46 protein-coding genes and 1 riboswitch (2 of these 47 running past the window's edge) are annotated in these 57,671 nt (G+C 44.8%); of the genes, 38 read left to right on the top strand and 8 right to left on the bottom strand.

From position 1 onward, the window contains the following. From MHI32_RS04835 to MHI32_RS04855, 5 genes are all read left to right on the top strand, one after another. Positions 1–133, top strand: the 3' end of a protein-coding gene (locus tag MHI32_RS04835) for a beta-mannanase (protein ID WP_076099551.1). Its footprint begins 509 nt before the window's first position; only the last 133 of its 642 coding nucleotides appear in the window; its start codon lies beyond the left edge, outside the window; its stop codon occupies positions 131–133. Positions 134–215: 82 nt separating this feature from the next. After that, positions 216–1,478 carry a hypothetical protein gene (locus MHI32_RS04840; RefSeq protein WP_076129587.1) on the top strand — a complete coding sequence of 421 codons (1,263 nt, stop codon included), beginning with the start codon at positions 216–218 and terminating at the stop codon, positions 1,476–1,478. Next, entirely contained in the window at positions 1,475–4,471 is a 2,997-nt protein-coding gene (locus MHI32_RS04845) for a glycosyltransferase (RefSeq protein WP_340011980.1), read from the top strand. The genes MHI32_RS04840 and MHI32_RS04845 overlap by 4 nt, the downstream gene beginning before the upstream one ends. A gap of 127 nt (positions 4,472–4,598) precedes the next feature. Beyond that, a riboswitch (cobalamin riboswitch) is annotated at positions 4,599–4,802 on the top strand. Positions 4,803–4,971: 169 nt separating this feature from the next. Then, positions 4,972–7,536 (top strand): DUF4430 domain-containing protein, encoded by a 2,565-nt coding sequence (locus MHI32_RS04850; protein WP_340011981.1) that lies wholly within the window; start codon positions 4,972–4,974, stop codon positions 7,534–7,536. A 202-nt stretch (positions 7,537–7,738) separates the two neighbouring features. Next, on the top strand, positions 7,739–9,445 hold the full coding sequence (locus tag MHI32_RS04855; RefSeq protein ID WP_076276826.1) for a methyl-accepting chemotaxis protein: 1,707 nt from the start codon (positions 7,739–7,741) through the stop codon (positions 9,443–9,445). A 1,693-nt stretch (positions 9,446–11,138) separates the two neighbouring features. Here MHI32_RS04855 and MHI32_RS04860 read toward each other — a convergent pair. Next, a complete protein-coding gene (locus tag MHI32_RS04860) occupies positions 11,139–12,275 on the bottom strand; it encodes a polysaccharide deacetylase (RefSeq protein ID WP_076129583.1) in 1,137 nt (378 codons plus the stop codon). 487 nt (positions 12,276–12,762) lie between these two features. On the opposite strand from MHI32_RS04860, the gene qoxA reads away from it, so the two are divergent. From qoxA to MHI32_RS04905, 9 genes are all read left to right on the top strand, one after another. After that, positions 12,763–13,782, top strand: a complete 1,020-nt coding sequence (gene qoxA / locus MHI32_RS04865) for a cytochrome aa3 quinol oxidase subunit II (protein WP_036680822.1) — start codon at positions 12,763–12,765, stop codon at positions 13,780–13,782. Positions 13,783–13,820: 38 nt separating this feature from the next. Continuing rightward, on the top strand, positions 13,821–15,764 hold the full coding sequence (gene qoxB / locus MHI32_RS04870; RefSeq protein WP_076129582.1) for a cytochrome aa3 quinol oxidase subunit I: 1,944 nt from the start codon (positions 13,821–13,823) through the stop codon (positions 15,762–15,764). Then, on the top strand, positions 15,761–16,357 hold the full coding sequence (gene qoxC / locus MHI32_RS04875; RefSeq protein WP_042124373.1) for a cytochrome aa3 quinol oxidase subunit III: 597 nt from the start codon (positions 15,761–15,763) through the stop codon (positions 16,355–16,357). The genes qoxB and qoxC overlap by 4 nt, the downstream gene beginning before the upstream one ends. Positions 16,358–16,361: 4 nt before the next feature. After that, entirely contained in the window at positions 16,362–16,652 is a 291-nt protein-coding gene (gene qoxD / locus MHI32_RS04880; RefSeq protein WP_036680878.1) for a cytochrome aa3 quinol oxidase subunit IV, read from the top strand. Between the two features lie 1,598 nt (positions 16,653–18,250). Next, complete coding sequence (locus MHI32_RS04885) at positions 18,251–18,640, top strand: GntR family transcriptional regulator (protein ID WP_036680827.1); 390 nt, start codon at positions 18,251–18,253, stop codon at positions 18,638–18,640. Beyond that, positions 18,633–19,535 (top strand): ABC transporter ATP-binding protein, encoded by a 903-nt coding sequence (locus tag MHI32_RS04890; protein WP_036680830.1) that lies wholly within the window; start codon positions 18,633–18,635, stop codon positions 19,533–19,535. Before MHI32_RS04885 ends, MHI32_RS04890 begins: the two co-directional genes overlap by 8 nt. Beyond that, on the top strand, positions 19,489–21,531 hold the full coding sequence (locus tag MHI32_RS04895; protein WP_340011982.1) for a hypothetical protein: 2,043 nt from the start codon (positions 19,489–19,491) through the stop codon (positions 21,529–21,531). The genes MHI32_RS04890 and MHI32_RS04895 overlap by 47 nt, the downstream gene beginning before the upstream one ends. A gap of 354 nt (positions 21,532–21,885) precedes the next feature. After that, positions 21,886–22,446 carry an RNA 2'-phosphotransferase gene (locus tag MHI32_RS04900; RefSeq protein WP_340011983.1) on the top strand — a complete coding sequence of 187 codons (561 nt, stop codon included), beginning with the start codon at positions 21,886–21,888 and terminating at the stop codon, positions 22,444–22,446. Positions 22,447–22,480: 34 nt separating this feature from the next. Beyond that, complete coding sequence (locus tag MHI32_RS04905) at positions 22,481–23,002, top strand: mismatch-specific DNA-glycosylase (RefSeq protein ID WP_076129577.1); 522 nt, start codon at positions 22,481–22,483, stop codon at positions 23,000–23,002. Positions 23,003–24,137: 1,135 nt separating this feature from the next. Here the strand turns inward: MHI32_RS04905 and MHI32_RS04910 are convergent. Then, complete coding sequence (locus MHI32_RS04910) at positions 24,138–25,073, bottom strand: MraY family glycosyltransferase (protein WP_076129282.1); 936 nt, start codon at positions 25,071–25,073, stop codon at positions 24,138–24,140. A gap of 168 nt (positions 25,074–25,241) precedes the next feature. On the opposite strand from MHI32_RS04910, the gene MHI32_RS04915 reads away from it, so the two are divergent. Next, entirely contained in the window at positions 25,242–25,943 is a 702-nt protein-coding gene (locus tag MHI32_RS04915; RefSeq protein WP_076304983.1) for a YjjG family noncanonical pyrimidine nucleotidase, read from the top strand. Positions 25,944–26,003: 60 nt separating this feature from the next. Here MHI32_RS04915 and MHI32_RS04920 read toward each other — a convergent pair whose 3' ends face one another. Next, positions 26,004–26,981 carry a ring-cleaving dioxygenase gene (locus tag MHI32_RS04920; RefSeq protein WP_339189691.1) on the bottom strand — a complete coding sequence of 326 codons (978 nt, stop codon included), beginning with the start codon at positions 26,979–26,981 and terminating at the stop codon, positions 26,004–26,006. A gap of 179 nt (positions 26,982–27,160) precedes the next feature. On the opposite strand from MHI32_RS04920, the gene MHI32_RS04925 reads away from it, so the two are divergent. From MHI32_RS04925 to MHI32_RS04935, 3 genes are all read left to right on the top strand, one after another. Continuing rightward, positions 27,161–27,967, top strand: coding sequence for an AAC(3) family N-acetyltransferase (locus MHI32_RS04925; RefSeq protein WP_076129279.1), 807 nt, complete (start codon positions 27,161–27,163; stop codon positions 27,965–27,967). A 99-nt stretch (positions 27,968–28,066) separates the two neighbouring features. Next, complete coding sequence (locus MHI32_RS04930; protein ID WP_076129278.1) at positions 28,067–28,999, top strand: manganese-dependent inorganic pyrophosphatase; 933 nt, start codon at positions 28,067–28,069, stop codon at positions 28,997–28,999. Between the two features lie 232 nt (positions 29,000–29,231). Then, positions 29,232–30,326: a Glu/Leu/Phe/Val dehydrogenase gene (locus MHI32_RS04935; RefSeq protein ID WP_339189693.1), complete on the top strand. Its 1,095-nt coding sequence runs from the start codon at positions 29,232–29,234 to the stop codon at positions 30,324–30,326. A gap of 148 nt (positions 30,327–30,474) precedes the next feature. Here the strand turns inward: MHI32_RS04935 and MHI32_RS04940 are convergent, their stop codons facing one another. Further along, positions 30,475–31,134 carry a peptidylprolyl isomerase gene (locus tag MHI32_RS04940; protein WP_339191122.1) on the bottom strand — a complete coding sequence of 220 codons (660 nt, stop codon included), beginning with the start codon at positions 31,132–31,134 and terminating at the stop codon, positions 30,475–30,477. A gap of 210 nt (positions 31,135–31,344) precedes the next feature. Between MHI32_RS04940 and MHI32_RS04945 the strand changes: the two genes are divergently transcribed. Further along, entirely contained in the window at positions 31,345–32,571 is a 1,227-nt protein-coding gene (locus MHI32_RS04945) for an MFS transporter (RefSeq protein WP_076207323.1), read from the top strand. Positions 32,572–32,657: 86 nt separating this feature from the next. On the opposite strand, the gene MHI32_RS04950 is transcribed toward MHI32_RS04945, so the two are convergent. Next, the gene (locus MHI32_RS04950; RefSeq protein ID WP_051490926.1) at positions 32,658–33,062 is read right to left on the bottom strand and encodes a hypothetical protein; all 405 of its coding nucleotides are present in this window, start codon (positions 33,060–33,062) and stop codon (positions 32,658–32,660) included. Between the two features lie 257 nt (positions 33,063–33,319). On the opposite strand from MHI32_RS04950, the gene MHI32_RS04955 reads away from it, so the two are divergent. Then, positions 33,320–35,218 (top strand): sensor histidine kinase, encoded by a 1,899-nt coding sequence (locus tag MHI32_RS04955; RefSeq protein WP_076147144.1) that lies wholly within the window; start codon positions 33,320–33,322, stop codon positions 35,216–35,218. 113 nt (positions 35,219–35,331) lie between these two features. Continuing rightward, positions 35,332–37,248: a sensor histidine kinase gene (locus tag MHI32_RS04960; RefSeq protein WP_256717070.1), complete on the top strand. Its 1,917-nt coding sequence runs from the start codon at positions 35,332–35,334 to the stop codon at positions 37,246–37,248. A gap of 10 nt (positions 37,249–37,258) precedes the next feature. Here MHI32_RS04960 and MHI32_RS04965 read toward each other — a convergent pair whose 3' ends face one another. Both MHI32_RS04965 and MHI32_RS04970 read right to left on the bottom strand, forming a co-directional pair. Next, complete coding sequence (locus MHI32_RS04965; protein ID WP_170914256.1) at positions 37,259–37,498, bottom strand: NHLP leader peptide family RiPP precursor; 240 nt, start codon at positions 37,496–37,498, stop codon at positions 37,259–37,261. 94 nt (positions 37,499–37,592) lie between these two features. Further along, positions 37,593–38,528 (bottom strand): hypothetical protein, encoded by a 936-nt coding sequence (locus tag MHI32_RS04970; protein WP_076218272.1) that lies wholly within the window; start codon positions 38,526–38,528, stop codon positions 37,593–37,595. A gap of 101 nt (positions 38,529–38,629) precedes the next feature. Here MHI32_RS04970 and MHI32_RS04975 point away from each other — a divergent pair, with 101 nt between their 5' ends. Further along, positions 38,630–38,923, top strand: a complete 294-nt coding sequence (locus MHI32_RS04975) for a hypothetical protein (protein WP_076137149.1) — start codon at positions 38,630–38,632, stop codon at positions 38,921–38,923. Positions 38,924–38,976: 53 nt separating this feature from the next. Here the strand turns inward: MHI32_RS04975 and MHI32_RS04980 are convergent, their stop codons facing one another. Beyond that, complete coding sequence (locus MHI32_RS04980) at positions 38,977–40,908, bottom strand: glycoside hydrolase family 20 zincin-like fold domain-containing protein (protein ID WP_340011984.1); 1,932 nt, start codon at positions 40,906–40,908, stop codon at positions 38,977–38,979. 84 nt (positions 40,909–40,992) lie between these two features. On the opposite strand from MHI32_RS04980, the gene MHI32_RS04985 reads away from it, so the two are divergent. The 16 genes from MHI32_RS04985 to MHI32_RS05060 form a co-directional block, all read left to right on the top strand. Next, positions 40,993–41,847 (top strand): helix-turn-helix domain-containing protein, encoded by an 855-nt coding sequence (locus MHI32_RS04985; RefSeq protein WP_340011985.1) that lies wholly within the window; start codon positions 40,993–40,995, stop codon positions 41,845–41,847. 317 nt (positions 41,848–42,164) lie between these two features. Beyond that, positions 42,165–43,811 carry an ATP-binding protein gene (locus MHI32_RS04990; protein ID WP_076137153.1) on the top strand — a complete coding sequence of 549 codons (1,647 nt, stop codon included), beginning with the start codon at positions 42,165–42,167 and terminating at the stop codon, positions 43,809–43,811. Positions 43,812–43,834: 23 nt separating this feature from the next. Continuing rightward, complete coding sequence (locus tag MHI32_RS04995) at positions 43,835–44,470, top strand: response regulator transcription factor (RefSeq protein ID WP_036676623.1); 636 nt, start codon at positions 43,835–43,837, stop codon at positions 44,468–44,470. Between the two features lie 265 nt (positions 44,471–44,735). Continuing rightward, complete coding sequence (locus MHI32_RS05000; protein WP_076129269.1) at positions 44,736–45,473, top strand: Wzz/FepE/Etk N-terminal domain-containing protein; 738 nt, start codon at positions 44,736–44,738, stop codon at positions 45,471–45,473. Beyond that, positions 45,457–46,098, top strand: a complete 642-nt coding sequence (locus MHI32_RS05005) for a CpsD/CapB family tyrosine-protein kinase (RefSeq protein WP_076129268.1) — start codon at positions 45,457–45,459, stop codon at positions 46,096–46,098. The genes MHI32_RS05000 and MHI32_RS05005 overlap by 17 nt, the downstream gene beginning before the upstream one ends. A gap of 149 nt (positions 46,099–46,247) precedes the next feature. Further along, positions 46,248–47,138 (top strand): UTP--glucose-1-phosphate uridylyltransferase GalU, encoded by an 891-nt coding sequence (gene galU / locus MHI32_RS05010; protein ID WP_042185171.1) that lies wholly within the window; start codon positions 46,248–46,250, stop codon positions 47,136–47,138. Positions 47,139–47,168: 30 nt separating this feature from the next. Continuing rightward, positions 47,169–47,861, top strand: a complete 693-nt coding sequence (locus MHI32_RS05015) for a sugar transferase (protein WP_076129267.1) — start codon at positions 47,169–47,171, stop codon at positions 47,859–47,861. Positions 47,862–47,886: 25 nt separating this feature from the next. Further along, positions 47,887–48,822: a glycosyltransferase gene (locus MHI32_RS05020; RefSeq protein ID WP_036676610.1), complete on the top strand. Its 936-nt coding sequence runs from the start codon at positions 47,887–47,889 to the stop codon at positions 48,820–48,822. A gap of 9 nt (positions 48,823–48,831) precedes the next feature. Continuing rightward, complete coding sequence (locus MHI32_RS05025; RefSeq protein ID WP_076307056.1) at positions 48,832–50,178, top strand: O-antigen ligase family protein; 1,347 nt, start codon at positions 48,832–48,834, stop codon at positions 50,176–50,178. Then, positions 50,175–50,948: a WecB/TagA/CpsF family glycosyltransferase gene (locus tag MHI32_RS05030; protein WP_036676606.1), complete on the top strand. Its 774-nt coding sequence runs from the start codon at positions 50,175–50,177 to the stop codon at positions 50,946–50,948. Before MHI32_RS05025 ends, MHI32_RS05030 begins: the two co-directional genes overlap by 4 nt. Continuing rightward, positions 50,945–52,423 carry an O-antigen ligase family protein gene (locus MHI32_RS05035; protein WP_076129265.1) on the top strand — a complete coding sequence of 493 codons (1,479 nt, stop codon included), beginning with the start codon at positions 50,945–50,947 and terminating at the stop codon, positions 52,421–52,423. The genes MHI32_RS05030 and MHI32_RS05035 overlap by 4 nt, the downstream gene beginning before the upstream one ends. Beyond that, positions 52,389–53,774 (top strand): oligosaccharide flippase family protein, encoded by a 1,386-nt coding sequence (locus tag MHI32_RS05040; RefSeq protein ID WP_076307055.1) that lies wholly within the window; start codon positions 52,389–52,391, stop codon positions 53,772–53,774. Before MHI32_RS05035 ends, MHI32_RS05040 begins: the two co-directional genes overlap by 35 nt. 26 nt (positions 53,775–53,800) lie before the next feature. Then, positions 53,801–54,658, top strand: a complete 858-nt coding sequence (locus MHI32_RS05045) for a glycosyltransferase family 2 protein (RefSeq protein ID WP_038568901.1) — start codon at positions 53,801–53,803, stop codon at positions 54,656–54,658. Next, on the top strand, positions 54,645–55,832 hold the full coding sequence (locus tag MHI32_RS05050) for a glycosyltransferase family 4 protein (protein ID WP_036676596.1): 1,188 nt from the start codon (positions 54,645–54,647) through the stop codon (positions 55,830–55,832). The genes MHI32_RS05045 and MHI32_RS05050 overlap by 14 nt, the downstream gene beginning before the upstream one ends. After that, positions 55,832–56,971 carry a glycosyltransferase family 4 protein gene (locus MHI32_RS05055; protein WP_036676593.1) on the top strand — a complete coding sequence of 380 codons (1,140 nt, stop codon included), beginning with the start codon at positions 55,832–55,834 and terminating at the stop codon, positions 56,969–56,971. Before MHI32_RS05050 ends, MHI32_RS05055 begins: the two co-directional genes overlap by 1 nt. A 61-nt stretch (positions 56,972–57,032) precedes the next feature. Then, positions 57,033–57,671: the 5' portion of a glycosyltransferase gene (locus MHI32_RS05060; protein WP_036676592.1), read on the top strand. 462 nt of this gene lie beyond the right edge of the window; 639 of the gene's 1,101 nt are visible here — the first part of the coding sequence; it begins with the start codon at positions 57,033–57,035; its stop codon lies off the right edge, out of view.

A 57,671-nucleotide genomic window follows, 5' to 3' on the forward strand; every position in this document is an offset into this window, starting at 1 on the left:
TCCCTTCGTCCAGGATTTCGCTCCTGGACGCAATGTACTTCCGCCGATTGAAATCGGTAAGGATGATTTTGTACGCATCTTTTTCACCGATGGCAAGAAATATGGGCTTTATTACGAATTGGTACCGGAGTGAGACTGGGTCTACGCGTACAAGCGGGTAATGAGCAGTGCGTTCATAGCAAGTACGTAGATACAACTTTTGGGAGGATGAGTAGATGTCTTTTTTTAGCCGTTTTATGAAAAAGAATCAGCCGGAGCCGCGGCCGCTTTTTTACGATATAGTGTGTCCGTATTGCTTCACCAAGTTCTCTCCGGAGGATGTCGTCTTTCGGGCTATGCACAGCCGGGAGGACGATGAAAATTACGCATTGGGTGAGGATGACGCCTTGAACAAATACCGTGAGCGCTTTGGGCTTGATACGGTAGATGACATAGAAGCGATTATCAACCCGGCGGATATTCCGGAAGAATATCATCATTACACGGATCATGTGTTAACTGGGCTTACGGATCGTTACGGTGTGCTTACGCGCAGACGGCTTTGCCCGTCCTGCCATAATGAGCTGCCGGTGACTGCCGGGAAGGTGCCAAGTAACATCATCTCGATTATCGGGGCATCCCAAGTCGGGAAATCGGTGTATATGACCTCGCTGATCCACACATTGCAGCATACTACAGCAGGTCATTTTGATGCCGCTTGTATGCCGCTTAATGCAGAGATTAGCCGTAAGTTCCGTACATTGTATGAAGAACCGCTTTTTGAGCGTGGGGATCTGCTGGCTTCTACACAGAAGGAAAAAATGCAGGAGCCTTTTATCTTTCAATTTGTCTTTAAGGATGAAAATAAACCGCCACTGACACTTGTATTCTTTGATGTAGCAGGTGAGGGTATGGTGGATCAGGATTATCTTGGACTTCATGGTCAGCATATCAAGAACTCTGCGGGTATTTTGTTTATGGTCGATCCGCTGCAAATCCGTTCTATCCGTGAAAAGATTCATATTAACATCGGTGACCGCCCGGGAGAATGGGTCTCACAATATGACGAGCCGCGCGATGTGGTGCTGACGATGTTCGGTGATTTTATTGCCTATCAGGAAAAGAGTAAGACAGACATTCCAACAGCGGTTGTGCTTGCCAAAAGTGATATGCTGCATTCGCTGAAGGATGAGGATGGCGATTACATCAAGTCCAACAGCAATGTGTTCAATAACTATGTTCACCGCAAAACATTAAACATGGACGAGTTCCATAATATCGACGGGGAAATTCGCAGATTTATTGGTAAGGTGGACAGACCCTTTAAAGATACGATGGATGTTTATTTCGCGAATACGGGTTATTTTGCAGTATCTGCGTTGGGCAGCAATCCTGTGAATCAAAAGATTGAGGGTGTAGTAAGCCCGATTCGTGTAGACGAGCCTTTTATTTGGCTGCTGCATAAGCTGAAGTATATTGAGGGGAGCGACGGCCCGTGAATGTTTTCTCAGGGTCAACAATCGCCCAACAGATGTACACCCGCGAACGTCGCGGAGTGTTTCGTTCCACAGAAGGCTTCGATACGGTAGCGAAATCAGATAGTCTAGACAATAATTTTGTGAAAAAAATCCTTCATCCCTTCTGCCTCTACGATGCTCCTGCGGAGTTAACCGCACGTGGAGAGAAGGATGAGGCTGCATATCCTGGTGCGCTGCACCTATTTCATGCTGAGAACGGGGATACAGTTATTGGGCTTAGTCGTTATCAAGCGGCCGATTTCACAGGCCAACGAAGCGCTTTTTTTGCACATAACTATGTAGTTCCTGCTTCACGTTCCGAAGAAATTGTGCAGAGCTATGGAGACTGGCTGCATGCTGATTTTGCAGAGCGTTATACGGGAGAGCTTGGTGGAACCTTGCCGGAGCTGCCCTCTATTCCAGTTGTTCGCACAGACCGCAGCCCTGATCCAATCGCAGGCTTACGCTTGTTAGGGATTGATGAAGGGATATTCAAGGCGTTATTGCAAGCTGTGATGCTCTCTGTAGCAGGTAAGAAAAAAATCTACGTGGCTCTAAACGTACCTATCACCGAGTTGTCTGCGCGGGCGGTGGAGCTTACAGAAATTCTGTATAGCGTGCTGCCGTATGAATTCCGCCGTAGATTAGGCGTGATTACCTATGCGAATGAACCGCAAAGCCGTAAATATATACATCTTAGCTTTGTGGAAAAAGGTTCACTTCGTCCCGGTGACCGCAGTATTGAGAAGGATTATACCTTTGATTTGGCTTCCGGACGGATGGGGAATGTCGATTTTGGCGAGACCCGCCAGCCTTATGCTGATTTGGTGTGGAAGCTATTACTGCTGAATCCAGGAGATATTAACGACTTCGTAAGCTTCGCCGATCAGATTCTGCGTGGAGAGAGTTCTGAGCACAAGCTAACCCTTTCTTTCTATAATGAGCTGGCTATATTTTATGAGATTGAGCAAGGGAACGAGCATTTATATACGGAAAACAAGAGTGCGGTGCTAAGTGGTTTGCTTTCTTACCTTAAACCAGACGGTGCAATTCATTCTAGAATCCGCTTGAATGATATTTTCTTAGAACGGTTTGACCGGGAATTTGATCTGATTCGGCAAAGAAATGTGCCAGATCCGGCGATTATGGAATGCTTTAAAGAGTATTTTGTACTTAAGGATCACAATTACAGGGTCAGAATCGTGGATTATTTCATCAATGGGATGCTTCATAGTGTGGAAGCGGGCCGCAAGGATATTTTGAGTGCTGCTTACGGGATCATTGAGAGTAATGATGAGTTAAGTGCAGCTTACTTCCAGCGCGTGATGTCTGAAACTTATTTCCGTAAGCAGCTACTTGAGCCTTATATGGAATCAAGACTAGCTGCGGCGTCCAGATCTGCGGATATTCTGAGCTTTGTGCTCCATTGGGGGCGGTTCCTGCCAGTGGCGTTAGAGCAGTCTTTTGCTCAAAATGCTGTGAAGGATTATTTGCTAGAAAAGCTCCAGCTGGAGCATGATCCGGTGGCTTCTGTGGCGGAAATTCATGAAATTGTAGATAAGGCAGAAAAAGATCGCCGCAAAGGAACAGGAGTTGCTCCTAAGGCACTCTCCCTAATGCAGGATCTTGCTGCTTCAGCAGATAGATTCTTACTGAACCGCTTATCGCTTTCTGATATGACGCAGGAGGAGCTTCTGGAGGTAGTTTTTTTACGGTATGGTAATGTTGTCGATTGGCAGCCGCCACTGGATAGGATTAGCAAGCAGAAAGAGAATGCGCTGCGTGCCGCTTACCGCTGGTTTGGTGAAGAGAAGCCGAATGAGGAGATTTTTACAGGATTGTCTCCGCAGGAACTAGACGATGTGCAGCTACTGGGTCGTCGTTTGCTAAAAGAGGTGCGTGTTCTGGAACCCTTTGAACGGCTTCCGCTAGCCTTTTACTATACAACTCAGCGTGAAGGGGGTCCGCTGGATTACGATGCGCTTCTGGAGCTGTTAAAGCGTAAAGCCGGTTCCGACAAAGAAATCATCTATCGGTTTTTTGCTTGGTCGCAAGGCAATCCTTTATTTACGGTTTCGAATAAAAAGCTGCAACCGGGTTACCGTAAGGCGATTCTGAAGTATTTCCTGAGCAGTGATCGTGAAGCGTTCAAGAATCGGGAATTCCGAAAGAACTATGTCGCGGCAGCTCGGCCTGCTCTGCAAAATGTGTACAATGAAGCCCGCTCCCAACTGGCTTCCCCGCTGGCGCGCTGGATCAGCCGCAGCCGATTTCGACTCTTAATCTCCGGCTCCATTACGGGTATTCTGGTGATTATTGCAATTATCGTATTCAGTATGCTGCGTCCGGATGATACGAAGACGGCTCTGCCGGGGACAAGCCCTGAGCCGACCCCTGTTCAGAGTGCAGGCAATATGCTGCCTCCAGCTTCAGTATACTTGAAGGATCAGAGCGTCGAAGGAGATAAGGGGAGCAGCATATTGGTGTTCACCTTCGCAAGTGCAGATGACTGTGTGCAGTTTCAACCGACTGAGATTAGTTTAATGTCTTCGTCTACAGAGATAGATAAAAGCTTTAAGGTCGCTGCTACGAATGGGACTTGTCCAGTGCCGTCAACGGATGGGACGGATGAGGGAAACGCTGCTGACGAGTCAGATGCCGCTGGCACTACTGGAGGAACAGCAGAAGGTGCAGATGCTACTAATGCTGTAGCTGATGCATCTCCGTCTCCTACGCCTTCCTCTAATACTGAGGACAGCACTGGGTTGCCTTCCGCAACAGCTGTGACTGAAGGTGAACAACCTTCCTATCAGGTTGAGGTTACATTGGAGCCTGGAGCGACAATTCTAGAGAAAAGTATGATCAAAGCCGGAAGATTTACATTGATCGTAGATCCCGACCCTAATATTCCACCAGCTTCTGATTCAAGTGCTGAACCCTCCCCGACTGCAAGTCCGGATGGAACAGTCGAATAACAAGCTTTCTGAACAGCAATAACTACCGGAAGGTGGCGTATTGCTGTTCATTTTTTTGCTGCCCATACTAAGCTTTTCTATAGACATGCTATGTATTAATAGATATGATTATGGATGTCAAAATAAGATACTACATACTGGAAAAGGTGCAGACTCTATCAATCTAGTCGTCTGCTTAAAAGGGAAGTCCGGTGCAAGAGTCCGGCGCGGTCCCGCCACTGTATGTGCGGAGCGTTTCTTCTATAAGCCACTGCCCCGAAGGTAGGGTGGGAAGGTGAAGAACAGCGATGAAGCATTAGCCAGGAGACCTGCCTTTTTCGTGAGCGTTTCTATTCTTCGTGGGGTAAGAATGTGGAACATATACAGATGGACTGTTGGCAGGAAGCAAGCGCCGCAGCCTCAATTTGTAATCTTCCCTGACCGCCCTCCAAAGGGGCGGTCTTTATGTTATGCGTCTTATTCCCGGCAGTACCCATTCTTATACAGAAAGAGGTTAAACAATGAAGAAAATCATGTCTTCCAAGTTTGTAGCACTTGGGCTGGCTTTATTCATGGTCATTTCAATTCTAGGAACATCTCTTGCTCCGGCGGGACAAATATTTGCAGAAGCGGGCGCTGGCGCCGGTCTGGAGGCAACTGCTGCGGAGCGGATTAATGTTGCGGATGCGACTTATGCGGCTGCAGAATATCTCTTGAAAGGTGGCGTGCAATCGGATTGGCAAGCCATTGGATTAGCGCAAGCAGGGTACAAGCTGCCGGCTAGTTACCTTTCAGAGCTTGAGAAAAAAGTAAAGGATGCAGCTGGCGATTTCACCAATGTAACCGATTATGCTCGAATCGTGCTCGCAGTGAGAGCGATTGGTGCAGATCCTACTAGCTTTGCTGGTAACGGAACGACTCCTGGCTATAATCTGATTGAGAAAATTTATAATAATAGCAAGCTCAGTGAACAGACGCTTAATAATCCGGTATATGCTTTACTTGCGCTGGATTCTGGTAAATATAATATCCCAAGTGACGCGAAATGGACGGCGGATAAGCTCCTTACGGAGATTCTCTCCAAACAGAATCCGGATGGGGGCTTTGCACTAACCTCAGGCGCAAGTGAGCCTGATATGACAGCGATAACCTTGACGGCTCTGGCGGCACATAAAAATAATCCCGAAGCCTACTTAGCAGGGCTACAAGCCGTAGCTTGGTTATCTGCAGCTCAAGATAGCCATGGGGGTTACGGTGACAGTGCTGAAAGTAGCGCACAAGCAATCCTTGGACTCACATCCTTCGGAGTTGATCCTAGTGGATTAGAATACACCAAAAACAAAGTGGATCTAATGGAGAACCTGCTCAGCTATCGTCTAGCTGATGGTAGCTTCACCCATAGCCGTGGTGGAAGCAGTAATATTCTGGCGACAGAGCAAGGGCTTCAGGCGCTGGTTGCCTATAATTTGCTGTATAAAGGAAGCAACAGTAAGCTATACGATTTTTCCAAATCCTCCATTCAGAGTTCACTCATCTACGCTCCAGTAACGATTGAGGGACCACAGGCCACGTTGGCACAAGGGTACGCCTATGCTGGCAACGCACTTGGAGCGTTAGAGAAGCTGGCGCTTCAAACGAACTTGCCGATCACGAATCCTTCGGGCAGTTATGTGACTGGCATCGGAAGTATTGCTGCTGGAAGCTTTGGTGGTTATGACGGATGGATGTATGTTGTATCGCGTGACGGAAAATGGATTAATCCCGATGTAGGCATGAGTGATTTTGTACTTAAAGATTCAGATCAGGTACTGGTTTATTATGCCGGAGACGACACTAAGCTTGTGGATTCCGTTACGCTTTCCAAAGCAAATCTTAAAGAGGGCGATTCTTTTACCGTCACTGTAACTAGTAAGACGTGGAAATGGGACGCTGCTACGAATACTTCCTCTCCTGTAACTGCAAAAGCTGCGGGTGTTCAGGTCCAAATTGGAGCTCACAAGGTAACGACGAATGCTAAAGGTGAGGCCGTATTCTCAGGAAATATGCCCGCAGGTGACTATACACTGACTGTAACTGGCTACCGTGAAGGCAAAGCCCCAACGATTGCTAAATATACAAAAGCTCTAAAAGTGATTTCTAAGAATGTAACAGCTTCGCTAACCGTTGAAGGCCCGGAAGGGTTGATTAGTGAGGGGACTTTGAAAGCCTCCAATGCCCTTGAAGCGTTGCAACAACTAGGGTCTACCGATGATTTTAAAGTAGATATCACCAAATCGTCTTATGGCAACTTTGTATCAGGTATCCATGGAGTTTCGCAAGGTACTTACGACGGATGGTGGAGCTTCGTGGTATCACGCGGCGGGGAGTGGATATATCCAAGTGTGGGTATGGATGCGTTCGAACTACAGGAATCCGATCGTGTGCTTGTCTATTATGCAGGAGAAAATACACAGGTTGTAGATGCTGTGGTGCTTACCCCACCACAGCCAAAAGCTAATGAAGCTTTTACTGTAAAGGTTTCACAGAAAAAGTGGGTGTGGAATCAGGAAAGCTTCACTTCTGATCCGGTTATCTCACCGGCTGCAGGTGTGCAGGTTTCGGTTGGTGATAAGAAGGTAATCACGAATGAACAAGGTATGGCTGTTGTTGATGGGGGTCTCCCAGCAAATAGCTATACAATAACTGTTACCGGTTATGCTAAAGATAGCGTACCGAGCGTAGCGCGTTATACTCAGTCTCTGACTGTCGGATCGTCTGTTATTGCTCCAGCAAAAGCTACCGCTACCCTCTCAGTGATTGGAGATAGCCGGAAAGGAACCATCCTAGCCAGTACAACAGTAGCTCTAAAAGAGGGCGAAACGGCTTATAGCTTACTAGTCAGTCAATTAGGGACTAAGGTAGTATCATCCGGCAACGCTGGAAGCATCTACGTGAAATCTATTGACGGGTTGGCTGAATTTGATGGAGGCCCAAGCAGCGGATGGAAGTATAAAACGAACCGGGATGCGGATCCAAGCATCAGTGCAGACAGTTATATTTTGCAGAATGGTGATACTTTGTACTGGTACTATACCTCTGGAGAATAAGGAAGAGGAAGTTTGATTAGGCGGGCACACTTGGATTCGGAGTAATAGCGGATTGGGTGCCCGCCCTTTTTTATTTGAGGAAAGTCGTTTTATGACAATATATACTTTTATTCGACACAATATTTAAAAAATCATCAAACTCTTAGCCCTTCCGACCGATAAAAATAGATAGATCATAAGATAATGTGAAGGCGGAGTGTAGATGAAAAATTTGAAAGTGAAATACAAAATAGGGCTGCTTTTGGTATTCGCAGTAATTATGGTGAATGCTGTAGGGGGCATAGGCATCATCACAATGAACAAAATGGCCGAAAAGACAAATGAGACATATAATGAAAATTTATTGCCTGTTTCTTACGTAGGGCAGATGCGTACGAATAATAGGGCTATTGAATCCTATCTTTTGGAGCGTTTGATTAGCGTTGATGCCAGCAAAAACAAAGAACTTTCTGAGAGTATCCAAGTGAAGGTTCAAGATAATAATGAACTTATGAACAAGGTGAAAGCGATTCAGTATAATGATCCTGCTATTGTAAGTAAAATCAAAGAGTATGAGTCCTTTTTGCCAGATTATCGTGCACAGCGGGATAACATTATAAAGATTGCTGATAGTAATCATAATCAAGAGGCCTATAAAGTATTTTCAGGCGAATTTAACGAATCCCGTGAAAAAATGATCAACCTGCTTAAAGGAATTAGTGATTCTTTGCTTAAAGATGCTGATGAACACAATTCAGGTTCCATGGCAACCGCTAAGAGCATGCGGGTAAACAATACCATAATGATTACTTTCGCTTGGGTGATTTGTATCTTGATTAGTATTGCAATCATTCGATTGATAACAAAACCGCTTAAAGAACTGCAAGGACTAATGAAGCGGGCAGAAGATGGAGATTTGACCGTGGTAGCAACGTATACCGCCAAGGATGAGATCGGCCAAATTAACAGTTCATTTAACAATATGCTGCAGGGCTTGCGGAAGATGATGCAAGGGATTGCAGAGAGTGCAGAACTGCTGTCAGCTTCATCGGAAGAGATGAGCGCTAGTGCTGAGCAGACCTCATTGGCTTCACAAATGATCGCTGTATCTTCTGGAGAGATTGCTGCGGGATTTGATGAACAGACAGAGAGCATTAACAGTACAACACGTTCAATAAAAGCAATGACCAATGATATTGCAGCCGTAGAGGGCAGCAGCTATGAAATGTCGGATCTAATGGGAGTAGTTTCCGGTTCATCGGATCGTGGAGTAGAGGCTGTAGACCAAATCATTGTGCAGATGAAGGAAATTGACCTCAGTGTAACTCAGAGTCAGGAGATTGTTTCTAATCTGGGGACATTGTCACAAGAGATTAATACAATTATTACAACGATTAACGGTATTGCTACACAGACGAATCTGCTTGCGCTCAATGCTTCTATAGAAGCAGCACGGGCCGGTGAGCATGGACGGGGATTTGCTGTAGTTGCTGGAGAAATTCGTAATCTGGCGGAAGCAACTAGAAATAGTTCTTTGCGGGTTACAGATATTATTACACATATCCAAAAGCAAACCGAAAGCGCAGTAGAATCCATGGCTTTGGGTACTGAGCTAGTCACCAATGGCGTAGTTCAAAGTCATCTGGTATCTCAAGCTTTTCATGAGATTCAGACTTCCATTAAAGAAGCTACCTTACAGACAGCGGAAATTAGAGAAGCGGTTGCTCATGTAGCCATGGAATCACAAGGTGTAGCAGCAGCTATGGAACAGGTCAACGTTATATCTAGTAAAGGTGCAGAAGGTGTTCAGGACACAAGTGCAGCGAGTCAGGAGCAACTATCCGCAATGGAGGAAATGTCGGCTTCAGCTCAGTATTTAGCGGTGCTCGCAGAAGATCTGCAAAAGACATTGTCCAGCTTCAAACTATAGGCTTCATAATATTGTTAAAACCAGCAGAGCAGCGGTTCTCCAGTAACGGAGATCGCTGCTCTGCTGTTTGTGGTTATAGTAGATTGGGACAAGTACGAGCCAGCTGATCTCAGTTGGTCAAGGGGGAGGGATGTAAATTGGTCTCAGTAGGTCAGGAGCGTATAGACGTAGGCTGGTTTCAGCAGGTCAGGGGGGAGAGATGTAAGTTGGTCAGCAGGTCAGGACCGTATAGACGTAAGCTGGTCTCAGCAGCAGGAGCGTATAGACGTAAGCTGGTCCCAGCAAGTTGCGGGCAAACATATGCTATGTGATCTCCAGCGACACTAGTGGAAAGACGGAGGCGTGGAAACAATAAAAACCTTGGAGATGATCGGTATGCTCGTACCCTGTACCTCGTACCCTGTACCTCGTAACCCGTAACCCGTAACCCGTAACCCTAGTGTTCCCGGCTGATCTCTAGTTTTTCAAACACACTGTCTACTTGATATTCCCCAGTTTAAGGTCATCTGGGTCCGATGCGTGGGCTCATACCCATCCCCATATGCTATCGGATTCAGTAGCCGCTATTTGCACATTTATCGCCTTTGTAGCGAAGTTTCGGACACCAGTGCAGCTATTGGTGTGGAAAACGCTGATAACTGGTGTTTTTTGCACCAATAACGGCTATGAGGTCCGATAGCATCCGAAATATAGCTAAATCCAGCAATTAAGGTCATCTGGGTCCGATGCGTGGACTCATACTCATCCCAACTGGTTTGGCGGACACAGCAGACGCCATTCGCTCATTTTGTGGCTTGGGAGTGGAGTTTAGGACTCAGTAGCCGCTATTTGCCCATTTATCGCCTTTGTAGCAAAGTTTCGGACTCCAGTGCAACTATTGGTGTGGAAAACACTGGTAACTGGTGGTTATTGCACCAATAGCGGCTATGAGGTCCGATAGCATCCGAAATATAGCTAGATCCAGCAATTAAGGTCATCTGGATCCGATAGCGTGGGCTCATACTCATTCTAACTGGTTTGGCGGACACAGCAGACGCCATTCGCTCATTTATTGGCTTGGGAGTGGAGTTTAGGACTCAGTAGCCGCTATTTGCCCAATTATCGCCATAGGAGCAAAGTTTCGGACTCCAATGCAGCTATTGGTGTGGAAAACACTGATAACTGGTGTTTTTTGCACCAATAGCGGCTATGAGGTCCGATAGCATCTGAAATATAGCTAAATCCAGCAATTAAGGTCATCTGCGTCCGATAGCGTGGGCCCATACTCATCCCCATAGGCTATCGGACACAGCAGACGCCATTCGCTCATTTAGTGGCTTGGGAGTGGAGTTTCGGACTACACAGTAGCCGCTATTCGCATATTTGTCGCCATAGGAGCGAAGTTTAGGACACAGCAGCCGCTATTTGCCCATTTATCGCCCTTGTAGCAAAGTTTCGGACTCCAGTGCAGCTGGTGTGGAAAACACTGATAACTGGTGTTTTTTGCACCAATAGCGGCTATGTGGTCCGATAGCACCCGAAACAGAGGCAAATCCAGCAATTAAGGTCATCTGGGTCCGATAGAAAAACTCGGGAGCATGAATGTGATCGGATTAAACAAAAATTAGTGTTTAGTTCAAGACCTGAAAAAAGAGGGAATCCCAACAGCTAGTTCACAGCTGTTGGGATTCCCTCTTGATTTTTTCAAAAAAACTCAGCGTGTATCCTTCCAGAAATTCAGAGGTTTCAGATCTGAGCTAATGACGTGGAATGTATAGCCTTCTTTTTTCAATGACTCTAAGATACGCGGAAGTACTTTAAGTGTAGCTTTTTGATCATGCATCAGAATCACTGGATTGGTCTGCGATTTCTGCAGCTTATGAACCTGATTCATTACCGAATTATAGATCGTTGTACTAGCATCCTTGTATTTCCAATCCTCTGAGTCCACGTTCCAATCCCACAGATGATAACCTTGAGCCAGCACTTTATCTCTAAAGGCCTTTGTGAAATAAGGCTTGCTTCCATAAGGAGGACGAATCAGTGTAGTGCTTTGACCTGTAATCTTTTTCAAAATGGCATTATCGTTATCCATCTCTCCCAGCGCAGCCGCAGGTGAAGCATAAAACTTCTCTTTCCGGTGCGTCATTCCATGCAATGCGAGACCATGCCCTTCATTCGCAATCCGTTTCACTTGCGCAGTATGCTGGTTCATATTCGGTCCGATCATGAAAAAAGTTGCCTTCGCATCATATTTTGCCAAAATATCAAGCAATGTAGAAGTTGTAGCCGTTGGCCCATCATCAAAGGTGAGGTATACGGTCTTACCTTGCTTCCCAACAGTTGGCGTAGAAGTTCCAGGAGTTGCGGTTGGCTTCAATTCCTTTTTAAACTTACTTACAAATGTTGCATCATCTAATGTAGCCGAGCCATCTTTTACACGCAATAAATATTGATCTGCTTTAAAAGAAATTCCAAAACCAAGATAAGAGGTCAATTTCAGTGGAACCATTGTTTTTCCGTTTTTCAAAAATGTACTCATGGATATGGTCTTTCCATCGCCTAGAGTAGCTGTTGCATGATCATTCAGCAGTTTGATTGATCTGTTCTGACCTGTAACTTTTATCCCATCGCTCACTCCAGTTAGCGTTAACTTAAGTTCCTGTGATAGATCACGTAGAGGAACGTAATAGGTATCTTTTACCGAAACTGCTTCAATAGTTGTTAACTTATCGTTCACACCTAACCTAAGGGAGCCTGCACCTGCTGCATTCACTGAATCTATCGCTCGTATTGATCCGGAACCAATGAATAATACGATTAATAATAGCCATACTTTCTTTAAAGACATCGTCAAAAATCTCCTATCTATGTATATTTGTCTATTACCTTATCATACATTGATAGAATGAAATTTGAGAGATTGTAACCCCCAGCAGAATAATTTGTTACCTTTTAGAAGTTAACTGTGATTTCAACCACAATCATAAAAAGCACGCGACTCCGGCTAAATACTGGCGCATCAACAAAAAATGGTTAAAATCACCCCGTTTTGCGCAGAATAGATGTGTCTAAATTAGCAACTTTAGTAAACTATTGAACAAAGTTTGAACGGAATTTTTCAACCCATAAACAGCGCCGTTACAGTGATCTTTATCATACTATTAGAAACTTGTAACAAATTGATCACACATATTTAACTTGTTCGCCATTATTAAGGTCTTTTTTAGGCTAAATGGAAAAATAAGTCTTTTGCTTTCTTCCCCATAAATTCTTACTATATATTAAGGTTAATGTTGAGGGTTAATAAAAGAAGTATTGAAGGAAGGAGCTTAAGCATGAACAAAAAGGGACCGTTATACGCTTTATTTCTCAGCCTAATTTTACTCTTGCCAGGATGCAGTTCAATCGCTGTTCTGAATCCGAAGGGGCCGGCTGCAAGAACTTTATCTGACACGATCATTCTCTCCATTGTTATGATGCTCGGCGTTCTGGCAGTTGTCTACATCTTATATGTCTTTGTGCTTTTGAAATACCGTGCTAAAAAAAGCAACGAAGATTATATTCCTCCTCACGAGGAAGGAAACAAATGGCTGGAGGCTATCTGGATTACCATTCCGATTATTATCGTGGCATTCCTCTCCGTAGTCACCGTCAAAACAACAGTAGATGTAGAAAATGTTGCAGCGGATTATAAAGATCAGAAACCGCTTGTAATTTATGCTTCCTCCTCTAACTGGAAATGGCATTTCAGCTACCCAGAAGAAGGTATCGAAACAGTAAACTACGTTAACATTCCAGTTCACCGCGCTGTAGAGTTCAGATTGTATTCTTTCGGTACGATCTCAAGTCTTTGGATCCCACAATTGGGAGGACAAAAATACGCGATGAGCGACATGATCACAACCTTGCATCTTTCAGCTGATACTGTAGGTTCTTATGTCGGAAGAAATGCGAACTTTAATGGTAAGGGTTTTGCCCACATGGAGTTTGAAACACTTGCGATGACAGATAAGGACTATCAGGAATGGGTGAAAGACGTTAAAGAAACGGCGGGTCCACTGACGGAAGATGAATTTAAAGGTCTTTTGGAAATGGAACATGTCGGACGTAAAACGTATACGAATACTCACTTATCCTTTAGCCCGCCTCCGGGAAGCCATGGTGACCATATGAGTAATGGTGGCACTGAAATGGATACGGATAACGGAAGTATGGAGCATCAGGATAATAAAGAAATTCACCCGACTCCAGCACCATCCAGCGAGACGGAATTCAACACCGAGCCTAATCCAGAACTGGATGAGCCGACACCTAGTTCTCCATTAGAAGAGAGCACAACACATGACGGACACTAGTCAATGTTAATTGAACAACTTGAAAGGAGCGATTCCTAATGGATTGGGATAAATTTAAGGTCCACGGCGAACCCCTGATATACGGAGCTATGGCAAGTATTGTTCTGGCTACAATCGGGATTATCGTCGGCCTGACCTATTTTAAAAAATGGGGATATTTATGGCGCGAATGGTTGACTACTGTTGACCACAAACGTATTGGGATTATGTATATCCTCGCTGCATTGCTTATGCTTTTCCGCGGCGGCGTTGACGCTATTATGATGAAGCTGCAAACAGCAGCCCCGGACATGAAATTTCTTGACGCACAGCATTACAACGAGGTATTTACAACACACGGCTTGATTATGATCCTTTTTATGGCCATGCCGTTTATTATCGGTCTGATGAATGTTATCGTTCCGCTGCAAATCGGTGCTAGAGACGTTGCCTTCCCGCGTCTGAATGCTGTCAGCTTCTGGCTCTTCTTCTTTGGAGCTATGCTGCTTAACATTTCGTTTGTTATCGGGGGATCGCCAGATGCTGGTTGGTCCGCATATTTCCCGCTAGCAAGTTTAGAGTTCAGTCCAACGGTGGGTAATAACTATTACTCGCTCGCACTACAAATTTCAGGTATTGGTACGCTCCTCACAGGCGTTAACTTTATTGTAACGATTCTGAAAATGCGTGCACCAGGCATGAAGTTGATGAAAATGCCGATGTTTACTTGGTCCGTATTGATCACCAACGTAATTATCGTATTCGCATTCCCTGTGCTTACGGTTGCACTCGCGTTGATGATGTTCGACCGGTTGTTCGGCTCTCAATTCTTTACGATGGCCAATGGCGGTATGGATATGTTATGGGCCAACCTGTTCTGGGTATGGGGTCACCCTGAAGTATATATCGTTGTCTTACCGGCATTCGGTATTTATAGTGAAATTATCGCCACCTTCTCTAAAAAGAACCTGTATGGATATACATCCATGGTATTCAGTATGTTGATCATTTCCCTCTTGTCCTTCCTAGTATGGGCTCACCATTTCTATACAATGGGTCAAGGTGCTATGGTTAACAGCTTCTTCTCGATTACAACCATGGCCATTGCCGTACCAACAGGTGTGAAAATATTTAACTGGCTATTTACCTTACGAAAAGGGCGAATAACCTTTACGACACCTATGCTATACACCCTGGCCTTTATTCCGATCTTTACGATTGGTGGGGTAACAGGTGTCATGTTGGCTATGGCCAGTGCCGATTACCAGTACCATAATACGATGTTCCTGGTTGCCCATTTCCACTACGTTCTTATTCCAGGTGCGGTCTTCGCCGTTATCGCAGGGTTCCATTACTGGTTCCCTAAAGTATTCGGTTTCCGTCTGAATGAACGTCTTGGCAAGCATGCCTTCTGGTGGATTATCATTTCCTTTAACGTATCGTTCTTCCCGCTGTTTATTCTCGGACTTAAGGGTATGACCCGCCGACAATACACCTATTCTGCGGATACCGGATTTGGCCCGCTGAGTATGGTCTCATTCGTAGGTGCGATCGGTCTCGCTATTGGATTTGTAATCCTGGTTTATAACATTTACTGGAGTACTCGTTACGAACCAAGAGATACTGATGGAGATCCGTGGGATGCACGTACTTTGGAATGGGCAACGAAAAGCCCGATTCCAGCTTACAACTTCGCAGTGGTTCCAAATGTAAAAACACGCGATGCTTACTGGTCTGCTAAACAAGATAAAGTACCGCTTTTTGAAGATAAGATTACTAAGATTCATATGCCTAGCAACACAGGAAAACCATTTGTTCTGGGTGTTATCTTCTTCATTGCAGGGTTCTCTCTGGTCTTCAGTCTTTGGATTCCAGCGATCCTCTCTGGAGTAGGTATCCTCATTGTTCTAGCTGCTATGTCCTTTGATCGGGATCACGGATTCTACATCCCAGCAGAAGAAGTTATTGCTACTGAAAAGAAATTGCGGGGTGAGACAGTATGAAAATAGATGCGTCTAAGCCGCTTGAATACTCAACAGAAGAGAATAGTAATAAAATCTTTGGCTTCTGGGTTTTTCTAGGAGCGGAGATTGCACTGTTCGCTACGTTGTTCACTGTTTATTTTGTAATGGTAGACCGTTTTGCCAGCGGCCCTAGCGGGCCGGATCTTTTCGAAATTGGTCCAGTAATGATCGAAACATTGCTGCTGCTGACAAGTTCGTTCACGATTGGTCTTGCAGTTCATGCCATGCGGCATGGTTACCAAAAAGCCATGATGGTCTTTTTCGGACTAACCCTTCTAATGGGCCTCGGCTTCCTTGGTATTGAAATCACGGAGTTTGTCACTTATGTTCACGAAGGGGCTACACTTCAAACCAGTGGTTTCCTATCCAGTCTCTTTGTACTGCTGGGAACACACGGAGCTCACGTATCGTTCGGGTTCCTGTGGGGTGCGGCTATTCTAATCCAGTTGAAGCGTCAAGGTATTAATCCGGCTACGGCCAATAAATCCTTTATCTTCTCGCTGTACTGGCATTTCTTGGACGTTGTCTGGATCTTTATTTTCAGCTTCGTCTATCTGAAAGGACTGATGTAGCATGATGAAGCAATTGTTTCCAATTCGCCATGTGATGGGTTTCTTAGCCTCTCTTGTCCTTTCTGTGGCTGCACTTGCTGTAATCTACCTTGATCTATCCAACACTGCGAACATGGCTATCCTGCTTGTTACAGCCCTCATTCAGGCTTCCTTGCAGCTCTTCCTGTTCATGCATATTGGTGAATCAGCAGATACCAAGAAAGAACTTTACATCAATATCGCCTATGCCTTATTCGTTGGTCTAGTTACGATATTCGGTACGCTCTTCATCTTCGTATGGGGCTGGTATGCTTAATTACAGTCACTAATACTCAAAGGGACGTCTCTAAAGCCAAAATGGCTTAGGGGCGTCTCTTTTTTTGCGTTTATTTAGGAGGTTTATTGTAGCGGATGCCCGGAAATGTGCGTCTTTTTAGGCAATAGCTGCACTGGAGTCCGGAACTTCGCTCAATAGGCGAAAAATGTGCGAATAGCGTCATCTGGGTCCGAAAGCTACGGGGGAGATAAGGGGGGCGGCGCGATCGGACTCAGATGACTTTAAAAGCTGGAATCAGCGGCGTTTGGAGTTGTAACGGACCCCAAAGCCGCTATTGGTGTGAAAAACGCCCAAAATGAGCGCCTTTCTAGGCAATAGCTGCACTGGAGTCCGAAAATTCGCCCAAAAGGCGGATAATGTACGAATAGCGGCATCTGAGTCCGAAAGCTACGGGGATGAGGATAACTCGGCACGATCGGACTCAGATGAGCTTAAAAGCAGGAAACAGCAGCGTTTGAGTCCGAAAGCCCCGTGAGACAAGGTCGGCTTGGCGCTATCGGACTCAGATGAGCTTAAAAGCACGAAACAGCGTCATTTGGAGTGGTAACGGACCCCAAAGTCGCTATTGGTGTAAAAAGCGCCCAAAATGAGCGCCTTTCTAGGCAATAGTTGCACTGGAGTCCGAAACTTCGCTCAAAAGGCGGAAAATGTACGAATAGCGGCATCTGAGTCCGAAAGCTACGGGGGATAAGGATGGCACGGCGCTGTCGGACTCAGATGACTTTAAAAGCAGGAAACAGCGGCGTTTGGAGTTGTAACGGACCCCAAAGCCGCTATTGGGTGAAAAACGCCCAAAATGAGCGCCTTTCTAGGCAATAGCTGCACTGGAGTCCGAAACTTCGCCCAAAAGGCGGATAATGTACGAATAGCGGCATCTGAGTCCGAAAACCAGGGGGATGAGGTTGGCTCGGTGCGACGGACTCAGATGAGCTTAAAAGCATGAATTAGCGTCATTTGGAGTTGTAACGGACCCCAAAGCCGCTATTGGCATGAAAAACGCCCCAAATGAGCGTCTCTCTAGGCAATAGTTGCACTGGAGTCCGAAACTTCGCCCAAAAGGCGGAAAATGTGCGAATAGCGTCATCTGGGTCCGAAATCCATGGGGGATGAGGGGGACTTGGCGCAATCGGACTCAGATGACCTTAAAAGCAGGAATCAGCGGCATTTGGAGTTCTAACGGACCCCAGAGTCGCTATTGGTGTGAAAAATGCCCAAAATGAGCACCTTTCTAGGCAATAGCTGCAGTGGAGTCCGAAACTTCGCTCAAAAGGCGGAAAATGTGCGAATAGCGTCATCTGGGTCCGAAAGCCCCGGGAGACAAGGCTAGCTTGGCGCAATCGGACTCAGATGACCTTATAAGCAGAAATCAGCGTCATCAGGGTCCTAAAACTACTGTGGACGAGATTGGCTCGGCGCGATCGGACGTAATTTTGATTAATAGCAAGGAATAGATAAATCCCGAAGGAAAATCTTGGGGATTTTTTTGTTGACATATAAATAAAACTGTATTAATAATAGTAGTACAGTTAGTACACATCATAATGGATTTAATTCAAGATAGTGGAAGGAGGAAGGTTATGTTCGAACTGGACGTTCGTAGTCGGAAGCCGATTTATGAGCAGCTGACCGATAAGGTCAAGGAGATGATTCTGCATGGTATTTTGCAGACGGATGAACAGCTACCTTCTGTAAGGACGTTATCCCAGCAGCTAACCGTGAATCCCAATACGATTCAGAAGGCTTACCGTGAATTGGAACGTGAGGGATATATCTATTCATTACAGGGGAAAGGAAGTTTTGTAGCCCCGATGAAAAAAGAACAAAATGCGATCAAAAAAGCGGAAGTCCGGAACGAGTTGCTGAGGCTGATGGCGGAGGCGGTATACCTTGGGTTCACCGCAGCTGAGATTAGTTCTTTGTACCAACAAGTGGAGAAGCAAAGAGAAGGAGGGAAGAGTGATGATTGAGATTCGGGGAGTCAGCAAGTTATTTCAAGGCGAGAAGGCAGTCGACGATATCTCTTTAACGGTACATAAAGGAACAATTTATGGGCTGCTCGGCTCTAATGGCGCGGGCAAAACAACGCTGCTCAAAACATTGGCGGGCATCTACTCTCCAGATAAGGGGACCGTGCGGGTGGATGGTGAAGCGGTATTCGAACACCCGACGACTAAGCAACGGGTTATTTTTATGCCGGATGCTCCTTACTTTTTCCCACAATCCACCATGCTGCAAATGGCGGCCTTCTATCGCTCGATTTATCCGAGCTGGAATCAGAAGCGTTTTGAAGATTTGGGAACCGTATTTCAGCTCGATAAAAAACGCAAACTCAGTCGTTTCTCCAAAGGGATGCAGCGGCAAGCGTCATTTTGGTTATGTTTAAGCTGTATGCCGGATGTGCTGATTATGGATGAACCGATTGACGGATTAGATCCGGTGATGCGGCGTCAGATCAAAAACCTGCTATTTCAGGAGGTTGCTGAACGCGAGCTGACGGTAATCATATCTTCCCATAACCTTCGTGAGATTGAAGATCTGTGCGATCATGTTGGGATTATGCATGGTGGGAAGATGTTGATTGAGAAGGATCTGGATGATCTTAAGGCGGATACACATAAGATTCAAGTGGCGTTTCGGGATGAACGGCATGAGATTCCGTTAGCTGCCAAGCTACAAGTTCTGCATCAAGAGCGCCGGGGAAGTGTGAACCTATATATTGTAAAAGGGGATCGTGAACGGATCAAAGCGGCTTTTCAGGTGTACGAGCCATACGTATTCGATTTGCTTCCATTAACGTTAGAAGAGATCTTTATTTATGAAATGGGGGATGTCGGATATGACGCGCAGCCATTACTACTTTAATAGCAGTATTTTTCGCCAGAACTTCCGCCAGCATGGCTGGATAGGGATTATATATGCACTCGGCTTATTATTTGCACTTCCATTACAGCTCTTCATGAGCAGCAATCCGGATGCAAAACCGCAGGAAGTTGATCATTTATTTCGCATAGCTGGTAGTGTGCAAGCCTTGTTTATCATTACGATCCCAGTTGCCGCAGGACTATTCTTATTCCGATACCTTCAGGCAAAATCACCCGCAGATCTTTGGCATAGCCTGCCTTTACGCAGAGAGCATTTATTTACAGCTCATCTGACGAGTGGACTTACCTTACTATTGCTGCCTGTTTGGTTAACTGCTGGGGTGGTTGCCGTTGTTAAGCCGTGGAGTGGTAATTTTTATATTTTTCAAGGCGCAGATATTTGGCAATGGTGTATTACAGTTAGTATTCTGACTTTGTTCCTCTTTTGCTTTAGTGTTTTTGTGGGAATATGTACGGGCCAATCTATTCTTCAGGGAATTATCATTTATATTTTGCTTATTCTTCCTGCTGTACTGATCTCATTAATCCACAGCCATTTAGCTATGTATCTTTATGGATATGCAAATGCAAACTCTAACTTGCGTGATTCTATTTCGCAGATATGGTCTCCTTTTGTTCATATCGTGTATTATTTTACCGGCAAACCCTTCACCAATACAGAATTATGGATTTATGGGGTATTGGCACTTCTATTTATCGGGTTGTCGTACCTGTTATACCGTAAACGTAATACGGAAAAAGCGGGTCAGGCTATTGCCTTTGGATATTTCAACCCACTGTTTAAAGCAGGGGTTATGTTATGTGCCATGCTTATTGCCGGTAATTATTTTGCGCAAATGAAGCAACAGCAAATGGGCTGGGTGATTGGTGGATATGCCATCGGAGCCATTATTGGTTATGTTGCCGCAGAAATGATTGTTCGGAAAACATGGCAGATTATGACGCGTAAAATGGTAGCTGAGTTTGCAGTTTATGCGGTAATGATAGGGTTACTTCTGTATATCCCGGTATCAAGTGTTACGGGGTATGAAGCCAGAGTGCCTTCCGGTGATAAGATTAGCGGTGTATATATGGGAGCTAACTACCGGTTGTATACCCCAACGGATGATTTGTACACTACACCCTACATGGGGCAGAACCCTTTTTCCGATGATAAAGATTATATAGAAGCTGTCCGTAAACTCCATCAAGCGGTAGTTGCAGTACGTCCAGAACTTACCTCACGACAATACGTTTATGAATATTTTACTCTGGCTTATCAATTGGAGAACGGCGATAAGCTAGTGAGGGAATACTGGATCCCTAATAAGGGGTTTGAATCAGAGCTCGAGGCGGTTAAGGATACCGAAGCTTACAAGTATGAAAAGTATGATTTAGCTCTCTTAGACAAAGACCTGGATTTTATGTGGGTTACTAACAGGAATAAAAAAGTAGCCATTTCTGATCCCGGGGAAATTTCAGAGCTAAAGGAGATTATCAAACGCGAAATTTCGAATATGTCCTACGAAGTACAAATAGATAAGGACGGAAAACCTGATGTGGCTAATATCCAAGTAGAGGTGAAGACAAAAGAGAACAGTAATCAAGTTATTACAGATTATGGTTATTATTATCCGTGGAAATCTTCTTTCCATGAGCTTGAAAAGTGGATGGACGAAAAAGGTTATGCCGATAAAATACGAATAACAGCTGAAGATATCCAATCGGCAGAGATTATAAAAGATGATTATATGGACGAGCAAACACCTAAGAACCCTACTAGTCCTGAACAAAGAGTAGCGCTTGCACGCGAAAAGAATCGTACGGCTGTTACGAAGGATAAGACATTATTAACAGATATTTTGGACCATCATTTCCATAATGGTGTTGAGAATGGCAACTACATTGTGAAGTTGATGTACAAAGAGGGTTATAGCGATTTCGTAATGTTAAAAGAATCGGATATGACGCCTGAATTGAAGGCATTGCTGAAATAAGTTAAGAATAAGTTTAGAATAAGGTAAGTAAAAGATTACAGATAAAAGACTACTGGTTGACATAAACTGGATAGTTGGATTATGCTTTTGGAGATAGGAGAAGGATGAAATGGAACTTTCAGGTCAGCCTCTGAACCAGTATATTCGTTCCGGTAAAATAACATCGCTGTATTAACTGGTAAGGAGTTTTGTATTTAGGTGAAGCCCGACCATGGACGATAGAGTCCATGGTCTTTTTTGCATAGTAAGAGGTAATACATGGATGTGTGATTGCTGTAATGCCTCTGGAATCTGCTTCGAAGAGATCCTTTACTGTAGAATAATATAAATAGGAAAAATTGAGGTGAAAATATAATGTTAAGCAATACAGCGGAAGTGTCGTTAAGTAAATTTATGACTAAGCTGCTTCGGCATACCCCGGAGCAATATGGTCTTATTTTGGATCCAGAGGATGGTTCCTGTAGGTTGGATGATTTACTGTTTGTTATTGTAAGCACTCCTAGATGGTCAGAGGTGACTGTGGGAGATATTCGGCAAGTGGTTGCAGGTTGCGACAAGCAACGATTGGAAATCGTTGATGACCGGATCAAAGCCCGGTACGGGCATAGCCACACAAAAATCACTTATGAGCCGGGGACTCCGCCTGCTATACTTTTTCACGGAACTCATTCTGGTGTGCTTTCTGTGATTTTGGAGGAGGGGCTCCAATCGATGGGACGGCAGTATGTTCATTTGTCTGAAGGGACTCATTTTGCCAGTTTAGCCGGAAGTCGCAGAGGGAAATTGATATTGTTAACCGTTGATACGATTAGAGCGGGTCAAATGGGTGTAACCTTTTATAATGCGGGTAATAAGGTATGGTTGGCAGGTCATATACCGCCTTCTTGTCTTAAGGTGTATACACCTGTAAGTTGAACTAGATCGACGTTTGGTTAGGAGGCATAATAACATGGATGAAATTCCAGATCACTTAGATCACGGATTACAGATTGTATTTATTGGGTTCAATCCTAGTATCCGTTCTGGCGAGGTAGGACATCATTACGCGAATCCGCGGAATAATTTCTGGAGAATATTACATCAGTCTGGACTTACTCCCCGGTTGTATGATGCGTCTGAGGATGGGGACTTGCTTAAGCTGGGCTATGGGTTTACAAATATTGTTGCCCGTCCCACACGGGGAATCGACGATATTACTCGTGAAGAATACCAGGAGGGTCGGGAAATGCTTCGCTCCAAGCTGGAGAAATATCGGCCTCAAGTCGCCTGTTTTGTAGGTAAGGGTGTGTATACAGAGTTTAGCCGCAGAACAAAAGCTAACTGGGGATTTCAAGGGGACGTGCCTCCAAAGGTAGATGGCGTTCGTGAATTTGTTGCACCCTCTTCTAGCGGATTAGTTAGAATGCCGATGGAAGAGATCGTTGGGATTTATCGCAGATTAGCTGAGTTTACGCAAGAGAACGATGGGTGATTGATGTATTCGGAGGTAGGGTGCTAAAGGACACAGGAGTCGTTAAAAGTAACAAATCACTCTAATTTGCGTGCTATCGGACTCCGATGCAGCTATTGGGTGGAAATTGACTGATTATGAGTCCATTTTGAGTAGATAGCGTCTCTTGAGTCCGAAAACACCACTAAATGGCCGAAAATCCACGAATAACGGCGCTTGAGTCCGCAAGAGTAAAAGCTGGGGAATTGGCCATGGATCTACGTAAATCCGTAGATCCGTAGACCCCGCAGATCCCGTAGATCCCGTAGATCCCGTAGATCCCGTAGATTGCAACTGTTTTAACCAGCGGCAGAATGTAGGATAGAAAGACTGAGCAGTAACGCTGCAAATGGAGCTAAAGGACACAGGAGTCGCTAAAAGTAACAATTCACTCTTATTTGTGCGCTATCGGACTCCGATGCAGCTATTGGGTGGAAATAGACTGAAAATGCGTCCGATTTGGTGTGATAGTGTCTTTGGAGTCCGAAAACACCACTGAATGGCCGAAAATCCACGAATAACGGCGCCTGAGTCCGTAAGGATAAAGACTGGAGAGTTCGCTGTGAATCACTGTGGATCGCTGTGAATCTCTGTAGATCCCGCAGATCCCGCAGATCCCGCAGATCCCGCAGATCCCGTAGATCCCGTAGATTGCAACTGTTTTAACCAGCGGCAGAGTGTAGGTTAGAAAGACTGAGCAGTAACGCTGCAAATGGAGCTAAAGGACACAGGAGTCGCTAAAAGTAACAATTCACTCTTATTTGTGCGCTATCGGACTCCAATGCAGCTATTGGGTGGAAATTGACTGATTATGAGTCCATTTTGAGTAGATAGCGTCTCTGGAGTCCGAAAACACCACTAAATGGCCGAAAATCCACGAATAACGGCGCCTGAGTCCGTAAGGATAAAGGCTGGAGAGTTCGCTGTGGATCGCTGTGGATCTCTGTAGATCCCGCAGATCCCGCAGATCCCGCAAGCTCTGGCAAACTCTCGCATCTTAGCTATCTCTCGCTACCCTCAAACACAAAAGGAGCCAGATTCCATATCGGAATCTGGCTCCTTTTGTAACTTCAAAGGGCAGTCTCAGTATATGAGACATGCCCTTAGTCCTAATACATTAGGTCTCAATCAGCAGCAGAATGATAGAGGATAAGGATAGGCAAACACTAATCAGGCAAAGCACGGCAACGACCTGCTTCTGGTTCAGGCCTGCCCGAAGTAGGCGGTAATGAGCCTGGGTGGCATCGGCTTGATAAATGGACTTGCCTTGGATGAAACGTTTGACTACGACAAAAATGTTGTCGAAGATCGGTACGCCCAGCGCCAGAATCGGAATGAACAGCGACAGGACGGTGGCTTGCTTGAACGCTCCGTCGAGTGCAATTACCGCTAGGATGAAGCCGAGAAAGGTTGCCCCGGCGTCGCCCATAAAGATTTTGGCGGGCGGCTTATTGTAGCGCAGATAAGCAAGCGTAACGCCAATCAGTGAAATTGCCATAATGGCAGATGAGGATTGTCCCTTTGCCAGTGCGACAACAAATAACGTAATCGCCGAAATGGCCGTCAAGGCACCAGCCAGACCGTCCATGCCATCCGAGAAATTAATAACTGTGGTTACACCGAAGATCCAGATAATCGTCAGCAGAAACGATAGAATGACAGGCAAAACGATATAATCGCCTGAGAACGGATTGTAGAATCCGGTAAAGGCATTGCCAGAAACATAAACCAGGATCGCTGCGCTAACTTGTACAATTAACTTGGGCAGAGCTGGGAAATCTTTGCCTTTCGTTTTGTACCAATCATCCACTGTGCCTATGGTCAGCAACAGTACGCCACCTACAAATAATGCGACAGTCTCCATGGAGAAATCACGCGCGAACACCAGATAAGTGATAAAAAATCCGATGAATATGGCGTAGCTGGCCGTTAGCGGAATGGGCTCTCTATGAATTTTACGCTCAACGTCCTGCCGAGGCTTGTCCACAAAATCAAGCCGAAAAGCAAGCTTGCCGAGCGGCGGAATTAGAAAGTAGACGATAAGAAATGACATTAGAAATGATAAAACGTATAAAATGACGCTCACCACCGTTTTCTTTTTAAAATACCACAGATCGATTAAATCTACCTTAAAAAAGTAAAATTTTGTCGTGAGGGGTGTGAAGTTGACTTGCCAGCAACGCTGTAGTACCTTGTTGAGAAAAGCCTTTGGGGGATATTTATGAAATACGATGTTATTTTATTTGATGCCGACGATACGTTGTTTGATTATGGAATGGCAGAAAGTCACGCGTTGTCTAATGCCTTTCTACACTTTGGGATGCCCACAGGTGCAGCAGATTATGCTGCCAGTTATCAAGAGATTAACCACGCATTGTGGAGGGATCTAGAACAAGGAAGGATTTCATCTGCGGCGCTGCGGGTAGAGCGGTTTAATCGGTTGTTTGCTGCACATGCGCTTGAGCTTGATCCTGAAACATTCAGTGAGGCCTATCTACGTTTCTTAGGCGAAGGAACCTTTCTGATGCAGGGAGCAATCGAGCTATGCGGAGAGCTTGCAGATTGCCGCCTGGCGATTATCACGAATGGAATCAAGGATGTGCAAACTTCCAGAATCCAAGGCTCGCTGCTGAGTGATACATTTGAGCAGATCATTATCTCAGAGGAGGCAGGATGTCAGAAGCCAGAGACGGGGATTTTTGATTATGCTTTTGCCAAATTGGGGATAGAAGATAAGGAAAAAGTATTGATTGTGGGTGATTCCTTAACCTCTGATATTCAAGGCGGAATTAATTATGGGATTGATACTTGCTGGTTTAACCCGCTAGGTAAGATTAATGAGTCCGGCGTTCAGCCAAAATACGAAATCCGAAACCTGTCGGAGCTACTAGATATTGTAGGGAAAGTTACTAACCTTCAATAATAAAATAAGGTGTGAGCGCATAAGCGGCTCACACCTTTTATTTAGTAACCTGAAAGAGGTTTATTGCCGAGTATCCAGCGGCTTCAGATACGCCTCGATTTGCTGGCGTTTCGATTCCAGAAATGGCGGCAGCGCAAGGGATTCACCTAAACTTTCCATAGGCTCATCTGTAGCAAAGCCTGGTCCGTCTGTAGCCAACTCAAAAAGGATGCCGTTAGGCTCGCGGAAATAGAGGGAACGGAAGTAGAAGCGGTCGACGAAACCGGAATTAGGAAGCTGTGCCTGGCGGATGTGTTCGATCCATTGCTTCAATTCGTCTTCATTATCTACGCGGAATGCGACGTGATGTACCCCGCCACGGCCCAAATGCTCTTGCTCCAGATCATTGCGTTCCTCCAGATGAACCTCAGCACCTGATCCGCCTTCACCAGTCTCGAATACGAGCACTTCTGGCTGACCGGCAACTGTTGAAGGGTAGGTTCCTATACGGCGGAAGCCGAGCAACTGCTCCAGCACTACCGCTGTATGTTCTGCACTTTCTACTGTGAGATGTGCGGGTCCTAAGCCTACAATGCCATATTGGGCAGGTACTGGGCTTTTAGCCCAAGGAGTACCGCCGGCAACACCGTTATTATTTTCGTCGGATACGAGAATGAAACGTTGGCTCTCGTGATCGCGGAAGGATAAAGTCTGGCGTCCACCAAGTTCCTGTATCGTCTCATGCTCCACGTTAAGCTCGGTGAAGCGTTGCTCCCAGTAGGTAAGTGCGGCATCGCTTGGCACTCGAAGGGAGAGCGCGGAGATGCTGTTATTGCCCTCACGGTTGCGGCCTGCCATCGGAAGCTCGAAAAAGGTTAATTCGGTTCCGGGATTCCCCTTCTCATCTCCATAGAATAAATGGTACACTGAAATATCATCCTGATTTACTGTTTTTTTAATGAGACGCAGTCCGAGTACCTCTGTATAGAACTTAAAGTTCTCCTGTGCTTTGCCTGTAATAGCTGAGACATGGTGAAGTCCTTTTAACGTTAAACTCATGGTAGTTACCTCCGTGTAAATGCTTTGGGTTTGTGGATTATTTTAATTTATTTTTAATATATCGATAGAATCTTTGGTGAATATTATTAAGTTACTATAATTTTAATAGTAATAAGAAACTTTTGCAAGTGGATATTAATGTTTCATGAAATTTAATTCATACATAAGGAGAGAGTATAGTGCACACAACAACAAGCTTGATGAAACAATTACAGGAGTTAGGGATTGATCCACGGGGGACCATTCTAGTTCATTCCTCGTTAAAAAGTGTTGGCGAAGTAGAAGGAGGCGCGAACACGGTGCTGGATGCACTCAGTGAATATATGAAGGATGGGCTGCTTGTTTTGCCAACGCATACATGGGCTTATATTAATGCGGATAATCCGCGCTTCTTTGTTCAAGATTCCCCATCTTGTGTAGGGATATTACCGGAGCTGTTCAGAAAACGTCCAGGTGTTGTCCGCTCTTGGCATCCGACTCACTCTGTAGCGGCTTTGGGTGTTGATGCTGAGGCGTTTACTGCAGGGGATGAACGTTGGGATACGCCATGCGCCCGTGGTTCAGTGTGGGGCAAGCTGCTTGATCGGAAGGCGGAAATAGTACTGCTAGGCGTCGATCTGCGGCGGAATACGTTTATTCACGGTATTGAAGAGTGGGTGGATATTCCGGGCAGAATGACGGATAGTCATGAGGAATTATATACGGTGACGCCGGGTGGCGATGAAATCATGGTGCCTTCTCGCAGACATTGTGGTCTCTCTTGGTCGGAGCATTTTTGGAAAGTGGAACGCGAGCTTGAGGAAGGCGGTGCCATGCGTAAGGGGAACTTCGGGGATGCACTAGTTAGAGTGTGTGGAACAGTAGAAACGACGGATATTTTAAGCCTGATGCTAAAAGAGAATCCTGATCTTTTCTCCGATAATGAACCGCTGCATGGTGAGTCGAAACCAGATCCGCTTCCAAAGACCAGACGTGAACAACCGTAGGTGGGAGAGGCTAAACCATTTTTTCAGCACGCACAATCTGGAAGCCGCTATCAATGTATGGTATATTAATCTCACTAAAACATAGTAAGGAGATTGGAAATGGAAAAAACATTGGTCTTTGGACACAAAAATCCGGATACGGATACTATTTGTTCGGCAATTGCTTATGCAGCACTCAAAAAAGAATTAGGCTGGGATGCTGAGCCAGTTCGTCTGGGAGACGTTAGTGGTGAAACGCAATTTGCGCTTGATCATTTCGGAGTTGAGGCTCCTCGTCTGGTAGAGAACGTAGCTGGAGAAGCTAATCAGGTTATTCTTGTTGACCATAATGAACGCCAACAAAGTGCGAATGACATTGATCGAGTGCGTGTAATTGAAGTTATCGACCATCACCGGATCGCTAATTTTGAGACTGCACATCCGTTATACTACCGTGCTGAGCCAGTAGGCTGTACTGCTACTATTCTTAACAAAATGTATAAAGAAAACGGTGTAGCTATCCCTAAAGACATCGCCGGATTGATGTTGTCTGCAATCATTTCTGATTCCTTGCTGTTTAAATCTCCAACCTGCACCGCTGAAGATGTAGCTGCAGCACGCGAATTGGCTGAAATCGCTGGTGTAAATGCAGAAAGCTACGGCCTTGATATGCTGAAGGCTGGTGCTGACCTTAGCGACAAGAGTATCGCTCAACTGATCTCCTTGGATGCTAAGGAATTCAAAATGGGTGAATACAAAGTAGAAATCGCCCAAGTGAACGCGGTCGACGTTAATGATGTACTCTCCAAGCAGGCTGAACTAGAAACTGCACTGACTTCCATTATTGCTGAAAAAGAATTGGATCTGTTCCTGTTCGTAGTTACAGATATCCTCAACAACGATTCGGTGGGTCTGGCTCTGGGCCGTGTTGCAGGTGCAGTAGAACAGGCGTACAACGTGAAGCTTGATGACAATAAAGCGCTTCTTAAGGGTGTAGTATCCCGTAAATCGCAAATCGTACCGGTACTTACAGAGACAATTGCTAAACTGTAAAGCATTTTGACAGTTGCGTTGTATTTTGTACAATAGAAATCCTGTCTATGAGAGTAGATTGGATAAAAAGAGCTCATGCCCCATCAGTAGTTAAGATGGTGACATGAGTTCTTTTTGTTTTACGGCGTATTCTGCTACAATATTTTGGGAGGGGATCCAACTGATCCTCTTCCAATTGCATGAACTTTGAACCAGCATGAGGAATATGACAAAGGGATAGGGGATATTGGAAATGGAATTGTTTGCAGCATTGGAACGGGACGACTACGAGGAATTATTATTTTGTCAGGATAAGGCATCGGGATTAAAGGCGATCATCGCGATTCATGACACGACACTGGGACCAGCACTGGGTGGAACGCGGATGTGGACCTATGCTACGGAAGAGGAAGCTATTGTTGATGCGCTTCGATTAGCAAAAGGGATGACCTATAAAAATGCAGTATCCGGCCTGAATTTGGGTGGTGGGAAAACAGTAATCATTGGAGATCCCAAGAAGGATAAAAATGAAGCCATGTTCCGTGCTTTCGGAAGATACATACAAGGTTTAAATGGACGGTACATAACTGCTGAAGATGTAGGGACTACGGAAGAGGACATGAACATTATTTATCAAGAGACAGATTATGTTACTGGCACCTCACCTACGTACGGTTCTTCGGGCAATCCGTCACCAGCAACGGCTTACGGTGTTTACCAAGGAATGAAGGCAGCCGCTAAAGCCGCCTTTGGCAGTGATTCGCTTGAAGGGAAGACAGTAGCTGTTCAAGGCGTGGGGAACGTGGCCTTTACACTGTGCAAACATCTTCATGAAGAAGGAGCACTGCTTATCGTAACGGACATCCATAAACCAGCCGTTCAACGTGCAGTAGAGGCCTATGGCGCCAAGGCTGTAGATCCAGGCGATATCATCAGTGTAGATTGTGATATTTATGCTCCTTGCGCTCTTGGAGCGACAATTAACGATGAATCCTTACGGGTAATCAAGGCGAAAGTGATTGCAGGAGCTGCTAATAATCAGCTGAAGGATTCCTCGCATGGTGATGCACTTCATGAGATGGGGATTGTATATGCTCCAGATTACGTGATTAATGCAGGTGGCGTCATTAATATTGCGGACGAGCTGAACGGCTATAATAAGGAACGTGCCTTTAAGCAGGTGGCGAAGATTTACGACAATATTACCCGCGTAATGGAAATTTCCCGTTTGAACGGAATACCTACTTATGCCGCTGCGAACCAGCTTGCAGAGGACCGGATAGCGCTATTAAGAAATAGCCGCAGCACCTTCCTGCGTAATGGTCAACATGCACTTAGCAGAAGATAGCTGCGGGGATAAGCTGTAATAAAAAACTCGGCAATTTCCATCCGATTACAACTTCGGAGGGACTGCCGAGTTTTTTATGTTCTTTTATTTCTACAAGAAACGTTTATTCTCTTTCGAGGACGGTAACGTGGTTTCTGCTTATTCCTAATTACTGAACCTTTTGCGGTTCTGGGTAAGTGACGCCGAAGGTGTCGACCGTCACCTTTTTCATGACTGGTGGCTCATCTGGACGATCAGAACCGTCACGAGGCAGGCTCACAATTCTTTTTACAGCTTCGATACCTTCAGTTACTTTACCAAAAGCGGCGTAGCTTCCATCTAGACTAGGGTAAGCTGCATCCATAATAAAGAACTGGGAACCGGCAGAGTCAGGAGCCTGTGATCTTGCCATGGATAGAACACCTTCTGTATGCAGAAGGTTATTGGTGAACCCGTTGCCAGAGAATTCTCCGGCGATACTGTAACCCGGGCCTCCCATACCTGTACCATCAGGGTCGCCGCCTTGAATCATGAAGTTAGGAATTACTCTATGGAATATAGTGTTATCATAAAATCCTTTTTGAATAAGTGAGATGAAATTGTTTACGGTGTTAGGGGCAACCTCAGGGTATAGCTCAGCTTGGATGATATCCCCGTCTTCCATTTCAATGGTTACTAAGGGATGACTTGCCGTAGCTGAAGGAACGCCTTCAGCTGGGGCTGCACCTTCCCCAGGTGCTGATCCGCTGCTTCCATTATTACTGCTTGCATTGTTATTGTTTGGCTTGTTACCGCAACCTGCCGCAATAACCATGACCAGGCATAACATGATCAGAAGAATAGCGGATTTTGTTCGTGTAGACTTCACTAAATAATCTCTCCTTTTTATTGAATAATCTCGTAGGTACTTCCCATAATACCTCCTTTGTCCTATTACATGCAAAGGTCAGTTATGACTTCTGGGATTGGCACATCTTAAAAAGAAGTTTACAATGGTAGGATGTTTCCAAAGAGAACATCGAGAAAGGATGTGCATAGGATGCTCTTTTCGTGGAAGCGGAATTTGATCGTGCTTTGGGTAGGGGTTTTCTTTTGTAGTACAGCTTATTCGATCTCGATTCCCTTCCTTTCCATTTTTTTGAGCGACGAACTTGGGGTTTCAAATCATTTGGAGATTTGGTCAGGGGTTAGTTTTGGAATAACCTTTCTTGCCAGCGCTTTAATCTCTCCCTATTGGGGTTCGCTAGCCGACAAGTATGGTCGGAAACCGATGCTTATTCGCTCGGGTTTTAGTCTGGCAGCTTTATACCTTATTAATTATTTTGTACATGATCCTTATGTTTTTTTGATTGTGCGTGTGCTGCAAGGACTGCTTGCCGGTTTTGTTCCAGCAGCTATTGCAATGGTAGCCACCAATACACCTGAGCATAAGACGGGGTACGCTTTAAGTATTATGTCTACAGCCGGAGCGACAGGTAGTATTATTGGACCATTAATTGGCGGTGTAGTGAGCTATTATACCAGCAACCGGATTGCTTTTTTATTCTCAGCGGGTATTGTACTTATCTCAGCGCTCATTGCTACTTTTTTTGCAAAAGAGGAGAACTTCGACCGTTCGGCTCCAAGGTCACATGTAAGTGATGATATCAGGGAAGCGAGAAGTAACCGAGCTTTTATTACTTTGCTCTCGCTGGCGGGAATCAGTACCTTCTCCGTTATGATTCTGGAACCGTTAATCCCAATTTATCTACTGGACATGGGGATCTCCAAAAATAGTGCCTCGCTAAGCTCGGGAATCGTATTCTCCGCTGTGGGGATTGCTACGGTGCTGATGGCTCCGCAGTGGGGCAGACTCGGCAGCCGAAAAGGCTTTGGGATGATCTTATTTATTGGACTGATCGGGGGCGGCATCGGTAATATTCTGCAGTTTTTTGTTTCGGGCTATGTAGAGTTCGCTATCCTTCGCTTTGCTTACGGCCTGTTCTATGCAGGTGTGCTGCCGTCAGTGAATGCCATGATTGTACAAGTAATTGAGCCGGGATTCCGTGGACGGGCCTTTGGCCTGAATCAGGCGGCATCTCAGCTTGCGACGATGGCTGGACCGATTATCGGCGGCTTATTAGGCGCGGTGATTCCAATTCGCTGGGTGTTTGTAATCAATGGAGTGATGCTGCTGGTAGCAGCGATATTGGTTAAGACCCGCAAGCTGGAAGCACAAATCGCCGCTGCTCGTCCCGCAGAACAGCCAACAACGATGCAGGGTTAACTGCTAACTCAATGAGCATGTCGTTATTTAGAAACAACATAAAGCCGCCGGGCTCATAGCCCGGCGGCTTTATTCATATTAAGCTGCTATTCTCCCTGCGAACCGTTCAAAACGTCTGTTCCCGGCATAACATCCACTGGCGGGGAGGCAGGGTCAATAATGGAATTTGGATATACATCGTCTGCATCTGGAACATCCTCCAGCGGCTGATCTTCTTCTTCCATCTCCAAGAGTTCCTCATCCTTAGTATAATCCGTATCATCTAGGGTTAATCCTGCGGTTTCAGCGGCTAGATATGCATCGGATTCCACTAACTCATCTCTTTCGATTACATCCTTAGGTGAGTTTAAACCAATATCTGCTGCCAAGTATTTATCGCCAACCAAGACAGGATCTGCGTCATCATCAACAATATCCTCTTCATCCATATCAGCTTGTATATAACGTTCATATTCAAAGTCAGCCTCAGTTTTATTTGGTGAACTATCCATAGCCGTTCACTCCTTTTTTATGATAAAATTTGAACTTCCTATGTTTATCTTTACCCGTTTGACCATGATCGAATCGCTGATCCAATAAATGGGTATGTCTATATTAGATTAGTAAAAAATGGGTGAAAGTAAAAGCCGATGAAAAACGTTCTTTTTCGAGAAAATTTACAAGAATAGGCAGGGATAGTGCGAAGCTTGTCGAAATTAAGAAGCATATATGAACGTTTAAACAACTAATGAATTACTGAGGTGCTACGATGAAGTTGCCAAAGCCCAATATAGCGGCTGCTTTTTTATTAATTCTACTGCTGACCGCTATGGTTCCTTTTGGTACGGCGATAGTGAGTGCTGAATCATCAGACTCTACGCTGCCCAATTGGGAGATTAAATTTGAACGTATAGAAATAGATCATATTGAAGAAGCTGTGGCAGCTCTTGATGAAGAATGGACTCGTGTTATGCCTCATGGGAAAAGCCCAGAGACTCCAAGTGGAGCAACCTCAGCCTGGCTGCGGTTTACTTTACCACAAATTAGTGATAAATCTGCGTTATTCATAGATAAAGTATATGGAAATAATGTTAAGGCTTATTTAAATAACGAATTAATATATGATTCCGGAAAAGATTTTAATTTCAATGGCAGTAAGGTTTTCATTCCTCTGTCCAAAAGTGTTGGAGGACAACAGCTATATTTATGGACCCATGGTGGCAGCAAAGACTTAGGGATCCACGGCGAAATAAGAGTAGGCCAATACGATGAGCTGTTATCTGTTTATGTAAAGCAGGGCTTAATGGATCTGATCATTGGAACGACGCTTATTTTTATTGCGATTGTACTGCTGATCTGCTCGCTATTCATGAGAAAAGGCTATTTTTCAGGCGGATTTCTATTGGTGCTGATTATTTTATCCATTGGCGTCTTAGTGGTAACGTATTCATCATTCCTGCCGACAATCCTCGGCGATTATGGAGAGATCGTACTTGTTTTCTTTGATGTAGCTTTATATACGCTTTTGCCATCCTTTACATTTTATTTTGAGAAAATATTTGGTCCAGGGAAAAAGAGAATCGTTACACGATTCCGTAAGTTTCAAATTGTCTATTCTGTATTTTGTTTTTCCCTAATGGTTATTAATATTCTTCTGTCCTATCAGTTGGATGACTTTTATCGATTGATGACTACGAGTGTGCTAGGTATTCTTATGATTGTACAAATTATACTTTTGATCAGCTTAGCGTTTATACACGCGAACCGTGGCAATGTAGATGCTGTTATTTTTACTTCAGGGTTCTCAATATTTGCTTTCATGTCTCTTAGTGAACTGGTCATGTTCTATGCATCGGGGCAATCCTATCAATTATATTGGTGGAAATGGGGAATGGTGATTTTCGTAATTGCCTTAATCGTCATTCTGGGAAGAAGGTTTACTCGAAACCATGAACAGCTTATTGAATATTCCCATCAGCTTGAGAAGTTCAATAATGATTTGCAGCGCTCGGAGAAGATGGAGATTATTAGTGAGCTGGCAGCTTCGGTTGCCCATGAAGTACGGAATCCATTGCAGGTTACCCGGGGGTTTCTGCAGATTCTTGGGGAGCGTTCAGATCAAAAGGAGCGGGAATATCTGCAAATGGCAGTGACAGAACTGGATCGAGCTACGCTCATTATTACAGACTTCCTAACCTTCGCTAAACCAGGACTTGAAACCGTAGAGCAGCTTGATGTGTCCGAAGAGTTGAGGCATGTGACGGGTATTCTTTCTCCGTTAGCGAATCTGCAAGGGGGCGTCATTGAACTTAATCTGCAGCCAGGACTTTACGTTACTGGATCATCTGCCAAGTTCAAGCAAGCGTTTATCAACATACTCAAAAATAGTATTGAAGCTTTAAAGGACAATGGGCTGATTAAAGTCACAGCCTGGAAGTCTGGAAAACATATAATAATCAGTGTTCATGATAATGGGGAAGGGATGAACCGGAATGAGCTGGCTCGGTTAGGGGAACCATATTACTCCAATAAGACCAAAGGAACGGGGCTTGGACTGATGGTAACCTTTCGGATTATTGAGGCGATGGAGGGATGCACTGAGTTTCGCAGTGAGAAAGGGGAAGGGACTGAAATTATAGTAAAAATACCAGAACTTAGAAGAATTTAGAAGTAATTTATGATAATTCCGTTTTTTAGAAGGAAAGAGTGAGGGGCTGAGCGAAGTAGTACAGACAGAATATTGTTTCTGATACTTACTTCTGAGGTGCATATATGCGCTTGATGATTAAAGTCCTACATATAGCAATAGCTCTTACTCTCCTTCTGATAGGATATAGTTCAATTGTTGTATCAGCAGCGACCCCATATCCATCCCAAGAAATTACCAGTTGGCAGATGAGATGGGGCGATGGAACCGAAAACAGCGGCATAGAGGTTCCACAGAATAATGACCAGCAGTATTGGATAAATGTGAATGCTACGAAGGAAATCCCACATCTGCCATCAGGCGTATCCACTTCTTGGACTCGTATTTCCATACCTAACTTTAGTTATATCTCCCCTTCAATCTACATTGATACTTTATATGCTCTTCATGTGAAGGTGTATGTGAACGACCGTTTGATCTTCGAGGAAGATCGTAATTATATTAAGGATAACTATTCTTTGTTGTTGCCTTTGAGTCAAAGCGATAGTGGGAAAACATTATACATTTGGACTGAAACGCTGCAGGATAGAATCGGAATTAAAAATGAAGTAGTGATCGGTGAACACAACCTGTTAATCAATGATTATATTAAAAATGGACTCAGCGATGTGATTTTGGGCTGTGCTTTTTTTCTTGTGGCTATCGTTCTATTTATAAGCTCTCTCTACATTAATAGGGACTATTTTTCCAGTGTGGCTTCACTAGCCGTTGTAATAGGTTCAACCGGAATTCTCTCGATAACCTATTCTCCTTTTATTTATACCTTTTACAGCGATTTAGGCGCGATTAGTAATGTATTTCTTGATTTGGCTTTATTCTCACTTTTACCGGCGCTTACTCTTTTATTTGAAAAAATATTTGGCAGTGGAAAATATGCGATCGTCCGTCGTTTTCGTCAATTTCAAGTCATTTACTCCTCATTTTGTTTGCTATGTCTTTTGATCAATTTTCTATCGAATAATAGCTATATTGAGTTTTATTATTTTGTATCCACCACTATTATCGGGTTCATCCTCATCCTTCAGTTCATCTTGCTGATCGTATGTGTGATTATATTTTCGCTTAAAGGGAATAGGGACGCTATCATTTTTGCCATTGGCTTTGGAACGGCTGCATTTACTGTAGTGTCAGAGTTACTGTGGTATTACATTCATAAGGGGAACTATGATTTATTCTTGTGGAAGTGGGGCATTGTTGCCTTCATAATCTCCTTGATCGTAATTCTGGAGCGAAGACTAGCCTATAGCCATCAACAGGTTGTTAACTATTCTAAAGAATTAGAGCGTTTTAACAACGAATTGCAGCGTTCAGAAAAAATGGAAATTATTAGCGAGCTTGCTGCATCTGTTGCTCATGAAGTACGGAATCCACTCCAGGTAACTAGGGGTTTCCTTCAGCTGCTTAGCGAGAAATCCGTTGGTGAAGAGGAAATATTTATGTCGATGGCCCTTAGTGAGCTGGATCGTGCTTCCGGGATCATTACGGATTTCTTAACCTTCGCAAAACCGGAATTTGAGACGATTTCCAGTCTGAATTTGTATAATGAATTTAAGCATATTGAGAGTATTATGCAGCCGCTTTGTCATTTAAATGGAGGAAAAATGATTCTCGATGTATCGGGCGAATTATGGGTGAAGGGGAATTCCTCGAAGTTTAAGCAAGCCTTCATCAACATTATCAAAAATAGCATTGAATCTTTCCGGGACGAAGGATTTATCTATATGTCGGTGTATGCGGAAGAGGAGAACGTAATTATTCATATCAAAGACAACGGGGAAGGGATGGACGCGGATGTCCTGCACCGATTGGGAGAGCCTTATTTCACTAAAAAGAATAAAGGGACAGGTCTAGGATTAATGGTCACTTTCCGCATCATCGAAGCTATGCAAGGTAAAGTGAAATTTACAAGCAAAAAAGGAGTGGGAACCGAATCCATCACCATACTGCCATTGGCAGAAGCTCCGGATGATTCTCACTCCTTAGGGGGTTAATCTTGTTGTCTTACCACGAACCGCGTGGTGCTGCGGTTGCCTTCAATACATCGGATGTAGGACTTGGTGGAATTACAAGATAGAATTCGTTGGAGCCTTCTTCAACGGCTTTCAAGGTAACGCTGTCGGGAATGATTACGCCTAATGCTTCTTGGAGAGCCGCTTTTGGGTCTGAGAGTAGTCTTTTCTTGAAACTTGGATCTTCCCATGCCTTTTGAATGACTTGATTTCTAAGAATTGCTTCTGACATAATAATCACCCTTCCCAAATTGTATATATTTACCTTTAATAATATAACATAGCAAAACTACTAATACTATTCTTTTTATTACAAAATAATAGAATTAATGGACATTTTTTGACAACCAATGATATAATCCTCCGTTTAGCAAGAGCTGCTTGTCCGCTTCGATGGAATCAGAGATCTGCTGTAAGTTACTTACTAGCATGGAATGGAACGCAATAAGATGAGGGGCATCAAGGTCGGAAGCTGTAACTTTGTTATGTGTGTCGTGTGCTAATTGCGTATAGGTATGTAGACCATTTGCAGTGAATAGATAAAATTCGACCTCTTGCGAAGTCAGTTTAGCTGCACTGCTGTTTGGCAGATGTTTGCGAGTTAGGGAGAGAAGACAATTATAGTTGCCTGCGGATAAATCTTCTTTCCAGTCCTCATAGTCATCCAGCATTTGCAGTGTAAGCAAAACCGAATGGATAAGCTCTTCAGCTTGCGGCACTAAATCACTCTTTCCAGACATCAGAAGGGCAGCAGTGCTGGATAGCTTGAGCGGACTGGCTTTATAGGCAATTTTGACCCGATCATTAAGAAAATAGTCACTGGTATTTTCGTTGCTAACACTATCTGCCCACTCCATGATATAACGATTAAATAAGATCCAGAAAGCGGATGGCTCCGGAAATAGTATCCGGTAGATATTTAAAAATTCGACATAAAGCAAATTTGCCAAGGGCAATTTTTCGTATGCGGAGGATTCTTGGCTGTCCATCAGGTCATCCTGTATGAAGAAATACAACATAAAAAAGACGTTGCCCATCGACATCTGGCGAGTAACCTCTGCAGAGATTCCGCATCCCTTCTGCAGCCAAAAGGGTAAAAGATAACATATGTAGTTTTTGTGGCTTTCAGCGTTAAATACGTTAAAATGCTCAAGATAGGACATACCTTGTTGATTTAGAGGCTCTGGAAATTCGGAAATAATCCGTCTGCTTTCTTGGAATACCAAGCGTAGTTCATCTTCGTAGTCATTTAGCCAATCCATAACAACCCTCCTATAAAATTTTTACGAAAATGGTTCTTTTGCCCTGATTATAGCTTTCTCTTTATTCCATTACAACTAAAATTTAGGAGGTATTAGCAAATATGGAATGGTATACTTTCGGCCAAATGCTTATGGCGATTCGAATGGGTCAAAAGGCGGAAACACCGGATGGCCGCATGGTTATGCGTACCTCCACAGGACTTTTTTGGATAAACGGAATCCTGCAGGGAAAAGTGGTAGAAATCAAAGACTATCTGTTCTCTGACCTATGGCGAATCTATGAGGATGAGGAAAGCCAGCAGGAGGGAATTGGCAGGGAACAACACGAGCAACGTGAGCGGGAGATGCTTGAGAATCAATATGAAGAGCTGCGCTGGGCGAACCGAAAACGTTAGTTCAACGTTCGATTACCCAACAGCAGCTATATAGAGAATCTTAATAAGAGGGATTAGGAACTTACGGATGCGGAGAGCTCTGATTTTAATGCTTCATATTGACTCCGCAGGCGTTGAAGTTTCGAGATACTTTGCTCCAAGCCGCCGAGCCGGTTGCGTTCCGTCCACAAGAGACGATATTGGTGAAGGAGTACATCAAGATCATTGATTTGCTTTGTAATCAGCGCAGGATCAAGCGAATCTGGTGCTGATGTCAACTGTAGCTTGATTCTGCCAAGCTGCACAGCATGCTTCACGAAATGGATGCCATTACTCAGTTCTTTCAACACAAGAGCAGCATCCTCGCATTGAAGATCTAGCCCCGATAGCCGCGCCTCAATGGAGAGCAGATATTCTTCGAGATGATTGAAGTGTTCCTCAGTAAGCTTCTCTATGATTAGGAAATTGTCCAGATGGGTACGCAGCAGCAGGGACATTTCTGCATCATTCGAACGGTTGATACTGGATTCAAGCTGATAGTAATTGCCGAGATCCAGGAGCAGCTGGCCAATTCCCTCAGAACGATCTGCAAAAATAAATCTATTTAAATACTGTGCAGTATCTGCTTCCAGATTATGATCTACACTCCAGGATAGGGCTGCGCCGTAGGCGAAGCCGGCATAGCTGACCGGCAGATGCTGCCAGTGTCCAAAATCTCCCCAATCGGTAATGAGATAACCGATAGCGCCGTTGTTTTTGCCATGAATAGCTGCACTGCGCAGATTGGCTAACATATTGTCCGTGCGTCCTGTAATGGAGTTCCATGAGCTGGTGCCTGGGCAGACATAAAAAGGAATACCTGCTTCACGGAATTTGAGCGTATCGGACTCGAAGGGATGCTCCGCGCTATAACCCCATTCCATAGCAATAATATCCTTAGGAAGCTGAGGAATCAGTTCGGGATGCTGGATAATGATATCGCCCCAGAATTGCATCGTTTTGCCACGTTTTGTAACCAATTCATAAATTTTTTGCAGGAATGATAAATAGAGTTGACCTTTGCCTTGTGTTTCAGCCAGAACTTTGTTTTTACCAAGGCCGAGTTCATAGGTCTCATCGCAGCCTACATTAAACTGATTGGAGCTAAAGTAGGGCAGCAAATCGTCAAACATTTTGTCTAGCAGAGGTAGTACAGCAGGATCTTCGGTATCAAAAGTACCAGGGTGCATTAATAAGCCTTCTGGATAAACGTCCTGCGCATACAAATTCTTCGGAAGCATAAAGCCTTCGGGAATTTCAGCTAAAGCGTTGAATTCTGGACGAGAAAGCCAGCCCTCCATATGCCCAAAGCTATTCTGATTGGGAACAAGCTCTATATAACGTGCTTTGCAATAGGCATCCAGAAGCAGGATTTCCTCTCCGGTAATTGGGGTTTCAAGCTCCCAGACTTGAGGGAAGGATTCATAAGCGAACGGAGCACCTTCTATATATAGCTGAAGTTCATTCATCTTCAAATCAGCCATAAGGTCAATGATCCGGTACAAGGTTTCTTGCTTCGGGATTTTATTGCGGCTGATATCTATGAGCAGGCCTCTGGCTCCAAAATCAGGTTCATCGCGAATATGCAACTGAGGTATAGATTTTCCACTTTGTTCTATGATTTGTTTCAGGGTTGCTGCTGCGTAGAAAGCGCCTACAGGAGAGCTATAGGAGACAACGATACCCTTCTGTTCGACAACAATCTCATAGGCCTGTGCAGACAATAATGGCACATAGTTAAAGTTACAGACAGATACAACGGTTGGACGTAAGCCAATGGATAAAGTCAGCTGCAGATTCAATGTTTGTGCAATTACTTCCTGTAGTTTTCGTGCAGCTGGCATGGCAGATTGTTCTTCCATATTAGGAAGCACGATGCTTCCGCTTGTTGGGAAATGGAAGGAGCCTTGTGACAATGTGATTTCACGCGGATTAGGGAAAAGCAGTAGTGTAGAATGATTAAGCATAGCGTGGACACCTCTTATTCATGTAGAATATGATCATCTTCACAATAACCTTATCACTACTAAACAAGGGGAGGAATGCCTATAATGTCCAAGCACATGGATTATATGATCAGTCCATATCCAATAAGAATTATTGATCCCAAGGTTGAATCCTCCAAGCTGAAGCTCAAGAATATAAGGGTGGGACAGGCAGGACATCTGCCAGGAAGAACGTTATTCCGTTCAGGTGTAGTTTTTGAGCACTGGGCCATTGTTTACATAGTGTCAGGTAGTGGCTCCTACATGGAGATTGGGGGAAAAGAGCAGCAGGTGCGTGAAGGCAGCTTATACTTTTTCCGCCCAGGTTACAGTTATAACTTTGGTCCACCACCGGGAGGCAGCTGGGATGAGTATTATATTAACTTTAATGGCACGCGTGTATCGGAATGGCTGGAATCGGGCCTCATAGCCGGGGGAAATGTTTTTCAAGCCCAATCTATAGTAGGTCTTACTACCTTATTTGAAGAAGTGCTGGAACGGATGGAGAGCGGAGAACCTGTAGATGCGGATCGGGCAGCATTATTGCTCGAAAGAATGCTGCTGGAGTGTTCTTTTATAATAGAAGAAAAAAGTTGGAATTCTCACGCTGATTATATGCGTCAGATTCGGGAAGACCTGAACTTATGCATTTATGGTGAAATGGACCTAGAACAAATAGCGGCAAAACATCATGTTTCGATGTCTACACTTCGTCGTCTTGTTCGGCGCAGCAGTGGATACCCGCTTCATGAATATATTCACCGTCTAAAAATGGCGGAAGCCAAAAAGTTGCTTTTCAACACCTCATTACAAATTAAGGAAATTTCTAGTATGCTTCATTATAATGATCCGTTCTATTTTTCTCGTTTATTTAAAAAATATATGGGGATCGCACCCCAGCTTTGCCGGAATAACATTTAAATCGACATCATCCTACTAGAGTCCCAACAGCAATTGTTATAATTTGTATAATTGTTGTCGTTTTATAAGATATGTTGAAAATTATGGATTAATATTACATAAATACGTTAGTTCTTATTAACTATAGTGGATAAAATTCCAAATTTTAGTGATAAAACCTACTAAAAAAATAATAAATTTTTTGTAACTATTTTTCAAATGGAAGCGCAAACATGGGAAATGTCAACTTGTTATTGTGATTTTTCTCATGTATGATGCTTTTATCGAGCACAGTACAATCTTGCATTTTCCAAAAAACTGGAGAATAGGGTGGTGGGATGAAAATCAAACCAACTGCAGAAGACAAACTGATTGCGTATTACAGGTATTTTTCCTTGTCCCTCACATCACTCATGTATCTTCTAGATCAGACGGGACCTTCCATAATTTATAAATCACTTATTATTGCTATACTTGTTATGTTTGCACAAACGTTCTCATTTTGTTATCGAAGGCTACGCAGCAGGCCGAAGACTCTCGTCCTGGCTGTTAGTATAGAGATGGTGGGAATTATCGCATTGACCTTGTTTACGGGTGGGTACGAAAGCTCTTTTAGGCTTTATGTGCTAAATCCTGTATTGATTGCTGCAGGCTCATTGTCCATTTATTTTGGATGGTCGTTGCTCTTAAGTTACATCAGTATTTTTGCGGTGCTCTGTTATTTTTTTATCAATTCTGCGAACAGAAATTTTCTGGAAATTGTATTTATAAATGGGAATCTGTTTCTAACACTGGTACTTACGGTTATAATAATGCAGATCGTTAATCGGATGAAGCGGCAACGTGAAGAATCGAATGCTCGCACGAAAGAGACGATGGAGCATATCAAATCCCTGTACCATATCGTGGAAACCTCAAGCCAACATGATTTCATGAATATCGGTCAAGTGATCACCGATTATGTTGTTAAGCTAACGAAGCTGGATAAGGCTTTGTTTTGGTTCGCCAAGAAAAGCGGAGAACCAGCTCCGCAGAGCAGGCAGACCGGCTGGCAGCAGGAAGAGGAACAGTTCCTATTCTCAGAACTGGGAAAACATGAGCATGAATGGAGATTGCAGCGAGAGCCTATTTTTAGAAATCTGCCGGGATTAGGAGATTTCCTGCTGATGCCTGTACGGATGAGCACCCGTTTTGTAGGGATGATTGGACTCAAGCTGGAGTCTACAGAGGGGCTGGAAGGCCGCAGATGGTATATTCAACAATTGATATTCTTATCTGAGCTAAGTGCGAATATTCTTGAAAGACATGAGCTTGGTGTGATCGAGAACCGGTTGATCATCACGAACGAACAGAACCGGATTGCGGATGAAATGCACGACAGTGTATCGCAGAGCCTTTTTGGTATTGTGTATGCGACGCATTCGCTGAAGGAATCGTGGAAGAGAATGTCAGATCATGAGCTAGAAGAACAAATTGAGCTTATTCATGATTCTGCTACAAAGGTTGCTAAAGAACTGCGGATCACGATCTACAGTCTTAGCTCCAAGAAGAGTGGCGGTCCTACTTGGTTGGGCATGGTAAGATCACATTTGAAGAGCTTATCCAGGTTAAATGATGTTGATATTGATTTAAAAATAACGGGCGATGATTTCAGTCTCCCTTATCCTTACCACAAAGCGCTTTTTCGGATTATCTCCGAAGCCACTGGTAATGCCATCAGGCATGGTGCTGCCAGTCGAGTGGATGTAGAACTGTCTCTAAAGCCGACTTGGATTCGATTATTGATTTGTGATAATGGTGTTGGTTTTGATACTGATTTGTTATGGATTGAATCTGAAGATAGTGTAAGCGGACTTGGCATGAAGAATATGCAATATTTGACCCAGTCGCTCGGCGGCGACTTTCAGTTGTCCAGTAATGAGAGCACAGGAACAAGAATTATGATTTCGATTCCTGTCGGTGTAGCTGAATTAAAGAATGCATAAACTTTAGGCGGGAGGTCGTTTCTGTGAAAATCGTCATTGTAGATGATCATCCTTTAGTTAGAAGAGGACTGGCATCTGTCATTTCAATGCAGCCGAATGTGCAGTTTGCAGGTGAGGCAACGAATGGCCAAGAAGCGCTTCTTGTGATTGAGGAGACGCAGCCTGATCTTGTATTGATTGATCTTAAGCTAGCAGATGAATCGGGATTGGATGTCATTAAGACAGCACGTGCTCGTGGTATCGTTAGTAAGTTCATTCTGTTGACGTCATCTGCGAGCAGAGAGGATTTCCTGAAGGCTGAAGAAGTACTGGTAGATGGATATGTACTGAAAGAGGCGTTGCCTGAGGAGTTACTGTTTGCTATCCAATTGGTGCATAAGGGAAGAAAGTATTACGATCCTGGTCTGATGGAAGATAAAATGCGCATGAGTGGAAGCAGCCCAACGGATGAATTGACACCCAAAGAAAAGGAAGTCCTGATCGAGCTGGGGCAGGGCGCATGCAACAGAGAAATTGCTTCACGTCTTTTCATTAGCGAATTTACGGTGAAAAAGCATGTCAGTCAGATTTTAGCAAAATTACAGGTGGCTGATCGTACACAGGCAGCGCTTTATGCAAATGCTGTCGGATTAACCAAATATGAAATGTCATACGAGTGAAAATTGAAATAATTCGTAAGCATTGTACATGAACACGGACAGGTTGTCCGTGTTTTTTTGTGCGTTAAAACTTAAATCAGCCCTATATATGGCACTAAAGTATACCTAATCCCCCTCTTAAGAGGTATAACGTCTTACTCCAAAGTGAAGAGGAAAGTGATGGTATGAGCCATGTGGCGAATGGTGTGGATTGATAGAATTAAAGCAACAACTGAAACTTTCATGAATGCTTTCAGAATGTAATTTTAGCGGAAGGAGGGTTACTGTGGAAAAGACGATTCTGGATTACATTAACCTGATTAAAAAAAGGTTTTGGCTCATCATGGTGTTCGTTTTGATCTCCTGTGCTACGACTTACTATGTTAGCAAAAACTTCGTTGAACCCGTCTATTCCGCTTCCGGACAGCTGCTTGTCAACAACATTGCCAAAGCTCCCGAGAGCAACAATCTTAACGATTTGAGCTTTAGCCTGAATTTAATTGAGAGTTACAAGGAAATTATGAAATCACCAACCATCATGAAAAGCGTAATAGAAAATCACCCGGAGTTTGGTCTCACGGCCGATGAACTAAGTCAGAAGCTTGAGATTAAAACTTCAGAGAAGAGTCAGGTGATCAACCTCAATGTTCAGGATGAAAGCTACACCAAAGCTGCCGGGATCGTAAATGCGGTATCGCAGACATTCATTCGTGAATTGCCGTCGCTGATGAGGGTAGACAATGTTACCTTGCTGACACCGGCCGATCCGACTGATGTTCCAGGGCCCTCGAACGGCGGGTTTGCGATGAATCTCATCATTAGCTTTGTTGTATCCCTTATGGCTGCCTTAGGAATTATTTTGCTGATGGAAACACTTAACGGCACATTAAGGTCTGAAAAGGAAGCGGAATATGACCTTGGTCTACCGGTAATTGCTTCGATCGCAACCATTCGCAAACGTGATTTGGGTAAGGCGGCAGGCGACACCAGAGTGAAGGAGGGTGCTTATGTTGCGGCTAAATAAGAGTCTGGTTACAGACGTTAATCCATCCTCGCATATCTCCGAATCGTTCCGATCACTGCGCACATATATACGTCAGCTTGAACTAGCGCAGGGCGGCGGAGGAAAAGTGCTGCTCTTTACATCAGCAGAAGCTGGGGCAGGCAAGACGACAATCTTGTCGAATCTCGCGGTTTCTTTCGTCCAGGACGGCAAGAAGGTAGCGGTGGTTGACTGCAATCTGAGACATCCCGGTCTTCATACCGTGTTTGAAGTAGAGGGGAGTGACGGGCTTGCGGCTTATTTAAGTGGGCAAGAGGAAGCAGATAACATCGCAGTCCTCGGAAACTTAGCCAATCTTTCAGTCATCCCGGCAGGAAAAACTCATGTTAGTCCGCCGGATTTGCTGGGGAACCCCAAAATGACCGCTTTGCTTGAGGAACTAAAAGAAAACTACGATCTGATCCTGCTGGATTCTCCTTCGGCAGTCGATTTCAGTGATGCTCGTATATTGGCACCTCAAGCGGACGGCGTGATTCTGGTGGCCAGATACGGAAAGTCCAAACGGGAATCGATTCGCAAAGCGAAGACGCTGCTTGAACAGACCGGCTCTAATCTAATCGGAATTGCCATGAACCAGGCGAAGTAAATGTTTATACTTTCGAAGTAAGTTTTGCTCGAAGTCAAATCATTGAAGCTAATGCTCACAAAACTTAAGTTTATGCTTTCGAAGTGAGTTTTGTACGAAGTCAAATCATTGAAGCTAATGCTCACAAAACTTTTAGGAGGTAAAGTGCGATGAAAAAGGTAAAAAAAGTAATCATACCCGCGGCAGGACTAGGTACGCGCTTTCTTCCTGCAACGAAAGCCATGCCTAAAGAAATGCTTCCGATTATCAATAAACCAACCATTCAATACATTGTTGAGGAAGCTATTGCTTCCGGTATTGAAGATATCATCATTGTTACTGGTAAAGGTAAAAGAGCCATTGAGGATCATTTTGACAATGCGTTTGAGCTGGAGTCTAGGCTTCTGGAAGATGGAAAGCTGGATCTGCTTAAAGAGGTTCAACGTTCAGCTAAGGTAGAAATTCACTATATCCGCCAGAAAGAACCGAAGGGTCTGGGGCATGCCGTATGGTGTGCAAGACGGTTTATCGGAGATGAGCCATTCGGTGTCATGTTAGGCGATGATATCGTCACAGGAGCCGTACCTTGCCTTAAGCAGCTGATCGATCAATATGAAGAAACACAAAACTCGGTTATCGGAGTTCAAGAGATTCCTGATGAATTCACGAATCGTTACGGTATTATTGAACCGGATTTGCAGGACGGTAAATTGTATCGGGTTAACAATTTTGTAGAGAAGCCGCCACTAGGTACGGCACCTTCCAATCTTGCGATCATGGGCCGGTATGTGTTTACGCCGAAGATCTTTAAGTATCTCGATTTGATGGAAGAAGGCGCTGGCGGAGAGATCCAGTTGACAGATGCCATTCAGAAGTTGAATCAGAGCGAACGGGTATATGCCTATAATTTTGACGGAACAAGATATGATGTCGGCGAGCGGCTTGGATATATTTTGACAACACTTGAATTTGCACTGCAAAGCGAAGATTTGCGCTATCCGGTGATGGATGCAATGGCGGAATGGCTGAATAAAATGGGACAAACCAGCTTGAGTAGTTAAGTTGAGTTCGCAAAATTTTAGATGAGGAGGATGAGCATGCAAAAACTGCCGGAAGACTACGAGGCGGTCCTGCCGAAACTTTACATGCTGCATACCGATGAGAGAAGGAAAGAAGCAGAGTCCTATTTGATAATGAAACGGATGATCGATATCTTTTTTTCCGCTCTTGGTCTTCTCGTGTTAATGCCATTATTTGTTGTCGTGGCGATTCTGATCAAGCTGGAGGATCCGAAAGGAAAGGTGTTCTTTCGGCAAAACCGGGTTGGGAAGAATGAAAAGCAATTCCCGATGTATAAGTTCAGATCCATGGTCAGTAACGCTGAGGAGTTAAAAGAAAACCTGATGGCCTATAACGAAGTGAGCGGTGCCATGTTCAAGATTAAGAACGATCCGCGGATCACACAAATAGGGAGATTCCTGCGCAAGACGAGCATCGATGAGCTACCTCAGCTGTGGAATGTGCTGATAGGTCAAATGAGTCTGGTCGGTCCTCGTCCTCCGCTGCCAGAAGAGGTGGCTCAGTATACGGATTATGACAAACAGCGTTTGACGGTTACTCCAGGTTGTACCGGATATTGGCAAGTAAATGCCCGAAACAGTGTCGGCTTCGACGAAATGGTACAGCTGGACTTAACCTACATCCATATTCGGAGCACCATGCTGGATCTAAAAATCATTGCTAAAACCGGACTGATGTTACTCGGTTCAAAAGATGCTTATTAATAATGTGGAAATTAGGTGAATGCCGATGCGTGAATACGGAGACGTTCCTAAGCTTTCCATTATCATCTGTACCTACAACAGAGCACCTTTATTGATCAAGACGCTTCAGTCACTTTTAAAGCTGGATCACTTAGAGCAGGCGGAGATCATTGTTGTGGATAATTGTTCCAAGGATGATACTGAAGCTTGCGTCAAAAAGTTTATAGGAAAGCATGGAGCTGATGTGGATATCCGCTACATGATGGAGCCGATGCAGGGGCTTTCAGCGGCTAGAAATACAGGAATTCTGGCTTCTAAATCGCCGCTGATTGCCTTTCTCGATGATGATGCGATACCTTGCCAGCGTTGGATAACAACGATTGTCAGTACTTTCGAGAGTAAACCGGAGGTCATGGCTATGGGAGGCAAAATCGCTCCGATATTTGAAAGTAAACGTCCGGACTGGTTGATTAAACCCTTTGAGCTTCCGTACACGATTGTTGATTTAGGTAGCCGGATTAAGGAATATCCCAAGCAACTTCATCCTTGTGGGGCCAATATGGCGATGCGGAAGCTCGTATTCGACATCAGTCTTTTTCCCCTAGATCTCGGAAGAAAGGGTGATTCTCTGCTCTCTGGTGAAGAGACCTGGTTATTCGGACAGATTCAAAAAGAAGGGCATTCCATCCTCTACCATCCGGAAATGGCGGTTGACCATTTCGTGCCGGCGGCCCGTTTGACGGAAGACTGGATTATGAGGCGCTATTATAGCCAAGGCATCTCTAACGCTATGAAAAGCGAAGGACTAAAAGGCAAGCTGCTTCTAGTGGGAAAGACAGCCGCTAAGCTCGTGTATATCCTGGCTGATTCTATCCTCTCAAGAAGTAAAGGAAGAAGGCTTTTGAATAAATGCAGGCTGGAGAGTATTCGTGGAACGCTTCATATGATTCTCAATCGGGAGAGGCATTCCGCAGCGGGGTGAGGGATTAACATGACAAATTTTGAGTGGGGCTCCAAATTAAATGTTTTGCCATACGGGATGCTCTATCTCATGTCGGCCCTGTTCTTTGGAACGGCGGTCATCTACCAGCCGATGATTGCGATAGCTGCCGTGCTTCTGATTATTTTGCTGGGAATCTCGATTTCACGGCCTGAACTGATCAGTTATTTCGTTCTAATCACGACGGCAATATCGATTAACTTTTTATATGATGGCAGCATGTTCGGAATGGAGATACTGTCCCTTTATAAATTGGTTATCGTGATGCTGCTTGTTCCTTGTATTCTGGTCAATGGCTTGCGGTTTCGTCTGAGTCACCCCTTGTGGGCAATGGTAGCGCTGCTGGTGATTACCTTTGGGTCTTCGATCTGGCTGCCGGAAATGACCTCATCCATTGCAGTTAAAGCTTTTATCGGTCTATCCATTCCATTCGTATTTTTATTAATCAACTGGAAAAAGAATGTAGCCGAGCTGCAAATCAAAATTATCTGTATGCTTCCCCTTATTAGTGTAGTGGTTGGTTTGTTGCTGCAGCTTGCGCATGTTCATAATTTTCTCAACATCGAGTATACAGGCGCTGTACGGATTCAGGGGGCTAATATTCCTGCGCATTTAGCGATGCTGGCCTTTATGGGAGTAGCGATTCCATTTATAGAGGTGAAGCGGAATCCGCAGCAAGCACGCTTTTTCTATATCATGTTAGTTCTAAATTTCTTTATCTTGATTGGAACAGGAACAAGAGGGCCTATATTGGCACTTGGACTTACCGTTCTCTATTACTTCTATGATATTCTCCGCCAATATTTGAAGGGCAGAACCTATCTGCTAATTCCGTTGATGGGTGCATTTTTCCTGATTATGGTCGCCGTTTTCTGGCAGCTCGATAATTTTGAGAAACGTTCCTTTGAGAGACAGACAGATACGGCTGTTGATTTATCAGGAAGGTCAGAGGCATGGGAGTATTTCTTAAACAAGGCTGCGGACTCTCCTTGGTCTGGTAGAGGGCTTGGAGCAGTGACGGTAGCAAATGATGGAACATTGTATAAGGGTTTTGTAGTTCCGCACAACGAGTATATCCGCTTTTACTTCGATGGGGGATATATTGGCGCTATTCTGTTGATGTTCTCTTTATTGGCTGTATTTATTCTGGTGTACAGAGCATTGGCTCCGCCGATCAAACCTTATTATCTGTTATTTATTGCAGCGTTTTTAATCTACTCATTCTCCGATAACACGCTGTCGACGGTCCAATTTATTATTCCGTTCTGTTGGTACCTGAACTGCCTGTATCGATCTTCACAGCCAACCGATTCCCCACAAAAAGAAGTGATACGATGAGTCAAGTGAATATGTTCGATGTCAATTTTGATAACTATGATTTCATGGATTTGCTTGATTACATTGATAAAACCATTCAGGAGAGGAATCAGTCTTATATCCTCACTTGCAATGTAGATCATGTGATCAAGCTTCGTAAGGATAAAGAATTTCAAACGGTATATTCGAAGGCAGGCGCAGTTGTTGCTGACGGAATGCCACTGATCTGGGCATCCAAAATGCTAGGCAAGCCGCTTAAGCAGAAGGTATCCGGCGCGGATCTATTTAATCGATTGGGCAACGCCTTTGAGCAAAGGAAGTACCGGCTGTTCTTCTTAGGCTCAGCTGAAGGCGTGGCGGAACGGGCAGCGATGAATTTGAAAACAGCACATCCCGGAATAAATGTGGTTGGCTGTTATTCTCCATCCTATGGATTCGAGCACAATGAGGAGGAGAATGAACGCATTATAGAAATGCTGACAGAGTGCCAGCCAGATATCGTGTTTGTTGGTGTAGGAGCACCTAAGCAGGAAAAGTGGATTTACCGCCACTATACCTCTTATCAAGCTCCGATATCGATCGGAGTGGGAGCGACCTTTGATTTTCTGTCAGGCTCAGTGAAACGAGCGCCTAGCTTCATGCAAAAAACAGGGTTCGAATGGTTCTGGCGGCTTAGCCAGGAGCCGGGCCGGCTCTGGAAAAGATATCTTGTGGACGATGCACAATTTCTACTTTTATTACTTAAGGAACTGCGTAAGCGGGATAAGGTGAAGGAAGGAGGCTTGGAATGAGTGTATTTACGCCCCCATCACTTAGGTTCATCAAGACAGTTGGATTAATAGGGGGGACTGCTGCTGTAGGTGTCTCTCTTCCGCTGATCATCGGCTTCTCCAGTGCGATGCTGAGTTCATCGAACAGTCTGCAGGGAGCCATTCTCTCAGCCATCCTATTCCCAGCTTTCTTGTTAGCCATACTTAGACCGAAAATGCTGGTTGCTTATACCTTGCTAATCTGGGCCGTAGCTCCAGAGCTGCGCCGCATTGCTGACTGGTCAGAAGGAGTGTATCACTCTGTATCCTTGCTGAGCTTAGCTCCCTTGTTAACCGGTGTAACCTTGATCATTCCGCTGCTGAAGGAGATTCATAATATTCAAAAAGCCTCCACGCGGATCATGTTAATGTTCGCAGTTGCGCTGGGTTATGGTGCTTTAATCGGTTTGGCTAAGAATGGCATGGGCTCAGTTTATGACTTAGCGAATTATATTGTGCCACTGCTGTTATTGCCGTACTTTGCCGTCACGAAGTTCAAGCCGAAGGATATCGATCGACTGCTTACCGCTTTTGCCAATATTGCAGTCCTAGTTGCCATTTACGGGATTGTTCAGTATTTGACGGTGCCACCTTGGGATGTGTTCTGGATGAAACATGCGGATATGATGTCCATCGGAAATCCATATCCATTGGAAATCCGAGTGTTCTCTACGCTGAATTCGCCCGGACCGGCTGCAACCTTCTTAGCGTTTGCTTTAGTTCCGATGATACTGGAGAAAAAATGGCGGGGAACATTGCGCTGGATCGGCGTTCTGCTAGTTGTAATCTGCCTGCTGACTACTTTGGTACGTGCGGCATGGCTGATACTCCTGGTGATGCTGCTCATGTATATTGGAACCTCTCCTTCTAAGGGAAAGTGGAAAACCTTGATCCAATTAGTTTTTGTGGCTGCTGCGTTGTTCTGGGTTGTGCCGAAATTGCCTGGTGCCGAAGGACTGGTTGCTCGGGTAGAGACACTTTCTTCTGTTCAAGAAGATCACTCTTATAATGAACGGCTAAGCTTATGGCAAAACATGCTGCCGATGGTTGCCGCCAATCCAGTAGGTCAGGGAATTGGTAGTGTAGGCCAAGGGACTAAGCTTGGTAATGACGGCGAGCTTGGAGAGTACGGAATTATGGATAACGGAGTTATCGCTTTACTGCTTACCTTTGGTGTTCTGGGTGCTGTTTTCTTCTTCGGAGCTTTAGGCGCAGTTGTCAAACAGATATTCGCTAGAGTAATCAGCAGGGACCAATTGCAGCCCTACGCCCGACTTGCGTTAGCTACTTGGACCGGTGCGATTGTCAGTCTAGTTTCAGATAATGGGTTTCCCGGACTCAAGGGATACTTAATCTGGATGCTGATCGGTCTTGGCCTCAGCGCAAGGGAGATTACTCAAAGTAGAAGGAAGGGAACACCGTATGCAGCAGTTGAATGCAAAATCTCTCCCCGCTAGAACAATCTGGTCATCTTTTAGACTGTTCGCCAAGAGCAAGGACAACAGCTCGGCAGCCGTAAAAACTATGTTTGTCAGTGTCATGATCCTATTGATTAACATGTTAACTGGTGTACTGACCGCACGTTATCTTGGACCGACAGGTCGTGGGGAACAGACGGCAATGATTAACTGGTCACAGTTTCTGGCGTTTAGCATGAGCTTTGGCATTCCTTCAGCTCTCATCTATAACGCTAAGAAAAATCCGGAGGATGCCGGAGTGCTTTATCGTATGGCATTGCTGCTCGGTACCATTTTTGGAGTCATAGCGATGATTATAGGTATCGTGGTCTTGCCTTATTGGCTGAAATCCTTCAGTCCGGAGGTCGTGACCTTTGCTCAGTGGTCTATGATTCTGTGTCCGATTATAGTGATCTCTCAAATTAACAATGCAGCTTTTCAATTCAGAGGCGAATACAAGAGGTTTAATTGGATTCGCTATCTAGTGCCGTTGCTTACACTGACGATGATCGGGATATTGATCGTGCTGGATCAGATGAATCCATTTACAACTGCAGTTGCCTATCTTCTTCCGGGAGCGCCGCTGTTTATCGGAATGACGATTTCCTTGCTTCGTACCTATAAGGTGAAGATGAGAGGGGCCTATCAGAATTTAAAAAGATTGTTTACTTACGGACTTGGTTCCTACGGCAATGACTTGCTTGGCAATTTCTCTACCTATATCGATCAGATCGTAATTGCCGGTTTGTTAAGACCTGCTGATTTGGGGCTGTATGTAGTGGCTGTGAGTCTATCACGAATGGTTAATTTTTTCTCAAGCTCAATTACGATCGTGTTGTTTCCTAAGGCTTCTGAGCTGTCCAAAGAACAGGCAGTTGAGTTAACATTCAAAGCCTTCCGAATAAGTACGACCTTCACCATGCTTGGCGGAGTATTCCTGATGCTCTTAGCCCCTTTAGTAATTCCGTTGATGTACGGCAAAGACTTCAATGCGGCATTAACCGTGTTTCGCTTATTGCTCCTTGAAGTGACCATTAGCGGAGGGACGATCATTCTGGCGCAGGCATTTATGGCGTTAGGCAAGCCAAAAGTGGTTTCGATGCTTCAAGGTTTCGGCTTACTTTTGGTTATCCCAATGTTGTTCCTGCTCATCCCTAAATTTGGCTTACTCGGAGCAGGGATAGCGATGTTGTCATCAGCAATCCTGCGATTTTTCTTCATTGTTCTCAATATAAAGTACACCTTAAAAGTTAAACTTCCGCGGCTGCTCATTACCCGGGAGGACATTCAGTGGATGAAGACGACGATGAATTCTTACATTCGCAAGAAACCTATGGATATGAATGGATAATGCGAAAGATAAAGGAGGAAACCTTCATGGATTCAGTAAAAAGCGTGGTAGGCGGCCAAGGCAATTATCCAATATCGGCTGTCATCATCGCTCAGGATGACGAAGTTCGAATATCTAAGGCCATACAATCCTGCAGGTTATTCGCCGACGAGGTGGTTGTGATTGACGGAGGCAGCAAAGACGGGACAGTACAGCTTTCTGAAAGCTTGAATTGTCGTGTATACGTCAACCCTTGGCCCGGATATGCGAAACAGAGGGAGTTCGGAGTAGAACGCGCGGTTCATGATTGGGTCTTCCTTATTGATACTGACGAAGTGGTCAGCGACGAGTTGGCCGCGAGTATTCTTGAACTGAAACCGGGGCTTATGGATCAATCGGTTGCCTATTCTATCTACCGGATCGGTGATTTTATGGGCAGATGGCTGGATCGTGGCGAATATCTAGTGCGCCTTTACAACCGCAAAGCGTATGGCATTCGAAATAGCTTGGTGCACGAGATGCCCGAGGTCTCTGAAGAGCGAACCATACGTTTGACAGGAACCCTCTGGCATTATGGTTACCGCAGTATTAACGATCATGTGGCACGTTTCAATAAGTACACTGACTTGGAAGCTGAAAGTGCGTATGCCAAGGGCAAACGATTTCGGGTCAGTCATCTGCTGTTAAGACCACCAGCCCGTTTCCTGCAAAAGTATTTCTTACACGGGTTGTTCAAGAAGGGAATGTCAGGTTTCGGAGTATCCGTATTCTGGGTCATGTATGAATTCATGGTCGGCTTCAAGCATTACGAATTAATTAGATCGGGAAAGCTGACTCAGCACAATGCGAAGACGAGTCAGACCGAGAAGGAGAATAAAGGAGAGAGAAGCTATGCCGTACAGTGACGGATTGAACATTATGACGACAGGCCTTAGCTGGCCGTCGCTACAGCCGGGTGGGCTTAACACGTATTTCAAATCCGTTTGCGAGCAACTCTCCTCACGTAATCGGGTGCATGCGCTGATTTGCAGTCAAGAGACGCCTGCTACCCCTGAGGAATTGATTATTCACAATGCCGGAGATCCAAAAGATGGGATCTGGAAACGTAAGGATGCTTTCCAGCGTAAGGCGGCCGATCTGATGGGAGAGGGCAGTGGCCGTATAGATATTTTATACACTCACTTTGCTCCTTATGGTATTGGTCCAGCCCTGGAAGCAAAGAAACGTGGGATTCCTGTAGTGATGACTTTTCATGGCCCATGGAATGAAGAAATGAAAATCGAAGGCCAAGGCATTAAGCACCGGGTCAAAACAACCATCGCCAAATCCATTGAACATAGAGCCTATAAGCTTGCGGATAAGTTCATCGTGCTTAGTGAGACGTTCCGCGATATTCTCCATAAGCTGCACGGAGTGCCACTACACAAAATTATTGTGATTCCAGGCGCAGCTAATGTGGAACGTTTTATCCCCGCTACGAATCGATTGGCGATTCGCCGAACCTTGAATTTACCTGAGGGAGCAACAACCGTGCTGACTGTCCGGCGGTTGGTCAATCGGATGGGACTACTCCAGCTGCTTGAAGCCTGGAAGCAAGTTGCGGAGCGATTCCCGAATGCAATTCTGCTGATTGGTGGTAAAGGGCCGTTGCGGGGGGAACTGGAAGAAAAGATCGCCGACTATGGCTTAAGCAACAAGGTAAGGCTGCTAGGCTACATTCCTGATCATGAACTGGCCTCTTATTATCAGGCAGCGGACATGTTCGTGGTTCCCTCACAGGCATTGGAGGGCTTTGGTTTGATTACCGTTGAAGCCTTATCTTCAGGATTGCCAGTGATGGCTACACCGATTGGCGGCAATAAGGAAATTTTGCAAGGCTTCCGGCCGGAGCTGCTATTTAAGAGTTCAAGTAGCGACCACATGGCTGAAGGCATGATCCATATGCTTAGCAATCGAAAGCTGCTTCCGAGCCGGGATGAATGTAGGGAGCATGTACTGGAGAGATACACCTGGGAGCATGTTACGGATCAAGTAGAATCCGTGTTCCTACAAGCCTTAGGAGAGGAGGTGACCACGTAATGCTTAGAGTGGCCTATATAGATCACACTGCTAAATGGAGTGGTGGAGAAGTTGCCCTGTTTAACATCCTTACCCATATTGGAGAACAGATCGATCCCCTGGTAATCCTGGCTGAGGATGGTGCCCTGGCTGAACGGCTACGTGAAAAAGGAATGGATGTCCGTATTATTCCGCTGGATGAGAGCATCAGAAGTCGTGGTAGAAATGCAGTCAACTTGGGAGCACCTGCTGCAGCCTTCAAGCTGTTGGCTTATGGCCGCAAGCTTGCGCCGCTTTTAAAAGCGGAGAAGGTAGATTGCGTGCACACCAATTCCCTGAAATCTGCATTATACGGAGCCATCGCTGCAAAAATAGCGGGCGTTCCATTGATCTGGCACATCCGGGATCATATTGGAGCTCCTTATTTAAAGCCTATCGTTGCCAAAGGCATTCGTTTGCTGTCGCGTCTGCTGCCCAATGGAGTCATCGCAAATTCACATTCTACGCTGAATGCTTTGGAGCTGCCGCGTTCCAAAAAAACGCTGGTCGTATACTCCGCTTTCGCTAAAGCGATTGGTAATGGGATCGGTATGCGGGACCAGAAGGATTTTAACGTACTGCTAGTTGGTCGATTGGCGCATTGGAAAGGTCAGCATATTGTGCTGGAAGCCGCAAAAAGCTTTAAGAATGAACCTCGTGTGAAATTCTGGCTGGCCGGAGACGCTCTGTTTGGAGAAGAGGCCTATAAGCAGGAATTGCTGCAAAAGATAAAAAACGACGAGCTTACTAATGTAAGCATGCTAGGGCATGTGGATGATATCCAAGGCCTTATGAATACTGCTGATTTACTGATTCACACTTCGGTAACTCCTGAGCCTTTTGGCCAAGTTATCGTTGAAGGAATGGCAGCGGGATTGCCGGTGATCGCCTCCAATGAAGGCGGGCCGGTAGAAATTGTAGTTCAAGGTGAGACAGGGCTACTGATAGAGCCTGGTGACGCGGCGATACTGGCAGACTCCATTAAATGGATGCTGGATCACCCAGAGGAAAGACGGCGGATGGCGGACAATGGGATGAAACGAGTGAAAGAGCATTTTGTTATCGAGAATACGGTCAAGGACATCGTTGACTACTATAAAGGTTTGTTGGCGGGCACCTGACAGATGAGATGACGCGGTAATTCTGAAGATGATGCTCCATAAAACTTTGAGGATGATTCACATGAAAATTGCGATAGCGCACGATTACTTAATCCAAATGGGCGGCGCGGAAAGAGTGGTGGAAGTCTTTCATCACATGTATCCCGAGGCTCCAATCTACACAACGGTTTTTAACGGAAGCCGCCTTACTGACAATCTCAAAGATGCGGATATCCGTGCCTCCTGGCTGCAAAAGATTCCGGGGGTAAAGACCAATTTTAAAGGGGTGCTGCCACTTTATCCAATGGCCATCCGTGATTTGGACTTTCGCGGTTTCGATATCGTCCTGAGTTCCAGCAGTGCTTTTATGAAAAGTATTCAAGTTCCTAAACATACGTTTCATCTTTGTTACTGCCATACGCCTATGCGCTTCGCATGGGATTATGACACCTACATGGAACGTCAGTCGAATTCCGGGCTGTTCAAAAAAATGCTTAAGGTATACATGCAGCAGCTCAAAACGTGGGACCAACGGACTTCCAAAAATGTGAATCAGTTCGTAGCCAATTCTTCAGTAGTGAAGACGAGAATTCAGAATTATTATCACCGGGATGCAGATGTCATATTTCCACCGATTAATACAGCCCGGTTTACAAGCTCTTCTACCATTGGTGACTACTATTTAATTGTCTCCCGGCTTGTTTCCTACAAGCGGATTGAT

Origin of the sequence: Paenibacillus sp. FSL H7-0690 (assembly GCF_037980415.1) — a bacterium.
Taxonomy (GTDB): domain Bacteria; phylum Bacillota; class Bacilli; order Paenibacillales; family Paenibacillaceae; genus Paenibacillus_AQ; species Paenibacillus_AQ odorifer.

Excerpts from the sequence above, each read along its gene's own strand:
- MHI32_RS04840 (WP_076129587.1), top strand. The coding sequence starts at position 216 with ATGTCTTTTTTTAGCCGTTTTATGAAAAAGAATCAGCCGGAGCCGCGG.
- MHI32_RS04850 (WP_340011981.1), top strand. The coding sequence starts at position 4,972 with ATGAAGAAAATCATGTCTTCCAAGTTTGTAGCACTTGGGCTGGCTTTA.
- MHI32_RS04855 (WP_076276826.1), top strand. The coding sequence starts at position 7,739 with ATGAAAAATTTGAAAGTGAAATACAAAATAGGGCTGCTTTTGGTATTC.
- MHI32_RS04860 (WP_076129583.1), bottom strand. The coding sequence starts at position 12,275 with ATGTCTTTAAAGAAAGTATGGCTATTATTAATCGTATTATTCATTGGT.
- qoxA (WP_036680822.1), top strand. The coding sequence starts at position 12,763 with ATGAACAAAAAGGGACCGTTATACGCTTTATTTCTCAGCCTAATTTTA.
- qoxB (WP_076129582.1), top strand. The coding sequence starts at position 13,821 with ATGGATTGGGATAAATTTAAGGTCCACGGCGAACCCCTGATATACGGA.
- qoxC (WP_042124373.1), top strand. The coding sequence starts at position 15,761 with ATGAAAATAGATGCGTCTAAGCCGCTTGAATACTCAACAGAAGAGAAT.
- qoxD (WP_036680878.1), top strand. The coding sequence starts at position 16,362 with ATGAAGCAATTGTTTCCAATTCGCCATGTGATGGGTTTCTTAGCCTCT.
- MHI32_RS04885 (WP_036680827.1), top strand. The coding sequence starts at position 18,251 with ATGTTCGAACTGGACGTTCGTAGTCGGAAGCCGATTTATGAGCAGCTG.
- MHI32_RS04890 (WP_036680830.1), top strand. The coding sequence starts at position 18,633 with ATGATTGAGATTCGGGGAGTCAGCAAGTTATTTCAAGGCGAGAAGGCA.
- MHI32_RS04895 (WP_340011982.1), top strand. The coding sequence starts at position 19,489 with ATGAAATGGGGGATGTCGGATATGACGCGCAGCCATTACTACTTTAAT.
- MHI32_RS04900 (WP_340011983.1), top strand. The coding sequence starts at position 21,886 with ATGTTAAGCAATACAGCGGAAGTGTCGTTAAGTAAATTTATGACTAAG.
- MHI32_RS04905 (WP_076129577.1), top strand. The coding sequence starts at position 22,481 with ATGGATGAAATTCCAGATCACTTAGATCACGGATTACAGATTGTATTT.
- MHI32_RS04910 (WP_076129282.1), bottom strand. The coding sequence starts at position 25,073 with ATGTCATTTCTTATCGTCTACTTTCTAATTCCGCCGCTCGGCAAGCTT.
- MHI32_RS04915 (WP_076304983.1), top strand. The coding sequence starts at position 25,242 with ATGAAATACGATGTTATTTTATTTGATGCCGACGATACGTTGTTTGAT.
- MHI32_RS04920 (WP_339189691.1), bottom strand. The coding sequence starts at position 26,981 with ATGAGTTTAACGTTAAAAGGACTTCACCATGTCTCAGCTATTACAGGC.
- MHI32_RS04930 (WP_076129278.1), top strand. The coding sequence starts at position 28,067 with ATGGAAAAAACATTGGTCTTTGGACACAAAAATCCGGATACGGATACT.
- MHI32_RS04935 (WP_339189693.1), top strand. The coding sequence starts at position 29,232 with ATGGAATTGTTTGCAGCATTGGAACGGGACGACTACGAGGAATTATTA.
- MHI32_RS04940 (WP_339191122.1), bottom strand. The coding sequence starts at position 31,134 with ATGTTATGCCTGGTCATGGTTATTGCGGCAGGTTGCGGTAACAAGCCA.
- MHI32_RS04945 (WP_076207323.1), top strand. The coding sequence starts at position 31,345 with ATGCTCTTTTCGTGGAAGCGGAATTTGATCGTGCTTTGGGTAGGGGTT.
- MHI32_RS04950 (WP_051490926.1), bottom strand. The coding sequence starts at position 33,062 with ATGGATAGTTCACCAAATAAAACTGAGGCTGACTTTGAATATGAACGT.
- MHI32_RS04955 (WP_076147144.1), top strand. The coding sequence starts at position 33,320 with ATGAAGTTGCCAAAGCCCAATATAGCGGCTGCTTTTTTATTAATTCTA.
- MHI32_RS04960 (WP_256717070.1), top strand. The coding sequence starts at position 35,332 with ATGATTAAAGTCCTACATATAGCAATAGCTCTTACTCTCCTTCTGATA.
- MHI32_RS04965 (WP_170914256.1), bottom strand. The coding sequence starts at position 37,498 with ATGTCAGAAGCAATTCTTAGAAATCAAGTCATTCAAAAGGCATGGGAA.
- MHI32_RS04970 (WP_076218272.1), bottom strand. The coding sequence starts at position 38,528 with ATGGATTGGCTAAATGACTACGAAGATGAACTACGCTTGGTATTCCAA.
- MHI32_RS04975 (WP_076137149.1), top strand. The coding sequence starts at position 38,630 with ATGGAATGGTATACTTTCGGCCAAATGCTTATGGCGATTCGAATGGGT.
- MHI32_RS04980 (WP_340011984.1), bottom strand. The coding sequence starts at position 40,908 with ATGCTTAATCATTCTACACTACTGCTTTTCCCTAATCCGCGTGAAATC.
- MHI32_RS04985 (WP_340011985.1), top strand. The coding sequence starts at position 40,993 with ATGTCCAAGCACATGGATTATATGATCAGTCCATATCCAATAAGAATT.
- MHI32_RS04990 (WP_076137153.1), top strand. The coding sequence starts at position 42,165 with ATGAAAATCAAACCAACTGCAGAAGACAAACTGATTGCGTATTACAGG.
- MHI32_RS05005 (WP_076129268.1), top strand. The coding sequence starts at position 45,457 with ATGTTGCGGCTAAATAAGAGTCTGGTTACAGACGTTAATCCATCCTCG.
- galU (WP_042185171.1), top strand. The coding sequence starts at position 46,248 with ATGAAAAAGGTAAAAAAAGTAATCATACCCGCGGCAGGACTAGGTACG.
- MHI32_RS05015 (WP_076129267.1), top strand. The coding sequence starts at position 47,169 with ATGAGCATGCAAAAACTGCCGGAAGACTACGAGGCGGTCCTGCCGAAA.
- MHI32_RS05020 (WP_036676610.1), top strand. The coding sequence starts at position 47,887 with ATGCGTGAATACGGAGACGTTCCTAAGCTTTCCATTATCATCTGTACC.
- MHI32_RS05025 (WP_076307056.1), top strand. The coding sequence starts at position 48,832 with ATGACAAATTTTGAGTGGGGCTCCAAATTAAATGTTTTGCCATACGGG.
- MHI32_RS05030 (WP_036676606.1), top strand. The coding sequence starts at position 50,175 with ATGAGTCAAGTGAATATGTTCGATGTCAATTTTGATAACTATGATTTC.
- MHI32_RS05035 (WP_076129265.1), top strand. The coding sequence starts at position 50,945 with ATGAGTGTATTTACGCCCCCATCACTTAGGTTCATCAAGACAGTTGGA.
- MHI32_RS05040 (WP_076307055.1), top strand. The coding sequence starts at position 52,389 with ATGCAGCAGTTGAATGCAAAATCTCTCCCCGCTAGAACAATCTGGTCA.
- MHI32_RS05045 (WP_038568901.1), top strand. The coding sequence starts at position 53,801 with ATGGATTCAGTAAAAAGCGTGGTAGGCGGCCAAGGCAATTATCCAATA.
- MHI32_RS05050 (WP_036676596.1), top strand. The coding sequence starts at position 54,645 with ATGCCGTACAGTGACGGATTGAACATTATGACGACAGGCCTTAGCTGG.
- MHI32_RS05055 (WP_036676593.1), top strand. The coding sequence starts at position 55,832 with ATGCTTAGAGTGGCCTATATAGATCACACTGCTAAATGGAGTGGTGGA.